Raw genomic sequence first — 57,671 nt, forward strand, 5'->3', positions numbered from 1 at the left:
AGACCGCAGAAGGCCTGGACTACCTGGTCGTCGCCACTACCCGCCCGGAAACCATGCTCGGTGACTCGGCTGTTGCGGTAAACCCGGAAGATGAACGCTATAAAGCCCTGATCGGTAAATTCGTTGAGCTGCCCCTGGTTGGGCGCCGCATCCCGATCATCGCCGACGACTACTGCGATCCAGAGTTCGGCACCGGCTGCGTGAAAATCACCCCGGCCCATGACTTCAACGACTATGAAGTCGGCAAGCGCCACAACCTGCCGCTGCTGAACATCTTCGACAAAAACGCAGCCGTTCTGCCTGCCGTTCAAGTGTTCAACCTCGACGGCACGCTGAACGACTCCATCGACGGCACCCTGCCAGCCAAATACGTTGGCCTGGACCGTTTCGAGACGCGCAAGCAAATCGTTGCCGACTTCGACGAAGCCGGCCTGCTGGTCAGCGTCGACGACCACGCCCTGAAAGTGCCGAAAGGCGACCGTTCGGGCACCGTGATCGAACCGTGGCTGACCGACCAGTGGTACGTATCGACCAAGCCATTGGCAGAACCTGCCATCGCCGCTGTTGAAGACGGGCGCATCGCGTTCGTGCCTAAACAGTACGAAAACATGTACTTCTCGTGGATGCGTGACATCCAGGACTGGTGCATCAGCCGTCAGCTGTGGTGGGGCCACCGGATCCCGGCTTGGTACGACGAGTCGGGCAAAGTCTACGTAGGCCGCGACGAAGCCGAAGTGCGTGCCAAGCACAACCTCGGCCCGGACGTTGCGCTGCAACAGGACAACGACGTACTCGACACCTGGTTCAGTTCGGGCCTGTGGACGTTCTCCACCCTGGGCTGGCCTGAGCAGACCGATTTCCTGAAAACCTTCCACCCGACTGACGTTCTGGTCACCGGCTTCGACATCATTTTCTTCTGGGTTGCCCGGATGATCATGCTCACCATGCATTTGGTGAAGAACGAAGACGGCACCCCGCAGGTTCCGTTCAAGACCGTGTATGTACACGGTCTGGTCCGTGACGGTCAGGGCCAGAAGATGTCCAAGTCCAAAGGCAACGTCCTGGACCCGCTGGACATCATCGACGGTATCGCCCTCGAAGACCTGGTGGCCAAGCGCACCACCGGCCTGATGCAGCCAAAACTGCTGAAGAAGATCGAGAAGCAGACCCGTGACGAGTTCGCTGACGGCATCGCCAGCTACGGCACCGACGCCCTGCGCTTCACGTTCTGCTCGCTGGCCTCTACCGGCCGCGACATCAAGTTCGACATGGGCCGCGTTGAAGGCTATCGCAACTTCTGCAACAAGATCTGGAACGCCGCACGTTACGTGCTGGACAAGGGCGAAGACTGCGGCCAGAACGGCGAAGCCTACGAACTGTCGCTGGCTGACCGCTGGATAATCTCGCAGTTGCAGCGCACCGAAGCCGAAGTGACCCGTCACCTCGACCAGTTCCGTTTCGACCTGGCCGCACAAGCCTTGTACGAGTTCATCTGGAACCAGTACTGCGACTGGTACCTTGAACTCTCCAAGCCTGTGCTGTGGGACGAAAACGCCCCGGTTGAACGTCAGCGCGGCACTCGCCGTACGCTGGTTCGGGTTCTGGAAGTGGCTTTGCGTCTGGCGCACCCGTTCATGCCGTTCATCACCGAAGAAATCTGGCAGCGCATCGCGCCGTTGGCAGGCGCGCAAGGCAAAACCATCATGCTGCAACCTTGGCCAGTGGCCAACGAAGCTCGCATAGACCAGGCTGCCGAAGACGACATCGAATGGCTCAAGGGCTTGATGCTCGGCACGCGTAACATCCGTGGCGAAATGAACATCGGCCCGGGCAAACCGCTGCAGCTGTACCTGAAAAACGTCAGCAGTGAAGACCAGCGCCGTCTGACCGAGAACGACGCCTTGCTGAAAAAGCTGGCTAAACTCGAGTCGATCACCGTACTGCAAGACGGTGCCGAAGCGCCTCTGTCTGCCACCGCGTTGGTGGGCGAGATGGAAGTGCTGGTGCCGATGGCCGGCCTGATCGACAAAGATGCCGAGCTGGCGCGCCTGGACAAAGAAATCCAGCGCTTGCACGGCGAAGTGGCCCGCGTTGGCGGAAAACTGTCGAATGCGGCCTTCGTTGACAAGGCTCCGGCCGAAGTCATTGACAAGGAACGCGCCAAATTGGCCGAGGCTGAACAAGCCTTGAGCAAGTTGGCGGACCAGCACGCGCGGATTTCCAGCCTGTAACAGCGCTGCGCACCTGATCGCGGGCAAGGACGCTCCCGCAGGGTTAACCCCTGCCGGGGCGGCCTTGCCCGCGATTGCTTTTGTGGAACCCATTGAACATGACCACCCCACGCACCTCCAAAGCCACACGCCACAAGCCCAAGGCTACGGGTGAGAACAAACCGGCTGCACCTCGGGTAAAGCCCAGCCTGCACCCGCGTAACCGCCACCAGGGCCACTACGACTTTGCGCAACTGATCAAGATCTGCCCGGAGCTGGGCGCGTTTGTGATCATCAACCCGTACGGCAAAGAGAGCATCGACTTCGCCAACCCGAGCGCAGTGCGGGTGTTCAACCGTGCGCTGCTCAAGTCGTTCTACGGCATTGCCCACTGGGACATTCCGGCTGACTACCTGTGCCCTCCGGTGCCGGGCCGCGCCGATTACGTGCACTTTCTCGCGGACTTGCTGGCCAGCGTCAACGATGGCCAGATCCCGCAGGGCGCCAATGTGCGCGTGTTGGACGTCGGCACCGGCGCTAACTGCGTCTACCCGCTGATCGGCCACTGCGAATACCGCTGGCAGTTCCTCGGCACCGACGTTGATGCCACGGCGGTCAAGACCGCCAAGGCGATTGTGCAGTCCAACAGCCTGAACAAAGCCATCAGCCTGCGCCTGCAGCCAGATCCGCAGAAGATCCTGCTGGACATCCTGGACAGCAACGAGCGTTTCGACCTGACCATGTGCAACCCGCCGTTCCACGCCTCGCTGGACGAAGCCACACGCGGCAGCGAGCGTAAATGGCGAGCACTGGGCAAGGCAGACCCCAAGCGCAAACTGCCAGTGCTGAACTTTGGTGGCCAGGCCGCCGAATTGTGGTGCGAAGGTGGCGAGCAACGCTTTGTGACCCAACTGATCCGCGAAAGCGTGCACGTGGGCCGTCAGGTGCTGTGGTTCAGCGTGCTGGTGTCCAAGGCTTCAAACCTGCCAGCGGTTCAGACCGCGCTGAAAAAAGCCGGTGCGCGTGAAAGCCAGGTGGTTGAAATGTCCCAAGGCAACAAGCAAAGCCGCTTTGTAGCCTGGACCTTCCACGACAAAGACCAGCAGCAAGTGTGGCGCGAGAAGAACTGGAAGTAACGCTGTAAAAATCTGTAGTCGCTGCCGCAGGCTGCGATAAGGGCCGAAGGACCTTCAAAATGTCGGGTCCGCTACGCGGCCCATCGCAGCCTCGTGCCTCGACAGCGACTACAAGATTTTCGCCCATAAAAAAACCGCGCTCGGGATCACTCCCAAGCGCGGTTTTTTAATGCGTTCTTACTTGTTAACAGCGTCAGTCAGGCCTTTAGCCACAACGAGCTTGATAACTTTCTTGGCAGCGATTTCGATGGCAGCGCCAGTCGAAGGGTTACGGCCAGTACGGGCAGGACGCTCGGTCACTTTCAGTTTGCCAATACCTGGCAGAGTGATTTCGCCGCCATTTTCCAGCTGATCAGCAACGATTTGACCCAGTTGGTCCAGCAGAGCACGCACGGTAGTTTTCGGTGCGTCTACAGCTTCAGCCAGATCAGCGATCAGTTGGTCTTTAGTAATAGCCATTGAGATGTTCCTTCCCTATCAAATTCATTTGGTTTGCAAAGTGCAAGGTCAGCTATCGAGCCAGAAATCGAGGGTCTGGCACGCCCGTTTGCTTTCACGACGAATCGCGGATGTAGAGTGCTAAAACGGAGTTTGGTTCGACCTGACACAGGCTGAATGCATGCTTTGCGCCGTTACACAGCGCAAGACCGGGCAAAACTAGCACAGAGACGGTTAAATATCCGCCTCTACCTCGCCATTTGGTCAGCTTTATCGCCTTAAAAGCGTAAAAAAACCGCTCTACACCGTCCATCCCCTCCCAAAAGGCGGTACGAAGGCTGCCCAGTGCCTCAGGTGCGGTACACTTAGCGCCTTTCCGGGCGCATGCCCTCCCCGCTCATTATTCGCCGAGAAGCCCATGCCGATCCGTCATTGCATCGTTCATTTGATTGAGAAAAAACCCGACGGTACGCCCGCTGTTCTCCATGCCCGCGACTCTGAATTGGCCGAGTCCCAGGCCATCGAGAACATGCTTGCAGACCTCAACGAAAGCTATAACGCCAAGCAAGGCAAAGCCTGGGGCTTTTTCCATGCTGAATCCGGGGCGCATCCGTTCAGCGGCTGGCTCAAGGAATACATGGAGGGCGGCCAGGACTTCACCGCGTTCAGCCGTGTGGCCGTCGAGCACCTGCAAAAGCTGATGGAAGAATCCAACCTGTCGGTGGGCGGCCACGTGCTGTTTGCCCATTACCAGCAAGGCATGACCGACTACCTGGCCATCGCCCTGTTGCACCACAGCGACGGCGTGGCGGTGAACTCGGAACTGGACGTGACCCCGTCACGCCATCTGGACCTGGGCCAGTTGCACCTGGCGGCGCGGATCAATATTTCCGAGTGGCAGAACAACAAACAGTCCAAGCAGTACATTTCCTTTATCAAAGGTAAAAACGGCAAAAAGGTCTCTGAGTATTTCCGCGACTTTATCGGTTGCCAGGAAGGCGTCGACGGCCCCGGCGAAACCCGCACGCTGCTCAAGGCGTTCAGTGATTTCGTTGAAAGCGAAGACCTGCCCGAAGAGTCCGCCCGGGAAAAAACCAAGACCCTGGTGGACTACGCTAGCAGCCAGGCCAAAATCGGTGAACCGATGGGCCTCGAAGAGTTGTCGGAGTTGATCGACGAAGAGCGCCCAAAGGCGTTTTACGACCACATCCGCAACAAGGACTACGGCCTGTCGCCGGAAATTCCGGCAGACAAACGCACCCTGAACCAGTTCCGTCGCTTCACCGGGCGCGCTGAGGGCTTGTCTATCAGCTTTGAAGCCCACCTGCTGGGCTCCAAGGTCGAATTCGATGAAGAAGCCGGCACACTCGTCATCAAGGGCCTGCCGACCCAACTGCTCGACCAGCTCAAGCGCAACAAGTGATGTTGAACGGCATCCTCAAGAAAGTCCTGTTTGTGCTGGTGGTGGTCGTGGTCTTTCAGAACTGGGGCAAGATCGAGCGGGTGCTAAACCCCTCCGGTGTTGTCCCGGAACACACCCGGGCCAGCGCCCGGGTGGTGCTGTACGCCACCGAGTGGTGTGGCTACTGCAAGGCCACGCGACGCTTTCTGGACCAGAAAGGCATCCCGTACACAGAGTTTGATATCGACAAGGATGCCGTCGCCCGCCAGACCTACGAAGCATTGGGCGGGCGCGGGATTCCGATTCTGGACGTCAATGGCACCTTGCTCAGGGACTTCAACCCGGACGCGATCCTCGCGGCGTTGAAATAACCAAAAATCTGTAGGAGCGAGCTTGCCTCGCGATCTTTTGATCGTTTAAAAGATCGCGAGACAAGCTCGCTCTTACAGTGCCAACTGGCTTTGCACCAGGCACTCTTTGGCGCTTTTCTTGAGCTTTTTAATCAGCCGTTCCTGACGCAAGGCTTCGCCTTTGTCTGGCCACGATTCGACATAGACCAGGGCCACCGCAGGGCTTGAGGCAAAAAAGCGCGCGCCTTTACCGGTCTGATGCTGCACGAAGCGGCGCGCCGGGTCATCGCTGATGCCGCAGTACAACGAACCATTGGCCGCACGCACCAAATACACAAACCAAGGCTTGGAACTCACATTTAACGTCCGGCTTGATACGCTTTGAGGCCTTTTTGCGCTTGGGCGCGAATGGCGTTTTTCACCAGTGGTGTCCAGCCCAGCAAAACGCCCTTGGCCCCCAGCGCCTGCCGCGACCAGCGCCACAGGTCAAAGTGGTCATGGTGCTCGCAGATTTTGCCGTCGCGAAAAACAAACCGTGCCTGAATATCGTTAACCACCGTATTGCCGGTCTGGCTGAACAGATACGTCGCCACCCAATGTGCACTGCCGCGTTGCGCATCGGCCTGAACCTGATCGAAGGTCAGGCTGAAATCCTTGGCCCGCGTGGTCAGCATGCGCCACATGTCGGTGGCGTTGTGACCGCGCAGTTCGCCAAAGACCGGGTCGCTGAACACTACGTCGTCGGTGTAGCACTCGCCCATCGCTTGCGCATCAAGCTGTGCAAACGCTTGGTAAAAACGCGTGATTAACGCTTGATGGTCTTGGCTCATGGCAGGGTCCGTGCGGGTAGGAATCTGTGCACGATAATCTGCAATGAGCCGAAACACTACGGGCTTTGAATTTTCTCGCTCTGCACGTTGACGTACAACGCGCGCCCGGCCCCCAGCCCCGCGACGATGGCACACAGGCCAATCACGGCAAAAATCCAGCCCAGTGCATCCCAACCACCGGTGACTTCGTGCACCACGCCCACCGCCAGAGGGCCCAGTGACGCCAGGGTGTAACCCACGCCCTGGGCCATGCCCGAGAGGTTGGCGGCGACGTGCGAGTCGCGAGAGCGCAGCACAATCAGGGTCAACGCCAGGCTGAACGTCCCGCCCTGCCCCAGGCCCAGCACAACAGCCCAACTCCACAAGCTGTCCATCGGCGCATACAGACAGCCAAACAGCCCGGCCAGGGTCAGGCCCATGACCAGCACGATCGCCAGACGCTGATCCTTGCCCCGCGTCGCCAGCCAGGGCGCTGTCAGTGCCGTGGCCAACTGCACGATCACTGAACCTGACATCACCAGGCCGGCATCGGTCGGGGTCAGCCCACGGCCGATCAGAATCGATGGCAACCAACCAAACACGATGTAGGACAACGACGATTGCAGGCCCATGTAGAGCGTCACTTGCCATGCCAGCGGATCGCGTAAAAGCCCCTGCACGCGGTAAGCCACGTTGTGCGCGCCTTGACGCTTACCCACCTGCGGCAACCAGAAAATGGCCGCCAACAAGGCCGGCAAGGCCCAAAAGCCCAGGCCCATTGCCCAGCTGTCGCCCAGGTAATGGCTCAGCGGCACCGTCGCCCCGGCCGCCAGTGCTGCGCCGAGGCACAACGCCATGGTGTAGACGCCGGTCATGGTCCCGGCATGTCCGGCAAAATCGCGTTTGATAATCCCCGGCAGCAACACGCCAATCACGCCGATACTGGCCCCTGCCAGAATGCTCCCGGCAAACAGCCCGACCTCACCCAGGCAACTGCGCAGCACGATCCCGCCGCCCAACGTCAGAAGAATCCCGAGTACCACCCGCTCAGTGCCAAAACGCCGCGCCAGAATCGGCGCCAAAGGCGCAAATACGCCCAGACACAGCACGGGCAAGGTGGTCAGTAAACCGGCCTGCGCGGCCGACAAGCCCAGGCTGTCCGACACAATACCCAGCAAGGGCGCCACGCTCGACAGCGCCGGGCGCAAATTCAGCGCCACCAGCACCAGCCCCAGCAGCAACAACCACGGGCGCAGCACCACGGGTGGCGTCTGTTGTACGTGTTCGTCATCAACTTCGGCGTCGATCAGTAATTCTTCCAGTTCATCCAGATGACGAACGGCTTCGCTGCTGGCTGACGAGGGATGGTTCATGGCCTTCTCCGGTTCAGGGTTCATTGATCAACGTCCGGCAAAGCGCCATAGCCCGTTGTGGGTCTTGTTGTTTGACGGCCTCCAAGAGTTCGACATGCAGGTCGAACACCGATTGGCGGCGCGGGTAAATATCCAGCGTCTTGCGCAACTGACTGGAAACAATGCTTGAGGTGTAGCGGTACAACTCCGTCAACGCCGGGTTATGCGCGGCATCGATCAAATGCTGATGGAACTGCAAGTCACAGCAGATGTAGGTGTCGAGTTCGCCGTGATAGTGCTGGCCACTGAGATCGAGCGCTTGCTGCATCAGGCGCAAGTCCTCATCGGTACGGCGTACGGCCGCCAGGCCAACGGCCTCAACTTCAAGGATGTGGCGCATCTCGCGCACCTGGTCCATCGAACAGGCCGACAACGTGCGCAAGGTGTCCATGGGATCGACCCGCCCGCGCAAGTAACTGCCGTCGCCCTGACGGATATCAATCAGCCCGGCAAAGGCCAGCACGCGCATGGCTTCGCGCACCGTATTGCGGCTTATGCCCAACTCCGCCGCCAACTCCGGCTCCGTCGGCAAACGCTGGCCGACCTCCCAGGCGCCGTTGTTAATTCGCGTGCGCAGTTGTTCAAGGGCCTGATCGACCAGGGAGCGTTTTATCAATGGAGAAGCGTCTGTCATGGAATCCGTCCTTTCATCCAATCATAGGATGAATTTTCTTACATGCTAGTCAGCGCCTTTCCTTAGAGCAATCAACTACAGATTAAAGGGCCGCTTAATTTGAAAATTAATCGTTGAATTAAAAACCCTTAAAGGGTAATTTTTGAGCGCATCGAGGCACTCTCTTATGGAAAAGAAGACACCCCATTACACCCTTAAGTGCATCCAGGACGACGTAAAACGGCTGGGAGCCGTGGCGTTTACCAAAAGTGCGCTGGATGGTGGGCGCATGCTGGGGCTAACACTTGCCCAGATGCTTTGGGTGATCGCGTCTCTGGAGCGCAGGCTCTTGTACAAATCAATGTCGACTTACGCAGACCCCAAAGTCTGGCAAGACGTCTACCACGCTCAAGCCTACGGCTTGGCCCTGTACATCAAGGTGACCTAACGTCCCGGTGGAGGGCCGCCCGTCATTGCCTTCAAGGAAAAAGACTGATGAGCAAGCATGATTGCTACACCTGTGGCGCACCCAACGCGATGCACCCGTTTAAGGGCCGCGATTTCACGGTGACGTTCAAACAATTAACCCGCCACGTGCCCAATCTGGCAGGCGAGCAATGCAGTGAATGTGCTGAGGTCGAGTTCGATGCGCCCAGCGCAGAGCGTTATGCCCAGGCAGGTGATGAACTGATCGAGGATGCCAAGCGGGTCGTGGCAGACGAGATGAAACGTATCCGGCGTAAATTGCACTTCACCCAAAAAAGCGCGGTGCAGTTACTGTCCGGCGGCGGCCACAATGCATTCAGCCGCTATGAGCGGGCCGAAGTCGAACCGCCCAAACCGCTGTTTGTGTTGATGCGCCTGCTCGATCTCCACCCGGAACTGGTCAAAGAGCTGCACGCGATTTACGAATGCGCGGATATCAATGCGCTGTTGGAGCAGAAGCAACAACAGCGCGAGAAAACACGTTAACCCCTCTGTAGTCGCGTTAGCATCAATGCAGAATTTGATTCAGGAACAGTTTGGTCCGGTCGTTCTGCGGGTTGTCGAAGAAGTCATTCGGCGCGGCCTGCTCGACGATTTCACCCTTGTCCATAAAGATCACCCGGTTGGCCACGGTCCGGGCAAAGCCCATTTCGTGGGTCACGCAGAGCATGGTCATGCCGTCTTCGGCCAGGCCGATCATGGTGTCGAGTACTTCCTTGACCATTTCCGGGTCGAGCGCTGAAGTCGGCTCGTCGAACAACATGATTTTGGGCTTCATGCACAGCGCACGGGCAATCGCCACCCGCTGCTGCTGACCACCGGACAACTGCCCCGGAAACTTGTGGGCCTGCTCCGGAATACGCACGCGCTGCAAGTAATGCATGGCGATTTCTTCTGCCTGGCGCTTGGGCATTTTGCGCACCCACATCGGCGCCAACGTGCAGTTTTGCAGGATGGTCAGGTGCGGGAACAAGTTGAAGTGCTGGAACACCATGCCGACTTCACGGCGCACGGTTTCGATCTGCTTGATGTCGTTGGTCAGCTCAACCCCATCCACCACAATGCGCCCTTGCTGATGCTCTTCAAGGCGATTGAGGCAGCGAATGGTGGTCGACTTGCCCGAACCCGAAGGCCCGCACAACACGATCCGTTCACCCGCCTGCACGTTCAGGTTGATGTCCTTGAGCACGTGAAACTGGCCGTACCACTTGTTAACGTCCTGCATTTGAATAATGCCTTCAGGGCTAGCAGGCTTTTTAATTGCTTCACTCATATCCAACTCCTACTAACGCTTGTGGCCAGTGTCCAGCTTGCGCTCCAGATGTATGGAGTAGCGGGACATACCGAAACAGAAAATCCAGAACACCAGGGCAGCAAACACATAACCCTCGGTCGCCATGCCCAGCCAGGTCGGGTCGGCGGCGGCTTGTTTGACGCTGTTGAGCAGGTCAAACAGGCCGATGATGATCACCAGGCTGGTGTCCTTGAACAGGGCAATAAAGGTGTTCACGATGCCGGGAATGACCAGCTTCAGGGCTTGCGGCAAGATCACCAGGCCCATGCTGCGCCAATAACCCAGGCCCATGGCTGCCGACGCTTCGTACTGACCTTTGGGAATGGCCTGAAGGCCACCGCGCACCACTTCGGCCACGTACGCCGACTGGAACAGGATCACCCCGATCAGCGCCCGTAGTAGCTTGTCGAAGTTCATGCCTTCAGGCAGAAACAACGGCAGCATCACCGAGGACATGAACAGCACGGTGATCAGCGGCACACCACGCCAGAACTCGATGAACGTCACGCACACCACGCGAATCGCCGGCATGTCCGAGCGACGCCCCAATGCCAGCAAGATGCCCAATGGCAGTGCTCCGGCGATGCCCACGGTGGCGATCACCAGCGTCAGCATCAGGCCGCCCCATTGGCTGGTGGCGACGGTGGTCAGGCCCCAATGTCCACCGTGCAGCAGGCTGTAGGCGAGGATCGGGTAGATCACTAAAAAGCTCAGCCCATAAACCGCCTTGTGTTTGAAGCGCGAAATAAACAACGGTGCAGCACCAAAGATGGCCAACAACACCGTCGTATCGACGCGCCAGCGCAACGCTGCCGGGTAATAGCCGTACATGAACTGGCTAAAACGCTGCTCGATAAACACCCAGCACGCACCGCTTTTGGTGCAATCAGCCCGGGTCGTACCCACCCAATTGGCGTCAAAGAGCGTCCAGCTCAGCAACGGCGGCACGATCAACCAGACCAGGTAGAGCGCAAACAGCGTGAGCAAGGTGTTGAGCCAACTGGAAAACAGGTTCGCCCGTGCCCAGGCAACCACGCCAATCCGGTTGCCCGGTGGCGGCATATCAGGTTTGAAAACATGCGTCGTCATGGTCGCGCCCTCACCGTTCGATCAGCGCAATGCGCGTGTTGTACCAGTTCATCAGCAGCGAAATGCTGATGCTGATCGCCAGATAAACGCTCATGGTGATGGCAATCACTTCAATCGCTTGCCCGGTCTGGTTCAGCACCGTACCGGCAAACAGCGAAACCATTTCCGGGTAGCCGATACCTGCTGCCAACGATGAGTTTTTCACCAGGTTGAGGTATTGGCTGGTCAGCGGCGGAATGATTACTCGCAGCGCCTGCGGGATGATCACCTTGCGCAGCGTCGGCCCTGGGCGCAGGCCCAACGAGGCCGCAGCTTCGGTCTGGCCATGGCTGACCGACTTGATGCCCGAACGCACGATCTCGGCAATAAAGGCCGCGGTATACACCGTGAGGGCGATGGTCAGCGCCAGCAGTTCCGGGATCAGCACCCAGCCACCAACAAAGTTGAAGCCCTTGAGCTCGGGCATTTCCCAATGCACTGGCGCACCGACTACCAGCGCGCACAGCCCTGGAATCACCAGCAACAGGCCCAACGCGGCCCAGAAGGTGTGAAACGCAACACCGGTGGCTTCAAAGCGTTTTTTCGCCCAGCGCACCATCACCACCACGGCCACAATCGCCAGCAGCACACTGATCACAAACGGCCAGAACGCAGGTGTCGCAATGGCGGCCGGCATGTTAAGGCCACGGCTGCTCATGTAAAACGTGTCGGCAAAATTGTGGCTGTTACGCGGCCCCGGCATGGTCAGAAAGACCGCGAAGTACCAGAACAGGATTTGTAGCAACGGCGGGATATTGCGAAAAACTTCAACGTAGACCGTCGCCAGCTTGTTAATCATCCAGTTCGGAGACAAACGCGCGACGCCGACAATAAAGCCCAGAATGGTCGCCAGGACCACGCCAATCACCGACACCAGCAGCGTGTTCAGCAAGCCGATCACAAAGACCCGGGCGTAGCTGTCGGACTCGGTGTAATCAATTAAATGCTGCGCAATACCAAACCCGGCACTGCGTTCCAAAAAGTCGAAACCCGAGGTAATCCCCCGGTGTTGCAGATTGGTCTGAGTGTTGTTGAACAAGTACCAACCCATGAAGACCACCAACGCGACGGTGATGATCTGAAATACCCACGCACGCACACGTGGATCGCCAAGGCTGAGCCTGGGCTTGGGTGCGCCGACTTTTGTCTGCATGAAATGCCCCAGTAAAAAATGGATCAAAAACAGCACCCGGTGGTTGGCCCACCGGGTGACAGGGCTTATCAGCGCACAGGCGGTGCGTATTGAATGCCGCCGTTGTTCCACAAGGCGTTCAGCCCGCGGTCAATGGCCAGAGGGGTGCTTTTACCGAGGTTTTTCTCGAACACTTCGCCGTAGTTACCGACCTGGCTGACGATCTGTACAACCCAGTCCTTCGGCAGTTTCAGGTCTTTACCGTATTCGCCATCCGCACCCAGCAAACGGGCAACGTCCGGGTTTTTGGTCGACTTGGCTTCAGCCACGACGTTTTTAGAGGTGATGCCGGCTTCTTCGGCGTTGAGCATGGCAAACAAGGTCCAGCGCACGATGCTGAACCAGTCTTCATCACCCTTGCGCACGACCGGGCCTAGTGGCTCCTTGGAAATGGTTTCTGGCAAGACGATGTAGTCGTTCGGGTTGGCCAGCTTGCTGCGCTGTGCATACAGCTGTGATTTGTCCGAGGTCAGCACGTCGCAACGGCCGCTCTCGAGGGACTTGGCGCTTTCGTCAGAGGTATCGAAGGTGATCGGGGTGTATTTCAGGTTATTCGCCCGGAAGTAATCCGACACGTTAAGTTCCGTGGTGGTCCCGGCCTGAATGCAGATGGTCGCACCGTCCAGTTCCTTGGCACTTTTCACGCCCAGCTTGTTGTTGACCAAAAAGCCAACGCCGTCGTAATAGGTCACGCCGGTAAACAGCATGCCCATTCCCGCATCACGGGAACTGGTCCAGGTGGTGTTGCGCGACAGCACATCCACTTCGCCCGATTGCAGGGCAGTGAAGCGCTCCTTGGCGTTCAACTGGCTGAATTTGACCTTGGTGGCGTCGCCAAATACGGCAGCGGCGACGGCGCGGCAGACATCGGCATCGATCCCCAAAATCTTGCCGTCTTTGTCAGGCACCGAGAAACCCGGCAAACCGTCGCTGACACCACATTGCACGAAGCCTTTCTTTTTAACGCCATCCAGTGTTGCGCCGGCATGAGCGAAACCCGTGACACTCAACACCACAGCGGCGGTGGCCAGGGCCAGGGTGGATTTCAACTGCTTCATTCAAACCTCCAGTCTTGCTTTGTTGTGTTTGAACAAGACCCGCCGCCCCCTTGTGAGGCATTGTTGACCCGTGTTGGCTTTTTATGGGGCCAAGCGGCATAAGCCTTGAGCGATGGATATATCGCACTCGCCTTCAAACTGAAGCGCTCACTTGAGCTGTTGAATTCCTTGTCTAACTTCACCCGTCAGGTGTTTTGCTGCCCCACCCTCGCCTGTAGCCTGTTAGTGTTACCCGCGAAGATGCTTCAGCTAACGTCCCTGTGCTCATAGCAAGGCCCGTACCACTGTGGCGATTTATGCGTCTCGATATGTTTCTTTAGGTAAAACGTTCAAGCAGGCGACATCTTCTTTAAATTTGAAACGAACACGCACTCTTCTTGCGCACGCTTTTTGCGCGAGCGCCCAATAATGGAGCAGCCATGACCGACCCTCTGATCCTTCAACCGCAAAAACCCGCAGACGCTTGTGTGATCTGGCTTCACGGCTTAGGTGCCGACCGCTACGACTTCCTCCCGGTGGCCGAAGCACTGCAAGAGTCGCTGCACACCACGCGGTTTGTTTTGCCCCAGGCGCCGACCCGTGCAGTGACGATCAATGGCGGATATGCCATGCCCAGCTGGTACGACATCAAGGCCATGAGCCCGGCCCGTTCGATCAGTGAACAAGAACTGAACGAATCGGCAGACACCGTGGTTGCGCTGATCGAAGAACAGAAAAGGGCCGGAATAGACGCCAGCCGAATTTTCCTCGCCGGTTTTTCCCAAGGCGGCGCCGTGGTCTTCCATACCGCCTATCTAAAATGGCAGGGCGCATTGGGTGGCGTACTTGCCCTCTCCACCTATGCCCCAACCTTCAGCAATGAGCTGGAACTGTCCGCCAGCCAGCAACGCACGCCGGCCTTGTGCCTGCATGGCCAATATGACGAGGTCGTCCAGAACGCCATGGGCCGGACCGCGTATGAACACTTGAAGCGTTTGGGTGTGACCGTTACATGGCAGGAATACCCAATGGGGCACGAAGTGTTACCACAAGAAATTCACGACATCGGTACCTGGCTGACCGAGCGCCTGCGCTAAAAACGAAACATCCAGTCGTTTACTACGCCGAGCACGCGACTTGCATTACACTGCCCGGCGTACACTCCTTAACCAACTGATGAGATGACCGTGCTCAAAGCACTCAAAAAAATATTCGGCAAAAGCGAGGCTGAGCCGCTCGCGCCAGCGTCCATGACTCCCCCCAGCAGCCCCAGCCCGCGAACCGACGCGCAACAGCCTGGCCGTTCTGCACCTGCACCCGCCGCGGTGTCCACGCCCGCAGCCACGCCCGCACCCGAACCTGCGCGCACAGAAAAACCCAAAGCGGCCAAACCACGGCGTGCACCGGCGCCAAAGCCTGTGGTCATCCCGTGGAAACTTGAAGACTTCGTGGTTGAGCCACAAGAAGGCAAAACCCGCTTTCATGACTTCAAGCTCACCCCTGAACTGATGCACGCCATCCAGGACCTAGGTTTCCCGTACTGCACGCCGATCCAGGCGCAAGTGCTGGGCTACACCTTGAGTGGCCGCGATGCCATTGGCCGCGCCCAGACCGGCACCGGCAAAACCGCAGCGTTTCTGGTCTCGATCATCAGCCAGCTCACCCAAACCCCGCCGCCCAAAGAGCGCTACATGGGCGAGCCGCGCGCGCTGATCATCGCGCCGACCCGCGAACTGGTCGTGCAAATCGCTAAAGACGCCGCCGACCTGACCAAATACACCAACCTCAACGTCATGAGTTTCGTGGGCGGCATGGACTTCGACAAACAGCTCAAGCAGCTGGAAGCCCGTCACTGCGACATTCTGGTGGCCACACCGGGCCGTCTGCTGGACTTCAACCAGCGCGGCGAAGTGCACCTGGACATGGTTGAGGTCATGGTGCTCGATGAAGCTGACCGCATGCTCGACATGGGCTTCATCCCGCAAGTACGCCAGATCATTCGCCAGACGCCGCCAAAGGCCGAGCGTCAGACCTTGCTGTTCTCCGCGACCTTCACCGAAGACGTGATGAACCTGGCCAAACAGTGGACCACCGACCCTGCGATCGTTGAAATCGAAGCGCAGAACGTGGCCAACGAATTGGTTGAGCAACACGTGTACGCGGTGGCGGGTGCCGACAAATACAAATTGTTGTTCAACCTGGTAAACGACAACGGCTGGGAACGCGTGATCGTATTTGCCAACCGCAAAGACGAAGTGCGGCGCATCGAAGAACGCCTGGTGCGCGACGGCATCAATGCTGCGCAACTGTCCGGCGACGTGCCCCAGCACAAACGCATCAAGACCCTCGAAGGCTTTCGCGAAGGCAAAATCCGCGTGCTGGTGGCGACCGACGTCGCAGGGCGCGGCATCCACATCGACGGCATCAGCCACGTGATCAACTTCACCCTGCCCGAAGTGCCGGACGACTACGTGCACCGTATTGGCCGTACAGGTCGTGCGGGTGCAGCGGGTGTCTCCATCAGCTTTGCCGGTGAAGACGACTCGTACCAGTTGCCGTCCATCGAAGAAAAGCTGGGCCGCAAAATCAGTTGCGAAACACCGCCGACTGAACTGCTGCGCCCTGTGGTCAGAGCCGTGCGCAAGCCGCATGATCCGAGTGAAACGGCTTAAAACGTCAGCCCCGACGTCTGCATAGGGGGCGGGTTTTCGCGATCTTTTAAGCCAAAAGATCGCGAGGCGAGCTCGCTCCTACAATGGTTTTTTGAGCATTTCGCACTGCGGGCACACTGATTTTCCTTCGCTCAACGCCAGCATTTGCGTTGAAGGCGCTAGCGACATGCCCTGCATGGGCGCCACCTCCCCCGGCAACAACGGCACCGCAGGCAGGCCCGGCACGGGCAAGCCGCCCAACAATATCGGGCAACTGGCGTAGATGCCCGCCGCACCAATCAATACATGCTGCCCGCCCGCCATCAGGGTGATGTTGGCCCCGGCTTGCAGGACCACCCGCGCCCCGGCCTTGATATGCACGTGCATCCCTGCTTCAGCCACCAGCGCGCCGCCCACCACGGTGTGGCTGCTGACGGCCACGGCCAGGTGGTCGTTGGCGTTGAGCTGGACCTTGCGGTCCAGGCTGACGGTGCGCTGTTCTTCTGCCTTGAGCACCGAGACGCTGTTGCCGGTGACGGTTTCTTCGCGCTTGCCCTCGATCTGCAAGCGGCTGTCGTTTTTGATGTGTTGTTGCAGATCGCGCTGGGCGTGGAGGTAGATGTGCTCCAGACCTTTGCGGTCTTCGATGCGCAGTTCGTTGTAGCCGCTGCCACCTGGAGTGCTGCGGCTACGTAATACGCTTTGGGTTTTGTTGGCGGGCAATGCGAGCGAGGTCGGGTTGAGGCTGTTGGCCAGGCAACCGCTGATGATGGGCTGGTCCGGGTCGCCGTTGAGGTAACCCACCAGCACTTCCATGCCCACGCGTGGGATGGTCACCGCGCCGTGGTTGTCCCCCGCCCAACTCGACGAGACGCGCAACCAGCAGCTGCTTTGATCGTCATCGATAGCGCTGCGGTCCCAATGAAATTTAACCCGCACCCGGCCGTACTCATCGCAATGGATCTCTTCCCCCACCGGCCCGGTGACGCGAGCCGTTTGGCTGCCGATCAGGCGCGGCTTGGGGAAGACGGTTTGCGGGCGGTAGGTCACCGCCTCTGGCGTGGCCTGGAAGGTGTTGCGATAGCCTTGGCTAAAGCCGCCTGCGTCAGCCTGCGCCGTGTTGGCGCCATACTCTTCCAGCACTTGAGGCTGCTGGCCCTCGTGCTGCACGCCAATCAACAGCCAGCCGCTATTGAACGTCGCGTTGGGGTGCCCGGTCATCGGCAAAAAGTGCCCCGTGCTCAGGCTCGGTTGATTGCTGCTGCCGCTGGCCTGGCAGTAGCCGGTTTGATGATGCTCAAGTGTGCGCTGGCTTTGCAGTTGGCCTTGGGCCGCGTCAGTGAAGCGCCCCGGATAGCTGTAGTTTTCAAGGGCGCGCTCGTTATGCTCAGCGCTGCTGCCTGCCTCCAGCGTGCGGCTGGCCTGCTGAAAGTCATAATCGCGGCGAAACGTACGGTTGGTGCTGGCCTGCAAGCGCAGTCCAAAGTGATCGATGGACGGCTGCGAAGCGACCATGCCCGCTCGTTGTACGAAGGGCGTCGGTTGGTTGAGCGAGGTAAACGCTTGCTGCTTGTCGCCGAACACCAACTGATGGCCGTCTGGCGAGTGCCGAAAGTGGTAGTGGAAGCCTTCTTCGAAACACAGACGCTGAATAAAGCGCAAATCGGACTCGCCGTATTGCACGCAATAATCCCGTGGCGTGTAAGACGAGAACGAATTGAAGGTGTAGGCGTTGCCGAGAATGCCGTGCTCTTCGAGCAGGGTCTCGATGATTTGCTGCACGGTTAAATGCTGAAAAATACGGTGGTTGGTGCGATGGGCCAGGTAGGCCAGTTGCGGTTCCAGTGTCAGGCGATAGTGCGTAAGCCGCGTACCGGGGCTGCTGCGACCCATGCTGGAAATATGCCCGTGGATCCCCTGCCCCTGGCCGTCAAACGCAAGAAACGCAGGCTGATGCAGCCATGCCTCGAGGTCCAGGTCTGCGCGTGCGCTGACCAGTTCAAGTTCAAAGGCATAAGGCGTGCTGATGGCTTCATTGCCCGTGAAGGCCAACACCTGAAGCTCATGGTCGGCGCCCTTGATGCTCAGGTTAAAACGGGTGTTACGGGCTGAAATGGCCATCCGTGAATCCTTCCCGACAGAGAGGCAGGCACGCTAACGGATGAACAGGAATCGACGCTGTAGGAGACTTCTGAAAAAAATAAAAGAAATCACGCCGTGTCCGGGCTGCGATCTTTTATTCCCGAAAAGATCGCAGCCTTCGTGCCTCGGCAGCTCCTACAATTTGGGGAGCGAGCGTTGCCAACGCTTAGCGGCGGCGTCGTCGCTGGCCCGGCCTTCAACCCAGCGCGGGCCGTCGGCGGTGTGTTCTTTCTTCCAGAAGGGTGCGCGGGTTTTCAGGTAGTCCATCACGAACGCGCAGGCATCAAAAGCCGCCTGACGGTGGGCGCTGGCCACGCCGACAAAGACGATGGGCTCACCGGGCTCCAGTGCCCCGACCCGGTGCAGCACTTCGAGGCTGAGCAGCGGCCAGCGATGCTGCGCTTCGACCACGATTTTGGCCAAGGCCTTTTCGGTCATGCCTGGGTAATGCTCGAGAAACATCCCCGCCACGTCGCGCCCGTCATTGAAGTCGCGCACATACCCCACAAAACTCACCACCGCTCCCACGCCCAAATTGGCCGCATGCAGTGCGTTGACTTCTGCGCCCGGATCAAAGGCAGTCGTTTGCACCCGAATGGCCATGGCTCAGCCCCCGGTCACGGGCGGGAAAAAAGCCACGGTGTCACCGTCTGTCAGCGGCTCGTCGAGCTTGCACAGTTCTTCATTGCGCGCGCACATCAGGTTGGCTTCGGCCAAGACCTGCCACGCATCGCCCTGTTGCAACAGGTGCTGGCGCAACTGATCAACAGAGGTGAATTGGCCTTCGACCGAGACGCTGTCCAGCCCCAGCGCCTCACGGTAGCGGGCAAAGAAGTGCACGTGGAATGTCATGACGCGTCTGCCTGAAAGTGGCCGCTCTTGCCGCCGAGCTTTTCCAGCACGCGCACGTTTTCGATGGTCATGCCACGGTCGACGGCTTTGCACATGTCATAAATGGTCAAGGCCGCCACGCTGGCAGCGGTGAGGGCTTCCATCTCTACCCCGGTCTGCCCCGACAGTTTGCAGCGCGCGATGATCAACACTGCGTCGGTGCCTTGGGCGCTGAGTTCAACCTTGACGCTGGTGAGCATCAACGGATGGCACAGCGGGATCAGATCCGAGGTTTTCTTCGCCGCCTGAATCCCGGCAATTCGCGCCACGGCGAACACGTCGCCCTTGGGGTGATCGCCATTGACGATCATGTCCAGGGTTTCAGCACGCATGCGTACCACGGCTTGTGCCACCGCCTCACGGGACGTCACCGCTTTATCGGTGACATCAACCATGTTGGCGCGGCCTTGGGCATCTAAATGAGTCAGCACAGGGAGTTCTCCAGACAAGAGCTGCCAGTGTAAGCCCGAGGTTGCGTTTTGCCCACGTATGCGACGGCCATCGACCTCACGAATACCGCGCATCCGAACATCGAATTGGCCGCCTGGCGGGTTTGCACGTACAACGTGCACATCGTTCAGAGAGGTCAAATCCATGCCATTTTTTATAGCCATTGCCCTGAGTTTACTGGCCGGCGCCGCCGTGCCGATGCAAGCCGGCAGTAACGCCCGACTCGGTGCCGTGCTCGGTCACCCGTTCTGGGCCACGGTCATTTCCCTGATGGTCAGCGGCGCGGCGATTGCCGTGGTGATGCTGCTGGTCAAAGTGCCCCGTCCCAATCTTGGCGCACTGCTGGGCGGCCCTTGGTGGATGTGGCTTGGCGGCCTGGCCGGGGTGTTTTACATCACCGTGGCGCTGATTACCGTACCGCGCCTGGGCGCGCTCAACTTCATCATGGCGGTGGTGGTGGGCCAGTTGATCATCTCGCTGGCGATTGATTACTTCGGCTTGCTCGGGCTGCCAAAAAACACCCCCAGCCTGCAAAAACTGTTGGGTGTGAGTGTGGTGCTGGCCGGATTTTTGATCGCTTCGCGCGGCTGATTATGGGTAGGAGCGAGCTTGCCTCGCGATCTTTTGATTTTTTAAAAGATCGCGAGACAAGCTCGCTCCTACAGTGAAATCTGGCGAAGCACACTCCGCAACCAGCGATGCCCCGGATCGTCGCTGAAACGCTGATGCCAAACTTGCACGTAGTTAAACGGTGCCACGTTCAACGGCGGCGGCAATCTGACCAGCGAATCGGCCAACGGCAGGCTGTCCAGGGTGCGGGTGGCGACCGTCAGGATCAAGTCCGTATCGCCAATGACACTCGGGGCAGCACTCCAATGTGGCACGTTCACCGCGACATGGCGTTGCAAGCCCTGAGCGCGCAACACGTTGTCGACTTCGCCCTGGGTGTTGCCGTCCATCGAGACCAGCACATGAGGGCGTTGCAGATAGGTGTCGAGGTCCAGCACGCCACTCTCGGGCAGGACGTTGCGGTTGAGCAGGCAGGTGAAGATTTCTTCGAACAGCACCTCGCTGCAGAGGAACTCGGGCAGCGTGGCGAAAACACCCAGCGCGAGGTCGATCTTGCCGTGCTCGAGTTGTTCGAGCATGCCCAGACGGCTGTCCTGGACCACCACCAGCGAAATGCCGGGCGCCAGTACTCGGAGTTGTTCCACCAACTTGGGCAACACGATGGCCGCGCCGTAATCGGACATCGCCACGCGAAATGTGCGTTGCGATTCCCCCGGCACAAAGTCGACAGACTGACCGAGCAAGGTTTCGATCTGCCCCAGAATCACCTTGAGCGGCGCCTGAAGGTTTTGCGCCAGCGTACTGAGCACCACTTCGTTGCCCTGACGAATCAGCAGCGGGTCATTGAGCAATAACCGCAGCTTGCTCAGCGAATGACTGATGGCCGGCTGGCTCAAGTGCAAGCGCACACCGGTGCGGGTCACGTGCTTTTCCGTGAGCAGCGCATCGAGGACCACCAGCAGATTCAAATCGATAGTGCGCAGTAACACCTTGGCAGCTCCTGATTAAACATGGCTGGCGCCACAACGAAACCGGGCGGCTCTAGGCCGCCCGGATCAAGGTTATGTCAGAAGTGTTAGAGATGCGACTCTGCGTACTCGGCCAGGATCGAACGAGGGACGCCTTGCAGGGCGATGTGCACACCGTTGGGGAAGTCTTTGAAACGCTCCGTCAGGTAGGTCAGCCCCGAACTGGTGGCCGACAGGTAAGGCGTATCGATCTGCGCCAGGTTACCCAAGCACACCACTTTAGAGCCCGCGCCCGCACGGGTGATGATGGTTTTCATCTGGTGCGGCGTGAGGTTCTGGCACTCGTCAATCAAGATCAGGCTTTGCTGGAAACTACGCCCCCGGATGTAGTTCAGCGATTTGAACTGCAAAGGCACTTTGCTGAGGATGTAATCCACGCTGCCGTGGGTGTTTTCGTCATCCATGTGCAAGGCTTCGAGGTTGTCGGTGATGGCCCCCAGCCATGGCTCCATCTTCTCGGCCTCGGTGCCCGGCAGGAAGCCGATCTCCTGATCCAGCCCTTGCACGCTGCGGGTACAGATAATCCGCCGGTAGCGCTTGCTGACCATGGTTTGTTCAATGGCCGCTGCCAGCGCCAGAATGGTCTTGCCCGAACCCGCCGCACCCGACAGGTTAACCAGATGAATATCCGGATCGAGCAAGGCAAACAGCGCCAGCCCCTGGTAAATATCCCGCGGCTTCAGTCCCCAGGCTTCCTGGTGCAGCAACGGTTCCTGGTGCATGTCGAGAATCAGCAGGTGGTCCTTGCGCACCTCTTTGATCCAGCCCACAAACCCTTGCTCATCAATGATGAATTCGTTGATGTGCACCGCCGGCAGGTTTTCGTTCATTTGCACCTGATGCCAGGTGCGGCCGTGCCCTTGCCGGGTTTCGACCTTGCTCACGCGGTCCCAGAACGAACCGGTCATGGTGTGGTAGCCGCGTGACAGCATCGACACGTCGTCAACCAGTTGGTCAGTGCTGTAGTCCTCGGACTCGACCCCACAGGCGCGCGCCTTGAGCCGCATGTTGATGTCTTTGGTCACCAGCACCACGTGCAGGCTCGGGTCACGGGCATGCAGGTCAATCAGTTGATTGATGATGATGTTGTCGTTGAGGTTTTCAGGGAGCAGCGCATTAGGCTCTCTGCGCTTGTTCATCAGGATTGACAGAAAGCCCTTGGGGCCACTTTTGCCGCGCTGGATCGGTACGCCCCTTTCAACATCCTCTGGCGAGGCCACACCCAGGGTCTGATCGATCAATCGAATCGCCTGGCGACACTCCGCTGCCACCAGTAGCTTGCCGGTTTTGAGTTTGTCGAGCTCTTCAAGCACCGTCATCGGGATAGCGACGTGGTGTTCCTCGAAGTTGAGCAAAGCATTTGGATCGTGAATCAGAACATTGGTATCGAGTACATAAAGGATTGGCTGGTTGGAAGAAGGAGTGCGTCCGTGATCATCCATACTCGGTCACCTTTGTGGGAGCCATTCGACGCAATACCGCAACAGTGCTGCGCCTCGAGTGACTGCCGAATTCATCTGTTTTCTGTCAGATGAATGCCCTGCCCGATGGGTCTTGGAAGACGCCACCTGTGTTGCAGGTTTCGGCGGTCTGTCTTGGTAATACTCCAAATCGTGTGACAAAAAAAAGTATTTTTACAGTTTGGCGGATTTATTTTTTTGACTGACGAATAGCCTTGGCGACCTGCAAAATTGCTACTAGGCTCAATGATTACCTGACACAACGCTTGGGCATTTAATCCAGTATTGGCCTGCATCAGCGCGCCGAAAACACCAACTCGAAATCTCCCCCCACAAGGCCGGACGGTTCTCACAAAACGCCGGGATGCCCCCTACCCATCTTTCTTTTTGGCAGCACTAAGCTTCGTGACGCACCGGCTCATTACGACCTGCGCTCACTACTGTTTATGCCAAAGGAATCCGTATGACCCCTATCTCCAAAACCCTGGAACAAATGCTGCTCGAGATATACCAGGACGGCAGCGTGTCTGTGATTGAATACCGCCAGCTTCGCGACAACGCTGACGAGCGCATGTCGGCGGTCATCAACGAGTTTGGCCAGCACAACAACATCACCGCCTTCCAAAAAGCCATGGACGTCGCCATGCAACTGCTACAGCTGTCGGTCATTGATGCGAAAAAAGCTCAACTGACCGATACCGGCGAAGCCATCGTCAAAGATGCCGTAGTGTCACAAGTGGAATACCTTCGCGCAGGCTCAGAACTGGCCTTGCGCCTTTTGTAAGGGTTACAACAAAGCGCTCGCCCAATCGGGCGGGCGCATTGATCACTGAGCCCCCAAGGCCTCGCACTCCTCCCAGCCCAGCCCGCTCTGCACCGTCGCCTTGAGCAGCCAGGGCAATGCGCTGCGGACCTTGTCCTGGGTGTCGTGGAAGGCAATCAACCCATGGCGCCACAACAGCATCAAGGTCAATACGCGGTGTGCCGACTGCTCGGCCGTGAGGCTGCCGGCCAGGTCTTGCGAGTCAATGTTCCACAACGCCACCTGCAAACCCTGGGACTCAAAAAACGCCCCGCTGTCAGCCCGGCGCTGGCCGTAAGGCGGCCGGAACAACGGCACGTAGTTTTGCGGCAACACCTGTTTCACCAGCGCGGTGCTACGCAGCACCGAGTCCTGCCAGTTTTGCCAATGACTGTGGGCCCGATATTCCCACCCTTGCACGCCTACACATTGACCTTTGTACAGCGCCCTCAGGGCCTGATCAGAGCTTTTGTCGAGGCGAGCTTTCAAGCTGTTGCCCAAGACAAAAAACGTCGCGCTCATGGACTGTTTGCGCAGGTAGTCAGTGAGCCAGTCGGTGGTGCCGCCGATGACCGTCGGGCCGCTGTCGAAGGTCAGCATGAACAGCCGGTCGTGCATGTCCTCGCCATTGAACTCCTGATCGCCCAGCAGCGCGATTTCGCTGCTGATTTGTGGCGACAGTGCGGCCAGGCGCAACTGTTCATCCAGGTAACGGCGGTGGAACCCGGCACTCGGCTCGGCCCATTTCACGTAGAAAGAATCATCGGCCACTTCGAACTTGCCTGCCTGTTCACGCAGGCTGACCATGTCTTCGACGTAATAACAGAACGAAGCATCCTGATCACAGCTTTGCTGAGCAAAGTTGTAATTGGCCAACAGGCGTTGCCACAGGCGCTGACGGACTTTATCAATCGCGTCCATATTGATGACCTTGAGGCCCAGGCGCTCTTTAAGGCCGTTCTCATCCAGCCCTTCGCTGACCAGCAAGGCGTGGGCGAACGTCAGGATCTCGGCACGCGAGGCGACATCGAACAGGGCCGGGCTGCTCAATGGCTCTGGCCAGGTCGTGCGATCCAGCGTCGCCGGATCATTGGGCGCCGCCACTGCCCCCAGACACACCAGCCAGGCCGACAAAAAAAGAGCAATGCGCACAGAGCCATCTCCGTATAAAAACTGCCAGCACTATAACCGCTAAGGTGATGTTGGACATTGGACGTAGCCTCGCAAAGCTCGTCAACTGCTACGGCGCAAAACCTGTAGGAGCGAGCTTGCCTCGCGATCTTTTGATCTGCCCCCTATCGCAGCCTTCGTGCCTCGTCAGCGACTACAGCGCCTTGTTTTTCAGGGCCTATCACCACCATAGGTGGAGTCAAACCGCTCAACCCCCTAGAATCGTCCGGACGCTAACAGGAGACGACCTCATGCTGATGGTGATTTCACCCGCTAAAACCCTCGACTACGAGACGCCGCCAGCCACTGCGCGTTTCACCTTGCCGCAATACCTGGATCACTCCCAGGAGTTGATCGAACAACTGCGCACACTAAGCCCGCAACAGATTGGCGAGCTGATGCATTTGTCCGACAAACTCTCGGGCCTTAACGCCGCCCGCTTCGGCAGTTGGACCCCGGACTTCACCCCTGACAATGCTAAACAGGCGCTGCTGGCGTTTAAAGGCGATGTGTATACCGGCTTGAATGCGGTGGACTTCAGCGAGGCCGATTTCGACTACGCTCAAACGCATCTACGCATGCTCTCCGGGCTTTACGGCTTGCTGCGCCCGCTGGACTTGATGCAACCGTACCGCCTGGAAATGGGCACCAAACTGGCCAATGCCCGGGGCAAGGATTTGTACGCGTTCTGGGGCACCCGTATCAGCGAATGGCTGAATGAGGCGCTGGCCGAGCAAGGCGATGACGTGTTGCTGAATCTGGCCTCCAACGAGTACTTCTCGGCGGTAAAAAAGTCAGCCCTGAACGCCCGCATCATCAATACTGAATTCAAGGACCTGAAAAACGGTCAACACAAAATCATCAGCTTCTACGCTAAAAAAGCGCGCGGCATGATGAGCCGTTTTGTGATCAAGGAACGCATTAACAACCCGGCCGATCTCAAGCAGTTTGACGCTCAGGGCTATCGTTACAGCGCTGAACAGTCAAAGCCCGATCTGCTGGTTTTCTTGCGCGACGAAGCTCCCGAGTAGAGGCGTAGCCATGTTTATCGGCGTTTTACTCATCATTGCCTGGCTCGTACTGTTGCTGCGCTACCCGCGCAAGGCGTTTCCGGTGTCGCTGGCAGCGCTGGTCGGGTTGGCAATAGTGGCCGCCTGCGTGGCCTGGCAAGACAGCCGGGAGGCCGATCAATTGGCCCGGCTGGATCTGCGTATTGTCTACGACCCGGCACAATGCCCCGCAGATCGCCCGCTGCAGTTAACCCTGACCAACAGCAATGACGTGCCGTTGAGCGAATTGTCCTGGCGGATCGCGGCGTACGCGCCGGGTGACGCGGTCAACCTCGCTGACAACCAGTACACGGCCCCGCATTATCGTGGCCCCGGTGAGTTGCAAGCGGGCGCCTCGTGGCAAGACTGTTTGCCAATGCCGCCGCTGCGCACGGGGTATCGCGCGCCAAGCCTGGAATTTCGCGCTGAGCGCCTGCAAGGCAGCTTCTCTAATTAAGGATATTTCGATGCGCCGTGTTTTGATTACCGGGTGCTCCAGCGGCATTGGCCGCGCCATGGCCGATGCGTTCAAGGCGGCTGGCCACGAAGTGTGGGCCAGCGCCCGCAAACCGCACGATGTCGCGCACTTGGCCGCCGCCGGATTTATCGCCCTGCAATTGGACGTCAATGATCCGGCAGCGCTGGCGCAACTGGCTGAGCGTCTGAGCCAGGAGACCGATGGGCTGGACGTGTTGATCAATAACGCCGGCTACGGCGCCATGGGCCCGGTGCTCGACGGGGGTGTTGAAGGCCTGCAGCAGCAATTTGAAACCAATGTGTTTTCAGTGGTTGGCGTCACCCGCGCATTGTTTGCCCAACTGCGTCGCAAGCACGGGCTGGTGGTGAACATCGGCAGCGTGTCTGGCGTACTCGTCACCCCGTTCGCCGGGGCTTACTGCGCCTCGAAAGCAGCGGTACATGCACTGAGCGACGCCTTGCGCATGGAACTGGCGCCGTTCGGTATCCGCGTGTTGGAAGTCCAGCCGGGCGCCATCAACACCCAGTTTGCGAAAAATGCCAGCGATCAGGCTGAGCACTTGATCAGCGAAAACTCCCCATGGTGGCCAATGCGGGAAGGCATTCGTGCACGGGCCAAAGCCTCGCAAGACAACCCTACCCCCGCCACTGCCTTCGCCACAGCCGTACTCAACGCCGTAGACCGGCCAAAACCACCCCATCTGCTGAGGTACGGTAATGGCAGCCGCGCTCTGCCGCTGCTTGCCGCGCTGGTACCGAGCGGGCTGCTGCAAAAAATACTGATGAAGCGATTTGGCTTGAATCGTTAACAGTCGGCCAACACATCAAAGCACCGGAATTAATAGGGCTTATATCGAAAGAGCATGAAGCCCTATGACGGCTGGCCTGCGTTTTAAACCCACGTTAAACACCCAATTAAACAACGCCCTCGCCCCATCACAAACAGCTGCAAAGTTCTTTATTGACGGCTTATTCAATAAAACAAAATTGTTTGAATCGACACTTCAGAGGTGATATTAAATCGCCAATAGACTATGTTCAGTCTCGATCAGTATTCATATTGCTGCACGCGGCAGTCGATACCGCGTACGACACAAGGAGTCAGAAAATGCCTGATAAAACAACGCGTCTTACCATTCTTATTGACTCTTCGACCAAGCAAAAGCTGGAGATCCTGTCTGAAGAAACAGACCTGACCATCTCGCAAGTCATCAGAAAGCTAATAAGAGACCACCTTCATCAGTATGAGAACAAAACGATTAACATCTCTAACAACCGGGAGAAACTAGATTCGTCAACCCATGCTTAATATATAAATAGGACTAATACTTTAGCATTAACTCATTAATACTCTTTACACGGGTTAATAGTATTACTTATTTAAAAGACTGTTTTCAGATTGAGCCAGGAATGCCCCATATCATTGGGGCTCCCGTGGTCACAGTACGATTCCCTACCGCTCACGCAGCGCTTCGCGCGCGCGATTCATTGGCTTGATCAAGTAGTCGAGCACGGTTTTGCGCCCGGTCTTGATGTCGACCGAGGCGATCATCCCCGGCACGATCGAGAACGTTTTCCCGGCCTTGTTCTTCAACACATCGGCATCGGTGCGAATAAACACGCGGTAGTAGAAGACCTCGGGTTTGGCTTCGTCCTGAATCGTGTCCGGGGAGATGGTCACGACTTTGCCGTCCATTCCGCCGTAGATCGAGTAGTCGTAGGCGGTGATTTTGACCTTGGCCACCTGGTCGGGGTGGATAAAGGCGATGTCCCGTGGCGAAATGCGCGCTTCGATGAGTAGCTGTTCATCCATCGGCACAATTTGCATCAGGCGGCCGTTGGGCGGGATGACGCCGCCGATGGTGGTAACCTCGATGTCTTTGACGATGCCACGGACCGGCGAACGCAAGGTCAGGCGGGTCACGGAGTCGGAGCGCCCGCGCATTACCGAAGACAGGGTCTCGACGTCGGCGTTAGCTTTGGCCATCTCCTCTCCGGCGTGCACCATGTAGTCGGAGCGCGCCTGGGTCAGTTTTAACTCCAACTCAGCCTTCTGGCGCTTCAGGCGCAACACTTCAACGTTGCTGGCCGCGCCGACCTTGGCCAGGTTCTCGGTAATTTCAAGCTCGCTGCGCACCAGCGCCAACGAAGAGCGCACCCCCGCCAGCGATTCATCCAGGCCTTTGCGCCGTGTGGTGTACAAGTCAGTTTCGGCGCGGATCAGGGCCGGGTAGCCCTGCAGTTCATCGGGGAATACCAGCGGCTTGTTGTTCACCTCGGCCTGCAAGCGCACCACGCTGGCCAGGGCTGCCCGGTACTTGGCCGCACTTTCATCGAAGTTGGATTCACTTTTGGTCGGATCGAGCTTGGCCAGGGTTTGCCCGCTCGCCACGATATCGCCCTCGCTGACGTTCAATTCGGTGACGATCCCGCCTTCCAGTGACTGAATAATCTGCTCGCGGGAGGTCGGAATGACTTTGCCGGTGCCGTTCGACACTTCGTCGACTTCAAAAAAGTAAGCCCAGACGCCAAACGCGATCAGCATCAGGCACACGTAACCGACCACCCGTGTCGCCCGCACCACGGTGCTGTCGTCGACGCCATCGTGATACGGCCGGGTGCTGTCGTCTTCGCTGGCCAGCAGTGGGATTCTCTTCGGCCCTTGTGGCCCGTGGGACGTTTTATTGTTCATGTGAAGGTCCTTGAGCGCGACGCTGTCCGTGGCTGCTGGTTCATTGCGCGGCTTTCTGTGGTTTGGACAGTCGTGCTATGGCGTTGTCTTTGCTGTCATCAACGACGATCCGCCCGTTGTCCACGACAATGATCCGGTTGACCAGGCTCAAGACGCTCATGCGGTGGGTGGCAATGATCAAGGTGCGATGACCGGCCCATTTGTCCAGGTTCTGGATCAGGTTGCGCTCGCTCGCTTCATCCAAAGACGCCGTGGGCTCATCCAGCAGGACGATATGCGGCTGGCGAATAAACAGACGTGACAGCAACAAGGCCTGGCGCTGCCCGCCCGAAAGCCCCAAGCCGCCCTCAAGGATCAAGTGGTCCATGCCATCGGCAAACTTGCTGACGAACTCTGCGGCGCCGGTGAGCGCCAGCGCGTTGAGGATTTCGCTGTCGGTGGCGTGGGGTGCGCCAAGGATCAGGTTGTCGCGCAAAGTGCCGTGAAACAGCCGGGAGTTTTGTGTGAGCAGCCCGACGTCGCGGCGCACGTCCGCCGGGTCAATGTGCCCGAGGGCAACGCCGTCCAGGCTGATGCTGCCCTCCTTCAGATCGAGCATCCCGGCCAGCGCCTGAAGCAATGTCGATTTGCCCGCACCATTGCGCCCCAGCACGGCAATACGTTCACCCGGCTGGATCTTCATATCCGCCACAGTCAACGCGGGCGCAGGAGAATCGCTGGAGTACTGGAACGCCGCCTCATTGAGCACATAATCGCCGCGCACCACGGGCAAATGCACCCGCTTGCTGCCATCGGCATGATCCACCGGCAACTGCATGATCTGGTTAAGGCTTTGCAGGGCGACTTTGGCCTGCTGCCAGCGCGTGAGCACGTGGGTGAGTTGTGCCATAGGCGCCATCATGCGGGACGACAGAATCGACGCAGCCACCAGGCTACCGGTGGTCATGTCGCTGGCCATGACCATCGGCGCGCCGAACACCACGACCACGGCAAACACCGAACCCTGCACCGTGTTGCTCCAGGACACCAACGAGTTGGTCAGCATGCGCAACCGCAGGTTGGCGTCGGCGCAACTGGCGTTGTAGTGGTTCCACTGCTGCTGGAAACGCTGCTCGGCTTGCAGCGACTTGATATCGTCCAGCCCCTGGATCGTTTCCACCAGCATGGCGCTGCGCAACGAGCTTTCTCGCATCGACTCGTTGGCCATGCGCGCCAGTTTCTTTTGTGACATCAGGCCCGGCACCACCATCAACACCACCGCGAGGATGGGGATCGCCACCAAGGGCCCGGCGATAAACCAGAAGATCACCAGAAACAGCAAAAAGAACGGTAAATCTGCCAACGCCGTGGCGGTGCTGGAAGTGATCAGGTCGCGCACCTGTTCCAGTTCTTTGATCTGCGAAATAAACGAGCCGGTGGACTTGGGCCGCACGCTGTTGCGCAGGCGGATGGCGTGGCCGAACACCAAATCAGATACGCGCAGGTCGGCACGTTTGCCGAGCATGTCAGTGATGCGCACCCGGGTCAGGCGCATCATCAAATCGAACACCAGCGCCAGCACCACGCCGCCAAACAGCACGTACAAAGTGGGCATCGACTCGGCCGGAATCACCCGGTCATACACCTGCATCGAGAACAACACCCCGGCCAGCCCGAGCACGCTGGTGACCAGCGACGCCAGCATCACGTAGCTGTACGGGCGCAAGTCCCTCAGCACGATGTTTCGGAACCAGTCCTTCTCGTAGGTTTTTATATAGTCATCGATGCGCGCATCGCGCACCGCACGCATGGGGCGCAGCACCACGATTTTGCTCGCGTGGGCGATCAGTTCCTGACGCGAGATACGGCTTTGCAGGCCCGCGTCACCGCTGTAGGTGATGCCCAAATCGTCATCGTCGCCCAGGGTTTGCAAGACACCGACCTGACCATCATCAAACTGCAGCACCAACGGCATTTGCCGCTGCATAAGAGTGGTTGCAGTGAAGTCGACAATCACACAGTTAAGCCCCGCCTGGCGCGCCATCAGCCGCACCACCTCCTCGACGGTCTTGCCTTCTGTCCATTGCACGGCGAGGCGCACGCTTTGTGCGGAACACTCCAGCCGGTAGTGCCGGGCAACGAGCAGGACCGCGTCCAGCCACACTTCATAATCCAGCGGAGCGGAATGATCAGGCGCCGTTTCAGCGGGTTGTTCGGCAGCTTGCGTGTCGGCCTCAAGCATCACGGTATCGTTCATGGTCGGATCTCCACGCCTTGGATCGAGCTGTTATCCAGATGGAAGGCTGTGCGCAATCCGCCGGTGTTGTAGAGGCAATCAATCTTCAGGCGGCGCAGGTCGGACGCGGTGTTTTCACGGTCCATGCGCGCCTGGTGGATTTCCTGCTCGGCATTGAGTAAATCAAGCAGCGGCCGGGTCCCCAGTTCCAGGTACTGCTGGCGATACAGGTCGCGGGTTTCAGAGATGCTGCGCTCACGAAAATCCAGGGTCGACAGGCGCTGAGTGAGGCTGGATATTTGATCCCGCGCCTCCAGCAGCCCTTGGCGCACTGAAAGCCGTGCGGCGTCGTTTGCGTACTGCGCCGTGCGCAGGGCTTGTTCGGCAGAGGCTTTGCGGGCGTTGATCGCACCGCCCTGATAGATCGGCATTTTCACGTTCAGAAACACCCCGTAGCGTGTTCTGTCGCGGCCGTTTTGAACGTTGTTGTCGTTGCTGTCCAGGTACTGGGTCAGCTCCGGGTCCAAAGACAACGTGGGCAACGCTTCGGCCCGCGCATTGGCGATTTGCGCCACGGCATCGACCTGCTGCGCCTGGGCGATCAACAACGAAGGGGTCACGGCCTCATCGGGCACCACGCCTTGGCAAGAGTGCTCCAGGCTGTCAGGAAACCCCGGCGTGACGCTGACCGGCGCCTGCGAGCCAAGCAAGCTGCTCAATGCCCCGCGCCAGCGGTTCAATTGCGCCGTGAATTGCAATTGCGTTGCCATTGCCGCTTCGACCCGTGAGCGCGCCTGAATCAAGTCAGAACGCGTACTGGCGCCCATATCGCTGCGCTTTTGCGCCAGGTCGGCAATCGCCGCCAGGCCATCCACTTGCTCTCGGGCCAGCCTCTGCAAGGTTTGCGCGCGCTGTAACTCAATCACCGAAAACGAGGTTTCCCGGGTCACCTGATCGACCGCCAGCAACACCGCCGCCTGGCTGCCGTTGACGCGGGCAAGGGCGCTGTCGACGGTGCTCGATACCTTGCCAAAGTCATAGAGCATCTGTGACATCGACAAGGTGAACGCCTGGCTTTCGCCGCTGCCGTTCAAGCCACTGTCGTAGCCCGAGCGCAACCCGCCGCTGATTTGCGGGTAGTAACCGGAACGGGCAATGGTCACGTTCTGTTGCTGCTGATACAGCTTGCCGATCGACTCGGCGATAGCTGGGTGCCACGCCACGACCATTTGTACCGCGCGGGTCAGGTCGAGGGTGCCCGGAACAACGCGTTGCGGGGGGATCGGCGCACTGACGCCCATTGGCCCTCCCGGTAAATTAGTGCCCAATTGACTCGGGCTGATGGTGCTGACGCTTTCGGCGTCGTCATACATTGATTTGGCCATGACCCGTTCAAGCAACAGCGGGGTTAACGCAACGGCACAAACCACAACCGACAACTGTTTAACCAGCGTTCTATGCCTCAAATCCAGCCCCCAGATGAGTGTTGGCCTGCAAAAAAGGCGCACTCAGCGAAACAACATTGGGGTATCACATGCACGCCTTGGCTCAGGTGTGCACGCAACAATGGATCGTTACTCGCAGCCCGCAACGATCCATCATTGCAATACCGTTAGTACACAAAACCGGGCCTTTGAAGGCCCGGCGAAAACGTTGTGGGTTAAACCACGCTGATTCCGTTCTGCACCCACAGTTGGTGGGTTTTATCTTCCTCGCTAGTGTAGATCACGTATTCAAGACCGTTCTCAACCTGAGCCACTCCCGATGACCAATTGCCGGTCAAATGCACACTGTCGTTGTCATCGCCCTGAATCACCAACCGGTCCGCTTCAGGCCCGGTGATGGACACCAGGTCTTCGAGGCTCAGCGTCAGATCAACAGCGCTGACGTGGTTGAGGTCGATGGCATCGATGCCGCTGACCTTGCCAATCAGGCTCGCCAGATTGATCGCAGCATCGCCCCCTTCCCACAGCAACCCATCGGTCCCGGCAACGTTGTCGACGTGAGTGAAATCGGTGTCGGCAACCACCGCATGATCCCCGTGTTCACCCGTGGTATGCCCCTCTGTTGCAGCCACGTGGTCGACGGCGGCGACATGCTCCTCCACGGCCAGTGCGGCGAACGACGTGGCGGTCTTGGCCGGTGCGCCCGGGTTGGCGTCGTCCCAGACCTGAGGACGGTCTGGAGAGTCGAGACGGATGTACAGCTCAGCCGTGTCGGAATTGCCTGTCGGCGAGGTGAGTTTGTAGGTGAAGTGATCCACCTGCCCCACGTTGCTCGCCGTCAGGCCGGCATTCGGCGTGTAGGTGTATTTACCATCGGCGAACAGGGTCAACGTTCCGTATGCCCCCGCAACCACCTTGCCCTCGCCCCCGGCATTCACGAACACACCCTTGTCCAGCACACTGATCACCGTGAGCACAGAACCCAGCTTGTCAGGACCGGTCAAGGTACTGGACAGCACATTGCCGGTGGCCGGAGTGACTGTGCCGACAACAAACTTGTCCAGGTAAGTGGGCGTGAGTTTCTGCTCGATGGACACTTTAGTGCCCAGTGAAAGCAAGATGCTGGTCGACGCTGTTACCCGATAAGTGCCCTCACCCAGGTCTTTAAAGGTATGGGATGTAGCTGAGAAGCTCTGTTGTGGTACTGCAGCCCACTCCCCGTTGATGAATTTTTCCAGGGTCAAGGTTGTGCCACCCAGCCCCTGCGATCCCGACGAGAATTTCGCAGTAACCGCAATATCGCCCTTGGTATTGGCCTCGATGACGATGGCTCCACCGGCACCGGTTCCTGATCCAGTCAAAGAGATGCCTACTGCCTTCAAATCATAGCCAAAGCCCTGCAACGAAACCTGCGGCCCGACTTCAGGCGACAACTGTATCGCTACAGAACCCACGTCATCATTAGCAACCGGAACAATAACGCCGGGGGCCGAAGGATCGGTTGTGCTCCACGTGAAATTGGAGTCTGCGCTATCAATGCGCACATACAAGTTGGCTGTTGAGGAGCCCGCCGCATTGACCAGGTGATACTCAAACGAATCAACCTTGCCAAGATTGGCCGCATTGCCATTTGCCACGTACGAGTAATTGCCGTTGGCAAAGATCGTCAGTTGACCATATTGGCCCTGCAACACGGTCCCGGGCCCGGTCGGGATGTCCGCATCGACAAGCTTGCCGTCGACCATAACCTGAACCTTCGCAGGCCCGGCCGTGCCCGTAACGTCAGTTTTGCCATCAAAGCCCAGGTCGGTGATCACGTTACCTTTGATCGCTGTCCCGGCGTCAGCCGTGAAATCGGTGAGGCTTTGCTCGGTGACACTCAGTTTGGCCGTTGCACTGGACAACACCTTGACCAACGCCAGATCAAGCTCGAACGTGAAGCGATAATTTCCAGCAGACAGGCCTGTAACTTTCCCGCTGCCACTGGACCCGAATATCCCTAGCAAATCGAGTAAACCGCTCCCTAGGGAACCCTGCTGTACCGGCAGCCATCCGCCCTTGCCGTCACTCACCTCAAGCGTCGCCTTGACCCCGCCCCCCAGCAATTTCAGGAAGTCAGCAGAACCCGAACTCAAGTTCAAGGTTCCGGTCGTACCACTGGCAACAGTAAAGAGCTGCGTATCTTTGACGACACCGCCAATGATAATTCCGCCTACGCTGGCCAGCGTATAGACCGTCATGTCCTTCAACCCGGTGTTGGTCGTCACCGGCTTGATCACCATCTCAGCCGTTGTCAGGTCGTTGAAGGCTTTGGGCGTCAAGGTCCCCGGCAGGCCGGGGTCAATCGCCAGATAGGTTGCCGGCTGAGAGACGTTCTGCGCGGCATCCTTGAGGGTGACGTTGAGGGTTTCACCGGTGCTGCGTGGCTGATTCAGGATCACCGTGAAGTTACCTTGCCCGTTGACGGTGCCCGTACCGATGGTCTGCCCCAAGTAGTCTTTAACCGTCACCTGGCTACCCGCTTCACCCTTGCCGCTGAACGTCACGCCATCTGCGTTCAACGCAAGGTCGGTCGCAATGGCCGGTGGCGTGGTGTCGCCTGCAAGCACTGGCGCAGGCACCGAAACGTTGCCTGCTTTGTCGGTCAGGGTGACGGTGAGGCTTTCACCGTTTTTATGCGGCCCAACCAACAGCGCTGTAAACGAACCATTAGCCCCGACAAGGCCGGTACCGATTTGCACACCGGCCGCGTTTTTCACGGTAACGATGCTGCCCACTTCGCCTTTACCGGTGAGCGTCAAACCATCGAGGCTGACTTTAAGCTCAGTCGGCGCCTGCGGTGCCGTGGTATCACCCGCCAGCACAGGCGTCGGCAACGAGACGTTGCCAGCCTTGTCGGTCAGGGTGACGTTGAGGCTTTCACCATTCTTTTGTGCAGGGCTGAGGGTCGCGGTAAACGAACCGTCAGCGCCAACAGTGCCGCTGCCCACGGCCACGCCCGCCGCGTTTTTCACGGTGACGGTACTGCCCGCCTCGCCTTTACCCGTCAGGGTCAGACCATTGACGCTGACCACCAGGTTGGTTGGCGCCACTGGTGCAGTGGTGTCCCCGGCAACCACTGGCGCGGCCACAGAGACGTTACCCGCCTTGTCGGTGAGGGTGACGTTGAGGGTCTCGCCATTTTTTTGCGGTGTTAAGAGGACGGCGGCAAAGTTGCCGTCGATTCCAACCACAACGGTACTGATTTGCTGGCCTGCCGCGTTTTTCACGATGACCGTGCTACCCGCCTCGCCTTTACCCGTCAGCAACAAGCCATCGAGGCTGACTTTAAGGTCCGTAGCAGCAGCCGGTGCCGTGGTATCACCCGCCAGAACCGGAGTCGGCAGCGAGACGTTGCCTGCCTTGTCCGTCAGGGTGACGTTCAGGCTCTCGCCATTCTTTTGTGCAGGGCTGAGGGTCGCGGTAAACGAGCCATCCGCCCCGACGACGCCGGTACCGACTTGCGTGCCTGCGGCGTTTTTAACGACAACCGTGCTGCCCGCTTCACCTTTACCCGTGAGCGACAGACCATCCGCGCTCACAGCCAGGGTGTTCGGAGCCGCCGGCGCCGTGGTGTCGCCCGCCGTCACAGTACCCGGCAAGGACACGTTGCCCGCCTTGTCAGTCAGGGTAACGTTGAGGCTCTCGCCATTTTTTTGCGGTGTTAACAGGACGGCGGCAAAGTTGCCGTCGATGCCAACCACAACAGTGCCGATTTGCTGGCCCGCCGCGTTTTTCACGATAACCGTGCTGCCCGCCTCGCCTTTACCCGTCAGCAACAAGCCATCGAGGCTGACTTTAAGGTCTGTCGGGGCTGCCGGAGCCGTGGTGTCACCCGCCGTCACGGTTCCCGGCAAGGACACGTTGCCCGCCTTGTCGGTCAGGGTAACGTTGAGGCTCTCGCCATTTTTTTGTGCAGGGCTGAGGGTCGCAGTAAACGAACCGTCCACCCCGACGACGCCGGTGCCGATTTGCGTACCGGCGGCGTTTTTCACGACGACCGTGCTGCCCGCTTCACCTTTACCTGTGAGCGACAGACCATCGGCGCTCACAGCCAGGGTGTTCGGAGCCGCCGGCGCCGTGGTGTCGCCCGCCGTCACAGTACCCGGCAAGGACACGTTGCCCGCCTTGTCGGTCAGCGTGACGTTAAGGGTCTCGCCATTTTTTTGCGGTGTTAAGAGGACGGCGGCAAAGTTGCCGTCGATCCCGACCACAACGGTACTGATTTGCTGGCCTGCCGCGTTTTTCACGATAACCGTGCTACCCGCCTCGCCTTTACCCGTCAGCAACAAGCCATCGAGGCTGACTTTAAGCTCAGTCGGAGCCGCCGGTGCCGTGGTATCACCCGCCGTCACATCACCCGCCACCGACACGTTGCCCGCCTTGTCGGTCAGGGTCACGTTGAGGGTTTCGCCATTTTTCTGTGGAGGGTTCAGGACCGCGCTAAACGAGCCATCAACCCCGACAACACCGGTGCCCACTTGCGCACCTGCGGCGTTTTTCACGGTGACAATGCTGCCTGCTTCACCTTTACCCGTCAGCGCCAGGCCATCGAGGCTGACTTTAAGTTCTGTCGGCGCCGCCGGTGCCGTGGTGTCGCCTGCAATCACTGGCGTGGCCACCGACACGTTGCCTGCCTTGTCGGTCAGGGTAACGTTGAGGGTCTCGCCATTTTTTTGTGGCGAGGTGAGCACGGCGCTAAACGAGCCATCCAGCCCGACGATGCCAGTGCCAATCTGCACGCCTGCGGCGTTTTTCACCGTGACGATGCTACCCGCTTCGCCTTTACCGGTGAGTGCCAGACCATTGAGGCTCACTGCCAGATCGGTCGGCGCGGCCGGTGCCGTGGTATCGCCCGCCACCACCGGTGCCGCCACCGACACGTTGCCCGCCACATCGGTCTGGGTGACGCTGAGGGTTTCGCCATTTTTTTGTGGCAAGGTGAGGACCGCGGCAAACGAGCCATCCAGCCCGACAAGACCGCCACCGATCACCACACCCGCCGCATTTTTGACCGTTACCGTTGAGCCTGGCTCGCCTTTACCGTTAAGCACCAGACCATCGACGCTCACGGACAGGTTGGTTGGCGCTGCCGGCGCCGTGGTATCACCCGCCAGCACAGGGGCTGGCAGCGAGACGTTACCGGCCTTGTCGGTGAGGGTGACGTTAAGCAACTCGCCATTTTTCTGCGGCGTGTTGAGCGTCGCACTGAACGAACCATCCGCCCCGACAACGCCAGTACCAATGGCCACGCCCGCCGCGTTTTTCACGGTGACGGTGCTGCCCGCTTCGCCCTTGCCGGTCAGCGCCAGACCATCAGCGCTGACTTTAAGCTCAGTCGGGGCTGCCGGTGACGTGGTGTCGCCCGCCACAACCGGGGTGACCACCGACACGTTGCCGGCCTTGTCGGTCAAGGTGACGTTGAGGGTCTCGCCATTTTTTTGCGCTGGCGTGAGGACGGCGGCAAACGAGCCATCTATCCCTACCACAACGGTGCTGATTTGCTGGCCTGCGGCATTTTTTACAATGACCGTACTGCCCGCCTCGCCTTTACCGGTCAGCAACAAGCCATCCAGGCTGACTTTAAGCTCGGTCGGTGCCGCCGGTGCCGTGGTGTCGCCCGCCACAACCGGGGTCGGCAGCGAGACGTTGCCCGCCTTGTCGGTGAGGGTGACGTTGAGGCTTTCGCCATTTTTTTGTGCCGGGCTCAGGGTCGCGGTCAGCGAGCCATCAGCCCCCACGGTGCCGGTACCGACTTGCACACCCGCCGCGTTTTTAACCGTGACGGTGCTGCCTGCTTCGCCTTTGCCGGTCAGGGTCAAGCCATCAGCGCTGACGTTAAGCTCCGTTGGCGCCGCCGGAGCCGTGGTGTCGCCCGCAACAACCGGGGTGGCCACCGAGACGTTACCCGCCTTGTCGGTGAGGATGACGTTGAGGGTTTCGCCATTTTTTTGCGGGGTATCGAGGATGGCGCTAAACGAGCCATCAACGCCCACCACGCCCGTACCAATGGTCACACCGGCCGCGTTTTTCACGGTGACGATGCTGCCCGCTTCACCTTTACCGGTCAGCAACAAGCCATCAAGGCTGACCGCCAGGCCGGTTGGCGCTGCCGGTGCCGTGGTGTCGCCCGCTTCCACGCTGATGGACGGAGATGAAAGGTCCAGGCTATTGGTCAAGGTGACGCCAAGGGTTTCACCGTTCTTTTGCGCAGTGTCGAGGGTGACGGCAAAGTTGCCGTCCACGCCCACAGTGCCCGTACCGATCACCGCGCCCGCAGCGTTTTTGATCGTCACAGACAACCCTGCTTCGCCCTTGCCACTCAGGGTCAGGCCATCCAGGCTCACCACCAGGTCGGTTGGGGCTTCCGGTGCCAGGGCGCCCCCCACAATCACAGTGCCGATCGGGGACTCGTTACCCGCCGCATCCTTGAGTTGAACATCCAGGGTTTGGCCATTGCCTTGAGCCGGGACCAGCACAATCGCAAAGCCGCCATCCGCCCCGACAAACCCTGTACCGACGGTTACCCCACCAAGACCTTTAACGGTCACGGCGGCACCAGGCTCGCCTTTACCCGTCAGCACCAGACCTCCAAGGCTGACTGCCAGGTTAGTCGGGGCATCCGGATTGGTGGTGTCACCGGCAGTGACCGGAGCGGCCAGCGACACGTTGCCGGCCTTGTCGGTCAGGGTGACGTTAAGCAGCTCGCCATTTTTTTGCGGCGAGGTCAGCACCGCACTAAACGAGCCATCTTCACCCACGGTGCCAGCACCCACTTGCACACCCGCAGCGTTTTTAACGATAACCGTGCTGCCCGCCTCACCTTTACCGGTCAGCGACAAGCCATCAACACTGACTTTAAGCTCGGTAGGCGCCGCCGGTGCGGTGGTATCACCCGCTACAACCGCAGTGCTCACGGACACGTTGCCCGCCTTGTCGGTGAGGGTAACGTTGAGGCTCTCGCCATTTTTTTGTGCCGGGGCCAGGACCGCGATAAACGAGCCATCCAGCCCAACGATGCCGGTGCCGACTTGCACACCTGCGGCGTTTTTTACGATGACGGTGCTGCCCGCTTCGCCTTTACCGGTCAGCGCCAGACCATCGAGGCTGACTTTAAGCTCGGTCGGCGCCGCCGGTGCCGTGGTATCACCCGCTGCCACCACACCCGGCAAGGACACGTTGCCCGCCTTGTCGGTCAAAGTGACGTTGAGGATTTCGCCATTTTTCTGCGGCGTATCGAGCGTTGCGGTTAACACGCCGTTAGCGTCAACAGTGCCGCTACCCACTTGCACGCCCAGGGCGTTTTTCACAATAACCGTGCTGCCCGCCTCGCCCTTACCGGTCAGCGCCAGGCCATCAGCGCTCACTTTAAGCTCGGTAGGCGCCGCCGGTGCGGTGGTATCACCCGCTGTCACAACACCCGCCAAGGACACGTTGCCCGCCTTGTCGGTGAGGGTGACGTTAAGGCTTTCGCCATTATTTTGTGCCGGGGCCAGGATCACGGTAAACGAGCCATCAAGACCCACGATGCCGGTGCCAACCTGCACACCTGCCGCGTTTTTCACGGTAACGGTGCTGCCCACTTCGCCTTTGCCCGTCAGCGCCAGGCCATCGACACGCACGTCAAGGTCAGTCGGCGCCGCCGGTGCCGTGGTGTCGCCCGCCACAACCGGGGTCGGCAGCGAGACGTTACCCGCCTTGTCCGTCAGGGTGACGTTAAGCAGCTCACCATTTTTCTGCGGCGTATCGAGCACTGCGCTAAACGAGCCGTCAGCGTCAACGGTGCCGGTGCCGACTTGCACACCCAGGGCGTTTTTCACAATGACGGTGCTGCCCGCTTCACCTTTACCGGTCAGCGCCAGGCCATCGACACTCACCTTAAGCTCAGTCGGCGCTGCCGGTGCCGTGGTGTCTCCCGCAATCACCGGGGTGACTGCCGACACGTTGCCCGACTTATCGGTCAAGGTGACGTTGAGAGTTTCGCCATTTTTCTGCGGGGTATCAAGGACGGCCGTAAACGCGCCATCCGGGCCAACGATACCGGTGCCGATTTGCACACCGGCGGCGTTTTTCACGATGACGATGCTGCCCGCTTCGCCTTTACCCGTCAGCGCCAGGCCATCGACACTCACTTTGAGCTCGGTCGGCGCGGCTGGTGCGGTGGTGTCACCGGCAATCACTGGCGTAACTGCCGACACGTTGCCCGACTTGTCCGTCAGGGTGACGTTAAGCAGCTCGCCATTTTTCTGCGGCGTATCGAGCACTGCGCTAAACGAGCCATCAGCGCCAACGGTGCCGGTGCCGACCTGCACACCCAGGGCATTTTTAACGATGACGGTGCTACCCGCTTCGCCTTTACCGGTCAGCGCCAGGCCATCGACACTGACTTTAAGGTCCGTAGGCGCCGCCGGTGCAGTGGTGTCACCCGCAATCACTGGCGTGACCGCCGACACGTTGCCCGCCTTGTCGGTCAAGGTGACGTTGAGGGTTTCGCCATTTTTCTGCGGGGTATCGAGGATCGCGGTAAACGAACCGTCAGGCCCAACGATAGCCGTGCCGATTTGCACGCCCGCGGCGTTTTTCACGGTGACGACACTGCCCGCTTCGCCTTTGCCCGTCAGTTCCAGACCATCAACGCTGACCTTAAGCTCAGTCGGCGCTGCCGGTGCGGTGGTGTCGCCTGCAATCACTGGCGTGACTGCCGATACGTTGCCGGCCTTGTCAGTCAGGGTGACGTTCAGGGTTTCGCCATTGGTTTGCGCAGTGTCGAGGGTGATGTCGAAACTGCCATCAGCGCCTACAGGCCCGCCGCCTATCACTGCGCCCGCAGCGTCTTTGACCGTCACTGTGCTGCCGACTTCGCCTTTACCGCTCAAGGTCAGGCCATCAACGCTCACTTTAAGCTCAGTCGGCGCACCCGGAGCCGTCGTGTCACCGGCTACCACAGGGGCGACCGCCGACACGTTGCCTGCCTTGTCGGTGAGGGTAACGTTAAGGGTCTCGCCATTTTTCTGCGGTGTATCGAGGATCGCGGTGAACGAGCCGTCAGGACCAACAATACCGGCACCGACTTGCACGCCCGCCGCGTTTTTCACGGTGACCACACTGCCCGCTTCACCTTTACCGGTCAGTTCCAGGCCATCGAGGCTCACTTTCAGCTCAGTCGGCGCGTCGGGTGCCGTGGTATCACCCGCTATTACCGGGGTCGCCGCCGACACGTTGCCTGCCTTGTCAGTCAGGGTAACGTTGAGGGTCTCGCCATTTTTCTGCGCCGTGTTGAGGGTGACGGCGAAAGTGCCGTCAGTGCCTACGACACCCGTGCCGATTTGCACACCCAAGGCGTTTTTAACGATCACCGTGCTGCCCACCTCACCTTTACCGTCCAGGGTCAGGCCATCTGCGCTGACTTTAAGCTCGGTTGGGGCTGCAGGTGCCGTGGTATCGCCCGCTGTCACCGGGGTAGACGACGACACGTTACCGGCCTTGTCAGTCAGGGTGACGTTGAGGGTCTCGCCATTTTTCTGCGGGGTATCGAGGATCGCGGTAAACGCGCCGTCAGCGTCAACGATGCCAGTACCGATTTGCGCACCGGCCACATTTTTCACGATGACAGTGCTGCCTGCTTCACCTTTACCGCTCAGGGTCAGGCCATCCGCGCTGACCGCCAGCTCAGTCGGTGCCACTGGCGCGGTGGTATCGCCGGCGATAACAGGCGTCACCACCGACACGTTGCCGGTTTTGTCTGTCAGCGTGACGTTAAGGGTTTCGCCATTGGTTTGTGCGGTATTAAGGGTGATGGCAAAGGAGCCATCCAGCGCCACAGGTCCGCTGCCGATCACAGCGCCTGCGGCATTTTTAACGGTGACGGTTGAGCCCGGCTCACCTTTACCATTCAAGGTCAGGCCATCGACGCTGACGGCCAGCTCAGTCGGGGCATCAGGCGCCGTCGTATCGCCCGCCACCACACTGACGGAAGGTGAGGTCAACCCACCGACGCTGCTCAGGGTAACGCCCAGGGTTTCGCCGTTGGTTTGAGCGGTGTCCAGCGCCACGCTGAAGTTACCGTCAAGGCCTACGACCCCACTGCCGATCACCACACCCGCTGCCGTTTTGACGGTGACGATGGCGCCCGGCTCGCCCTTGCCATCAAGTACCAGGCCATCAACGCTCACGCTCAGGTCAGTTGGCGCATCCGGTGCGACGGCATCGCCGACAACCACAGGGCTGGCGATCGAAATGTTGCCGGCCTTGTCGGTCAGGGTGACTTGAAGCGTAGAGCCATTGCTTTGGCCCGGGTCAAGAGCCACCTCAAAATTGCCGCCCGCGTCGACGACGCCCGTACCGACTTGCACGCCCGCAGCGTCTTTGACGATCACGATGCTGCCGACTTCGCCCTTACCGGTCAGGATCAGACCATTACCGCTCACCGCCAGGTTGGTCGGTGCATCAGGCGCCGTGGTGTCGCCCGCAATCACTGGCGTGACCACCGACACATTGCCCGCCTTGTCGGTCAGGGTGACGTTGAGGGCCTCGCCATTCTTTTGCGCACTGTCGAGGGTGATGGTGAAGCTGCCGTCAGCCGCAACCGGCCCGGTGCCGATCACCGCGCCCGCTGCATCTTTGACAGTGACGGTGCTGCCCGCTTCGCCTTTACCGGTGAGGATCAGGCCATCAACGCTCACTTTAAGCTCTGTCGGGGCATCAGGTGCGGTGGTATCACCCGCGGTCACTGGCGTGATCGCTGAAACGTTGCCTGCCTTGTCAGTAAGCGTGACGTTGAGGGTTTCGCCATTGGATTGAGCCGTGTCGAGAGCAATGGTGAAGGTGCCGTCAGCGCCCACAGGCCCGCTGCCAATCACTGCGCCCGCTGCATCTTTAACCGTCACCGTGCTGCCAACTTCGCCTTTACCGGTCAGCGTCAGGCCATCAACGCTCACTGCAAGCTCTGTCGGTGCATCAGGTGCCGTGGTATCGCCCGCGATCACTGGCGTGACTGCCGAGACGTTGCCCGCCTTGTCGGTCAGGGTGACATTGAGAGTTTCGCCATTAATTTGCGCGGCATCGAGGGCTATTTCGAAACTGCCATCAGCGCCCACAGGCCCGCTGCCAATGACCACGCCCGCGGCGTCTTTGACCGTCACTGTGCTGCCAACTTCGCCTTTACCGGTCAGCGTCAGGCCATCAACGCTCACTGCAAGCTCTGTTGGGGCTTCAGGTGCGGTGGTATCGCCCGCTAGTACTGGCGTGACTGCCGAGACGTTGCCCGCCTTGTCGGTCAGGGTGACGTTGAGGGTTTCGCCATTGGTTTGTGCAGTGTCGAGGGTAATTTCAAAGCTGCCATCAGCGCCCACAGGCCCGCTGCCAATGACCGCGCCCGCTGCGTCTTTGACAGTGACCGTACTTCCCGCCTCGCCTTTACCGCTGAGGGTCAGGCCATCAACGCTGACCGCAAGCTCTGTCGGTGCATCAGGTGCCGTGGTGTCGCCCGCAATCACTGGCGTGACCGCCGACACGTTGCCCGCCTTGTCGGTCAGGGTGACGTTAAGGGTTTCGCCATTTTTTTGCGCCGAATCGAGGGGAATGGTGAAGCTGCCGTCAGCCGCAACCGGCCCGGTGCCGATCACCGCGCCCAACGCATCTTTGACCGTGACGGTGCTGCCCGCTTCGCCTTTACCGGTCAGGGACAGGCCGTCTGCGCTCACTTTAAGCTCTGTCGGAGCATCAGGTGCGGTGGTGTCGCCCGCGATCACTGGCGTGACCACCGACACGTTGCCCGCCTTATCGGTCAGGGTGACGTTGAGGGTTTCGCCATTGGTTTGTACCGTGTCGAGCGCGATGGTGAAGGTGCCGTCAGCCTCTACCGGCCCGGAACCAATCACCGCGCCCGCTGCGTCTTTAACAGTGACCGTGCTGCCGACTTCACCTTTACCGCTCAGGGACAGACCATCAACGCTCACCGCAAGCTCTGTCGGGGCATCAGGTGCCGTGGTGTCGCCTGCAATCACTGGCGTGACTGCCGAAATGTTGCCCGCCTTGTCGGTCAGGGTGACGTTGAGGGTTTCGCCATTTTTTTGCGCCGTATCGAGGGTGATGGTGAAGCTGCCGTCAGCCCCGATAGGCCCGGTACCAATCACTGTGCCCGCCGCGTCTTTGATGGTGACCGTGCTGCCCGCCTCGCCTTTACCGGTCAGCGCCAGACCATCGGCGCTCACCACCAGGTCCGTCGGGGCATCAGGCGCCGTGGTATCGCCCGCCACCACGCTGATCGATGGCGAGGTCAAGCCACCGGCATTGGTCAAGGTGACGCCCAGGGTTTCGCCGTTGGTTTGCGCTTTGTCGAGAGTTACTTCGAAGCTGCCATCAGCACCGACAACCCCGGTGCCGATTGGCAAGCCAGCCGCATCTTTGACAGTAACGGTGCTGCCAATCTCGCCTTTACCGGTCACTGTCAGACCATCGGCACTCACTGCCAGATCGGTTGGCGCATCAGGCGCTACCGCGATACCGACCACCACTGGGGTAATCGGCGAGATGTTGCCTGCCTTGTCGGTCAAGGTGACATCAAGGATGGCGCCATTGCCCTGCGCGTCTTTAAGGATGACTTCAAAACTGCCATCAGCCCCCACCACACCCGTGCCTACCGAAAGACCGGCCGAGTCTTTGACAGTGACTGTGCTGCCGACTTCACCTTTACCGGTGAGCGTCAGACCATCCGCGCTCACGGCAATGTTGGTGGGGGCATCAGGTGCGGTGGTATCGCCTGCAACAACCGGAGCGGAAACCGACACATTGCCGGCTTTGTCGGTCAGGGTGACGTTAAGGGTCTCGCCATTTTTTTGCGCACTGTCGAGGGTGATGGTGAAGCTGCCGTCAGCCGCTACCGGCCCGGTGCCGAGCACCGCGCCCACCGCATCTTTGACCGTGACGGTGCTGCCCGCTTCGCCTTTACCGGTCAGGGACAGACCATCAGCGCTCACTTTAAGCTCTGTCGGAGCATCAGGTGCGGTGGTATCACCCGCAGTCACTGGCGTAACCGCCGAGATGTTGCCTGCTTTGTCAGTCAGCGTAACGTTGAGGGTCTCGCCGTTGGTTTGAGCCGTGTCCAGGGTGATTTCGAAGCTGCCGTCAGCGCCCACAGGCCCAGAGCCAATCACCGCGCCCGCTGCATCTTTGACCGTCACCGTGCTGCCGATTTCGCCTTTACCGCTCAGCGTCAGGCCATCAACGCTCACTGCAAGCTCAGTCGGTGCATCAGGTGCGGTGGTATCGCCCGCAATCACTGGCGTGACCGCCGACACGTTGCCCGCCTTGTCGGTCAGGGTGACGTTGAGGGTTTCGCCATTTTTTTGCGCGCTGTCGAGGACGATTTCGAAACTGCCATCAGCCCCAAAAGGTCCGGAACCAATCACTGCGCCCGCTGCATCTTTGACCGTAACGGTGCTGCCCGCTTCGCCTTTACCGGTCAGGGTCAGGCCATCAATGCTGACCGCCAAATCAGTTGGCGCCGCAGGTGCTGTGGTGTCGCCAGCAACCACTGGCGTGATCGCTGAGACGTTGCCTGCCTTGTCAGTCAGCGTGACGTTAAGGGTTTCGCCATTGGTTTGCGCAGCATCGAGAGTGATTTCAAAGCTGCCATCAGCGCCCACAGGCCCGGAGCCAATCACCGCGCCCGCTGCATCTTTGACCGTGACTGTGCTGCCGACTTCACCTTTACCGCTCAGCGTCAGGCCATCAACGCTCACCGCAAGCTCAGTCGGTGCATCAGGTGCCGTGGTGTCGCCCGCGATCACAGGCGTGACTGCCGAGATGTTGCCCGCCTTGTCGGTCAGGGTGACGTTGAGGGCTTCGCCATTGGTTTGTGCGCTGTCGAGAGTAATTGAGAAGTTGCCATCAGCCCCGACAGGCCCGGTACCAATCACTGTGCCCGCCGCGTCTTTGATGGTGACCGTGCTACCCGCTTCACCTTTACCGGTCAGCGCCAGACCATCCGCGCTCACCACCAGGTCAGTCGGGGCATCAGGCGCCGTGGTATCGCCCGCCACCACGCTGATCGATGGCGAGGTCAGGCCACCGGCATTGGTCAACGTCACCCCCAGGGATTCGCCGTTGGTTTGCGCGGTGTCCAGAGTGACCGAGAAATTACCGTCAACATCGACAACCCCGGTACCAATCACGTTGCCAGCCGGGCCTTTCACCGTCACGGTGCTGCCCACTTCGCCTTTACCGGTCACTGTCAGACCGTCTGCGCTCACCACCAGACCGGTTGGCGCCTCAGGTGCTACAGCCTCACCGACCAGTACAGGCGTCGGGTCAGAGATGTTGCCAGCCTTGTCAGTCAAGGTGACTTCCAGGACGGTGCCATTACCTTGCGCGGCGTCGAGGGTGACTTCAAAACTGCCGTCAGCCCCCACCACCGCTGTACCCACGGATTCACCGGCAGCGTTTTTGACGATGACCGTACTGCCCGCCTCGCCTTTACCGGTGAGGGTCAGGCCGTCCGCGCTCACCGCGATATTGGTTGGCGCATCAGGAGCCGTGGTGTCGCCCGCCACTACGCTGCCGACTAGCGAAACGTTGCCCGCCGCGTCGGTGAGGGTAACGTTGAGGGTTTCACCGTTGGTTTGCGCGCTGTCGAGGGTGATCGAGAAATTGCCATCAGCGTCCACAACCCCCACGCCGATTTGCCCACCGGTTGCGTTTTTGACGATGACCGTGCTGTTGATTTCACCTTTACCTGTGAGGGTCAGGCCATCAGCGCTGACCGCCAAATCAGTTGGCGCTGCAGGTGCCGTTGTATCGCCCGCAATCACAGGCGTGACTGCCGAGACGTTGCCTGCCTTATCGGCCAGGGTGACGTCCAGGGTTTGGCCATTGGTCTGCGCCGCATCCAGGGTGATTTCGAAACTGCCATCAGCCCCGACAGGCCCGGAGCCAATCACCGCGCCCTCGGCGTTTTTGACCGTAACGGTGCTGCCCACTTCGCCTTTACCCGTCAGGGTCAAGCCATCGGCGCTGAGGACCACGCCGGTTGGTGCTTCAGGTGCAGTGGTGTCGCCAGCAACCACACTGCCCACTTGCGAGATGTTGCCCGCTTTGTCGGTCAGGGTGACGTTGAGGGTTTCGCCGTTGGTTTGAGCAGCATCCAGGATGATTTCGAAGCTGCCATCAGCCCCGACAACCCCAGCACCGATTTGCAAGCCTTCCGCATCTTTGACGATTACGGTACTGCCGATTTCGCCTTTACCGGTGAGGGTCAGGCCATCAGCGCTGACCGCCAGTTCAGTTGGAGCCGCTGGTGCTGTGGTGTCGCCCGCCACCACACTGCCCCCCGCAGAGATATTGCCTGCCGCATCGGTTTGGGTAACAGCCAGTGTTTGGCCGTTGGTTTGTGCTGGCGCAAGAGTGATTTCGAAGCTGCCGTCAGCACCCACAGGGCCGGAGCCGATTACATTACCCGCTGCATCTTTCACGGTGACGGTGCTGCCAACTTCGCCTTTACCGCTCAGGGTCAGGCCGTCTGCGCTAACACCCAAGCCGGTCGGGGCTTCAGGTGCAGAGGTGTCGCCCGCTACCACGCTGCCAACTTGCGAGATGTTGCCCGCTTTGTCGGTCAGGGTGACGTTGAGGGTTTGGCCGTTGGTTTGCGCGCTATCGAGGATGATCGAGAAATTACCGTCAGCATCCACAACGCCTGCGCCGATTTGTAAGCCCGCCGCGTCTTTGACGATAACCGTGCTGCCCGCCTCGCCTTTACCCGTGAGCGCCAGACCATCGTCGCTCACAGCCAGATTGGTTGGTGCTTCAGGTGCGGTGGTATCGCCTGCAATCACGCTGATCGATGGCGAAGTCAGGCCACCAGGGCTGGTCAGGGTCACGCCCAGGGTTTCACCGTTGTTTTGTGCGGTGCCCAGGGTGACGTCAAAGTTGCCGTCATCACCGACGGTGCCGGTGCCGATCACATTGCCCGCAGAGTCTTTGATCGTCACGGTGGAGCCCGGCTCGCCTTTACCGGTCACCGTCAGACCATCTGCGCTGACAACCAGACCGGTAGGCGCCTCAGGCGCAACAGCTTCGCCCACAACCACCGGGGTAGCCGTTGAGATGTTGCCTGCCTTATCAGTCAGGGTCACTTCAAGAGTGGTGCCATTACCTTGAGCTGCATCCAGGGTGACTTCGAAGCTGCCATCAGCCCCCACGACCGCCGTACCGACTTGTTCACCGTCGGCGTTTTTAACGATAACCGTGCTGCCCGCTTCACCTTTACCGGTGAGGGTCAGGCCATCGGCGCTGACAGCGATATTGGTTGGCGCATCGGGGGCCGTGGTGTCGCCTGCAACCACGCTGCCCACTTGCGAGATATTGCCCGCCTTGTCGGTCAGGGTGACGCCCAAGGTTTCGCCGTTGGTTTGTGCTTTGTCGAGAATGACGGAGAAATTGCCATCCGCATCCACAACGCCGTTGCCGATCTCCAAACCTGCCGCGTCTTTGACGATAACGGTGCTGCCGACTTCGCCTTTACCGGTGAGGGTCAGGCCATCAGCGCTTACCGCCAGCTCAGTTGGAGCCGCTGGCGCGGTGGTATCGCCTGCAACCACGCTGCCACCCGCAGAGATATTGCCTGCCGCATCGGTTTGAGTGACAGCCAGTGTTTGGCCGTTGGTTTGTGCTGGGTCGAGGGTGATTTCGAAGCTGCCATCAGCGGCGACTGGACCGGAGCCGATCACATTGCCTGCCGGATCTTTTACGGTGACGGTGCTGCCAACTTCGCCTTTACCGCTCAGGGTCAGGCCATCTGCGCTAACACCCAAGCCGGTCGGGGCTTCAGGGGCAGTGGTGTCGCCTGCTACCACGCTGCCAACTTGCGAGATGTTGCCAGCCTTGTCGGTCAGAGTGACGCCCAAGGTTTCGCCGTTGGTTTGTGCTTTGTCGAGGGTGATCGAAAAGCTACCGTCTTCACCGACTGTCCCAGTGCCAATCACTTTGCCAGCTGGATCTTTGATAGTGACGGTGGAACCCGGCTCGCCTTTACCCGTGAGCGCCAGACCATCGTCGCTCACAGCCAGATTGGTCGGTGCTTCAGGTGCGGTGGTATCGCCTGCAATCACGCTGATCGATGGCGAAGTCAGGCCACCGGCATTGGTCAAAGTGACGCCCAGTGTTTCGCCGTTGGTTTGTGCTTTGTCGAGCGTTATTTCGAAGCTGCCATCAGCACCGACAACCCCGGTGCCGATTGGCAAGCCAGCCGCATCTTTGACGATTACGGTGCTGCCAACCTCGCCTTTACCGGTCACTGTCAGGCCATCGGCGCTAACAACCAGACCGGTAGGCGCCTCAGGGGCAACCGCTTCACCCACAACCACCGGGGTAGCTGTCGATACGTTGCCAGCCTTGTCGGTCAAGGTCACTTCAAGGGTGGTGCCATTGCCTTGGGACGCATCCAGAGTGACTTCGAAACTGCCATCAGCCCCCACGACCGCCGTACCGACTTGCTCACCGGCTGCGTTTTTAACAATAACCGTGCTGCCCGCTTCACCTTTACCGGTGAGGGTCAGGCCATCGGCGCTGACTGCGATATTAGTTGGAGCATCGGGTGCCGTGGTGTCGCCTGCTACCACGCTGCCAGCTTGAGATACGTTACCCGCCTTGTCAGTCAGGGTGACGCCCAGGGTTTCGCCATTGGTTTGTGCTGTTTCGAGGATGATCGAGAAGGTGCCATCTGCACCGACTGTCCCAGTGCCAATCACGGTGCCCGTCGGACCTTTAATGGTGATGGTTGAACCCGGCTCACCTTTACCACTCAGCACCAGACCATCGTCGCTCACTGCCAGATTGGTTGGCGCTTCAGGTGCGGTGGTGTCGCCTGCAACAACGCTGATCGATGGCGAAGTCAGCCCACCAGGGCTGGTCAGGGTCACGCCCAGGGTTTCGCCATTGGTTTGTGCGGTGCCCAGGGTGACGTCGAAGTTGCCGTCATTTCCAACAGTGCCGGTGCCGATCACATTGCCCGCAGAGTCTTTGATCGTCACGGTGGAGCCCGGCTCACCTTTACCGGTTACCGACAGGCCATCAGCGCTGACAACCAGACCGGTTGGCGCTTCAGGCGCTACAGCTTCACCCACAACTACTGGCGTGGCTGTCGAAATATTTTCGGCCTTGTCAGTCAGGGTCACTTCAAGGGTGGTGCCATTGCCTTGGGCTGCATCGAGGGTGACTTCGAAGCTGCCATCAGCCCCCACGACCGCTGTACCGACTTGCTCCCCGGACGCGTTTTTAACGATAACTGTGCTGCCCACTTCACCTTTACCGGTAAGGGTCAGGCCATCGGGGCTCACAGCCAGGTTGGTTGGCGCATCAGGCGCGGTGGTGTCGGTGTACACAACGCTGCTGACTGGCGATACCTGGCCTTTGCTGTCAGTCAATGTGACATTCACGCTGGCGCCGCTGATCAGGGCCGTGTCGAAAGACAGGTTGAAATTGCCATCGGCATCCACCGTCCCGCTGCCGATAATATTGCCCGCCGCATCCTTGACCGTAATCTTGTTATTGGCCTGCCCCTTGCCGCTGATCGAGAGGCCGTTCTGGCTGACGACCAAGTCAGTGGCCGCGAGCGGTTGGCCTCCTGAGCCCAAATCGGTGTCAGTCACAATAAATTTGCCTGGCAACGATTCGTTCTGAGCCGCGTCAGTCAGCGTGGTGTTCAACTGCTGACCCACGCTTTGCGGTGAGGTCAGTGTGATCAAGAAATTGCCGTCGGCACCGACAGTGCCACTGCCCACCACATTGTTGGCGGAGTCCTTGACCGTAACGTGGGAACCCGGCTCACCTTTACCGCTGAATGTCACACCGTCTGTGGCCAAAAACAGGCTGGTGGGTACATCAGGAGCGGTGGTGTCAGGCGCCACCACGCTGCCGACCGGCGACTGGTTGCCCGCCGGGTCGGTCAAGGTGACATCAAGGGTTTGACCGTTGTTTTGCGGGGTGCCGAGGGTAATGTCGAAATTGCCATCAGCCCCTACGGTGCCCGAGCCGATCACATTGCCCGCAGAATCTTTAACCGTCACCGTCGAGCCAGGCTCACCCTTGCCGCTGATGGTTTGGCCATCCGGGCTGACCGTCAGGCCGGTCGGGGCCTCTGGAGCGGTGGTGTCAGGCGCCACCACGCTACCGACCGGGGACTGGTTACCCGACGGGTCGGTCAAGGTTACGTCGAGTTTTTCGCCGTTGGTCTTGGACGAGTCCAGGGGCACCTTGAAGTTGCCATCAGCGCCGACCGTGCCGGTGCCGACCACGTTACCGGCCGCATCCTTGACCGTCACTTTGGAACCGGCCTCGCCCTTGCCGATGACGCTCAGGCCATCGCTGCTCACCGAAATACCGGTTGGAGCACCGGGCGCTGCGGTATCGCCATCACCGCCATGATGGCCGCCGCCACCGCCACCACCGCTCAACGCAGCCGCCGCGCCACCTACCGCCAGAAGGCCAAGCCCCCACAGGACCCAGTTAGGAATGTCGGCACTGCCGCCAGCCGCGGCCAGTGTCAGGTCGTGAAGGCTGGAAATCTGGGTGAAAGTAAAGCCAGAGTAAGGTGAAGAATACTGACCCAGGAGCAGCGTTCCATTGCTGCCCTCCAGCACCAGTTGGTTAGTGGCTCCGTCGCTGCCCGTCACAAAGAAGTTCTGGATCGTAACGGTTTCACCGGACTTGAGTGTAATAACCAGATTATTGCCGGACTGTTGATAAGACTGAACACTCTCCTGGCCGAAGGGCAGTTTTACAATGCTCGTGCCTTTAAGGCTGAGCGAACCCAACGCCTGTTCCGACTTAGCCCCTGATGCCTTGTCAACAATCACAATACTCTTCATCTCACACCTACTTTATTCATTCGATAAATAAAGGGACTCGCCACTGCACTAAATGCAGGGCGCAAGTATCCCCGGCGGCGTAATTAACAACCGTTATTCGATAATGGGGTCGTGCTATTCAACGACTGTTTGGCGTAAGGCTTCAGCCCACGCCTGTTTCGTCACGTCCGTTCAGACGCCTTGCTCTGCCACTGCCAAACACCGCCAGCGGGCGATGAAGCGCTGAGTCCAAGGCTGAAAAGGTCTGTGAAATACGAAGGGAAACTACAGGGCAAACGCTGGCGACCGGGCTTTGTGCCGGGCCGGGCTGGCCACGAGAAGGCAGGTTCTCGATTGACAGCAGCTGGACATACGCTCTACGAATCCATTCGTTAACCATGGTGAACACACCCAGACAACGCGTAATAATTAAAACCGTCAGGTGGACGACTTCCAAGTTCTATGCCGATACAGCTCTGGCAATGCAGGGACAATACTAGCCATACAGCCGACAATTTCAAAACAGGCTAATTCCCTCTTTTGCACCCGATGAGTGCACGCACATTCAACGCGTATTGAATCACCCGCCACTGACAATCCATGTCACACCAACGCACACAGCATGATAATAAAACGCACAGCGCGTGATAACGGAACACACACTCAATGCATTATTCATACTTCTTTATTTTTTTATAAAAAAATATAAAAACAATGGAGTTATAACTTTAGTATGAATGTACCGCGTTATCCGTGAGTCTTCATAAAATCAATAAACACGCGAACTTTCAGGGGCAGATGACGGGTGTCGGGGTACAGCGCATAGATGCCTTGGCGCGTGAGTTGCCAGCCGGGCAGCAGATGCACCAGCCTGCCGGCCTGCAAATCGTCCTCGATCAGCCAGTCCGGCAAAATCGCCACGCCCTGCCCGGTCAAGGCAAACGCCTGCAGCACCGATGAATTGTCGGCCTTGATCCGCGCATTGGCCGGGTTGGGTTGATAAGGCCGGACGCTGCCGCTGCTCAACTCGGTAATGCTCAACTCACCGACCCGCCCATGTTCCAGCCAGGGTGCTTGTTCAAGGGCTTGCACGCTGTTGATCGGCGCCAGGCTGGCAACAAAGCCCGGCGAGGCCACCGGCAGAATCTCAAAGGTGCGCAACTGCACGGCGCGATGGCTGGAGTCGAGCACGCGGCCCAGCCGCAGGGCCACGTCAAAACGCTCTGAGATCAGGTCTGCATGGGTCGAAGAGGTCGATAGATGCACGTTCAGTTCAGGGTGTCGGGCGCGAAACAGCTCCAGCGCAGGCACCACTTTGGCCAACGCGTACTCCACCGTGGTGGTGATGCGCAGCGTGCCCTTGAGTTCGGTGTGTTCACTGCGCGCCTCGTCAATCGCCAGCCGCGCTTCTTCGAGCATGCTCAGGCAGCGCACATAGAAACGTTCGCCCGCCTCGGTCAGCGCCAGCCGCCGGGTGTTGCGGATGAGCAACGTCACCCCGAGCTCAGCCTCCAGGCGTTTGATGTTGAAGCTGACCACGGCCCGGGTCTGGCCCAGCAAATCAGCGGCTGCGGTCAATGAGCCGGCTTCGACCACGGCTTTGAAGGTGTCGAATCGATCGAGGCTGACCATGGTTAAACCCGCTGACTGTCAAAATATTTTTGACAATCTAGCAGGGCGCAGGCCATTTCTCTAAAGGAAAAAGCGACTTACTGTGCAGGCTCTTTCAAGGAACCCCACATGGCTTATCGCAACAAACTCGCGCTGATCTATGTGCTCGGCTTTGCACTGGACCTGGTCAACATGTTCGCCGCATCGATTGCCTACCCGCAGATCGGCCAGATGCTGCACGCCTCGGTCAATCAACTGGCCTGGATCGGCAATGCCTACATGCTCGGCCTCACGTTGATCATTTTGCCCAGCGTGTGGCTGGCCTCGGTGTTTGGCGAGAAACGCCTGATTCTCGCCTCGCTGCTGGTGTTCAGTGTCGCGTCGTGGTGTGTCGCCCAAGCTGGTTCAATCGAGGCGCTTATCGGCTGGCGCTTGCTCCAGGGTCTGGGCGGCGGGTTGTTGATCCCGGTCGGCCAGGCCATGGTCTACCGGCACTTTCCGGTGCGTGAGCGGGCACGCCTGACATCGGTGATTCTATTGGTCGCGCTGCTGGTACCGGCGTTGTCACCGGCACTGGGCGGTTGGGTCGTGGAGTACGGGTCATGGCGCGGGGTGTTCTACGCCAACCTGCCGCTGGCATTGCTGGCTCTGGTGCTGGCGTGTGTGTGGATCAAAGCCGAACCACGCCCCACCGAGCGCCCGGCACTCAACCTCAACAACTTGGCAACCGGCGCCCGCAGCATGGGCGGCTTGCTGAAAAGCCCGCTGCTGCGCGTCGCCATGCTGATGTACCTGTGTGTGGCGGGGATTTTTATCGGCACCCAACTGGTGAGTATTTTGTATTTGCACCAGTTGGGCTTGAGCCCTGCGCAGACCGGCGCCCTGATGCTGCCGTGGGCGCTGGCGTCGGCGCTGGGCATTATGGTGAGCCGTTATCAATTCAACCAACTGGGGCCCAAACCCTTAATGCTGCTGGGCATGGGTGCGCAAGCCTTGGGCATTGGTTTACTGATTCAAGTGGACAGTTCACAGCTGTGGCTGGCGATCCCCCTGTACGCACTGATGGGATTTGGCGGCAGCCTGTGCAGCAGTACCGCGCAAAACACCGCGTTTATCGATATAAGGCCCGAACGCATGGGGCACGCCAGCGCGCTGTGGAATATCAACCGCCAGTTGAGTTTTCTGCTCGGTCCAGCGCTGATGATGGCGTTGTTCGCCGCCTTGAGCACAATCACCTCGACGCCCCACGCCTTTGCCCTATGCTTTGCCATCGGTTGCGTATTAACCCTGGCGCCGCTTATCCCCGTGTTACGCCTCAATACACCACACGTGCTGGCCTTGCTGGCGCCCTGACCTGGAAACTGTGATGACTGATTATTCGAGCTACTTCGACCTTGTAACCGAAACCCACGTTGAGATTGAAGGCTGGTTTTCCGGCCTGGAACCGGGCGTGTTGCCGGTGCTGCTTGCCCGTTTCTCTGCACAGTTTTCGATGATCACCCCGACCGGCAAAGTGCTGGATGCCAATGGTGTCGAAACGCTGTTTGAGCAACTGCGCGGGGCCCGCCCGGGGTTAAAAATCACCCTCAGCGAATTCCAGGGCATCGCCTTGCACGCAGAAGGCGCGGTGGTCAGCTACCGGGAGCTGCAAGAAGAACACAACGGCACCCGCACCGACCGCCGGGCCACCGTGGTGTTTGAGCGCGACGCCAGTGGCAAGGTGCTGTGGCGTCATTTGCATGAGACGTTTAGCGCGGGTTAAGCGGGTATTTACCCTATTGCCAAAAAATTGTAGGAGCGAGCTTGTCTCGCGATCTTTTGATCTATTGCTCGCAGATACCCATTGCGGCGTTTAAAGCCTTTTGGATAAAAATCAAAAGATCGCGAGGCAAGCTCGCTCCTACACAGTTGTGCAGGTTATTTATCGGTTTGATCAACAATCACGGTGCAGGTGGTGCCCGCCGCCAGCAGGAAGCCGTCCGGTATTTCGTCGATGTGGATGCGCACCGGCACACGCTGGGCCAGACGCACCCAGTTGAAGGTCGGGTTGACGTCCGCCACCAGTTCGCGGCTCTCGGGGTTGTCGCGGTCGTAGATACCGCGCGAGATGCTTTCTACGTGGCCTTTCAACACTTCGCCGCTCATCATTTGCAGCTCTGCGGTGTCGCCAACGCGAATGTGCGGCAGTTTGGTTTCTTCGAAGAAGCCGTAGACCCAGAACGAATCTTTGTCGATCACGGCCATTTTCGGATCGCCGACCCGTGCGTAGTCACCCGGATGCACGTTGAGGTTGGTCACGTAGCCATCAACGGTGGCCACGACTTTGGTGCGTTTAAGGTTGAGCTTGGCCGCGTCCAGTTGCGCCTGTGCGTGCTGGTAATCAGCCAGGGCTGAATCGGCAATGTTACCGGCGTCGTCACGGTTTTCGCGGGAGATCACCAGGTTGTCCATGTCGGCCCGGCGACGGGCGTTCTGTTTGCGCATCTCCCAGGTGGCCTTGCGTGAAGCCACCAGCGACTCGGCTTGTTTGACGGCAATTTCGTAGTGCTCCGGGTCGATTTCCAGCAGTACATCGCCCTTTTTCACCAACTGGTTGTCTTTGACCGGCACGTTGACCACGTAGCCGTTGACGTCTGCGGCCACGTTGATGATGTCGGCGCGGACCCGCCCGTCGCGGGTCCACGGGGTGTTCATGTAATGCTCCCAGAGGGTGCGGCCGATCCATATCGCAAGGGCCAGAACCAGCAAGGTGGCAAGCAGGCTGAAGAACTTTTTCATCGGATCAGTCTCAACGGTAAACAGTGAGCGCCATGGCGCCAAAAAGACAAATGAACAGGCTCAGGCGCAGCAGCGCCGGGTGCCAGAAGAAGCGGTACAGGTCGTAGCCGGAAAACAGTCGGTCAAAGCCCCATGCCAACCCCGCCGCGATAAAAAACATCAGGGTCATGGTGGGCATGTAGACGCCGTGGAAGGCGATTTCACGAGGCATGTTCAAGTCCTTGCGGCTGGGCAAAATGAGCCAGCGGCGATTGCGGGTCGAGCAGTGAGGTACGAATAAAGTGCAGGTAGCTTTGCACCCGGACCAACGCCGAGGTGTCGAAATTGCGCGCGAAGGGTTCGTCGGCGGCCTGCACGCGGCTGATGGCGTGATCGACCGCAATCAGCGCGCGCTCAAGGTTGTTTTCGCTGGGGGCGATAAACAAACGCACCAGCGAACGACCCATCACGCGGATGGCTTGGCGCCAGGGCTGCGACTCGGCATACGCCGGGTGAATCGGCAAAATCGCCTGTTCTTTACGCAGCTCAATGATCGCGTGGCCCACTTCCAGCACCACAAACATCCAGCGCAGCAGTTCGCGTTGCACTTTGGGCTGGCCGGCAGCCAGGCCATACGCCTGGTGCATCAGGTCGCGGGTACGGCTTTCGAGGCTGGAGCTCAAGCCGCGCAACTTGGCGCTGATGGCATACACCACTTGTTCACGCAGGTCTTGTTCCAGACGGCTCCACAACCAGTGGCTGTTGGGCGGCAGAATGATTGCCCCGGCCGCTGCGCACACCAGCATGCCCATGACCATGGCGATGTAGTCGTTGATGAACTGGTACGGGTTGTAGATCGTCAGGTTGTCAGGGA

At 59.2% G+C, this 57,671-nt stretch carries 40 protein-coding genes (2 of these 40 cut by a window edge); 16 read left to right on the forward strand and 24 right to left on the reverse strand.

Annotated elements, in window-relative coordinates:
* A protein-coding gene (locus tag TU84_RS06775; protein ID WP_048368208.1) for a valine--tRNA ligase crosses the window boundary here: on the forward strand, nt 1-2,231 show its 3' portion. Its footprint begins 616 nt before the window's first position; the window shows 2,231 of its 2,847 coding nt (coding positions 617-2,847); its start codon lies beyond the left edge, outside the window; its stop codon occupies nt 2,229-2,231.
* A gap of 98 nt (nt 2,232-2,329) precedes the next feature.
* A complete protein-coding gene (gene rlmF, locus TU84_RS06780) occupies nt 2,330-3,346 on the forward strand; it encodes a 23S rRNA (adenine(1618)-N(6))-methyltransferase RlmF (RefSeq protein WP_048368209.1) in 1,017 nt (338 codons plus the stop codon).
* Nucleotides 3,347-3,523: 177 nt separating this feature from the next.
* Here the strand turns inward: rlmF and TU84_RS06785 are convergent, their stop codons facing one another.
* Nucleotides 3,524-3,805, reverse strand: coding sequence for an HU family DNA-binding protein (locus TU84_RS06785; protein WP_019412143.1), 282 nt, complete (start codon nt 3,803-3,805; stop codon nt 3,524-3,526).
* A 397-nt stretch (nt 3,806-4,202) separates the two neighbouring features.
* Here TU84_RS06785 and yejK point away from each other — a divergent pair, with 397 nt between their 5' ends.
* Both yejK and TU84_RS06795 read left to right on the forward strand, forming a co-directional pair.
* On the forward strand, nt 4,203-5,207 hold the full coding sequence (gene yejK, locus TU84_RS06790) for a nucleoid-associated protein YejK (protein WP_048368212.1): 1,005 nt from the start codon (nt 4,203-4,205) through the stop codon (nt 5,205-5,207).
* Nucleotides 5,207-5,557, forward strand: a complete 351-nt coding sequence (locus TU84_RS06795; RefSeq protein ID WP_048368213.1) for a glutaredoxin family protein — start codon at nt 5,207-5,209, stop codon at nt 5,555-5,557. Before yejK ends, TU84_RS06795 begins: the two co-directional genes overlap by 1 nt.
* A gap of 72 nt (nt 5,558-5,629) precedes the next feature.
* Here the strand turns inward: TU84_RS06795 and TU84_RS06800 are convergent, their stop codons facing one another.
* From TU84_RS06800 to TU84_RS06815, 4 genes are read right to left on the reverse strand one after another with little or no spacing between them, the layout of a single operon-like run.
* Complete coding sequence (locus tag TU84_RS06800) at nt 5,630-5,893, reverse strand: GIY-YIG nuclease family protein (RefSeq protein ID WP_048368214.1); 264 nt, start codon at nt 5,891-5,893, stop codon at nt 5,630-5,632.
* 2 nt (nt 5,894-5,895) lie between these two features.
* The gene (locus TU84_RS06805; protein ID WP_048368216.1) at nt 5,896-6,366 is read right to left on the reverse strand and encodes a nuclear transport factor 2 family protein; all 471 of its coding nucleotides are present in this window, start codon (nt 6,364-6,366) and stop codon (nt 5,896-5,898) included.
* Between the two features lie 56 nt (nt 6,367-6,422).
* Entirely contained in the window at nt 6,423-7,742 is a 1,320-nt protein-coding gene (locus tag TU84_RS06810) for a CynX/NimT family MFS transporter (RefSeq protein ID WP_048368217.1), read from the reverse strand.
* Nucleotides 7,732-8,391 (reverse strand): FadR/GntR family transcriptional regulator, encoded by a 660-nt coding sequence (locus TU84_RS06815; protein ID WP_048368218.1) that lies wholly within the window; start codon nt 8,389-8,391, stop codon nt 7,732-7,734. The genes TU84_RS06810 and TU84_RS06815 overlap by 11 nt, the downstream gene beginning before the upstream one ends.
* Before the next feature lie 166 nt (nt 8,392-8,557).
* Between TU84_RS06815 and TU84_RS06820 the strand changes: the two genes are divergently transcribed.
* The gene (locus TU84_RS06820) at nt 8,558-8,818 is read left to right on the forward strand and encodes a type II toxin-antitoxin system MqsR family toxin (RefSeq protein ID WP_048368219.1); all 261 of its coding nucleotides are present in this window, start codon (nt 8,558-8,560) and stop codon (nt 8,816-8,818) included.
* Between the two features lie 47 nt (nt 8,819-8,865).
* Nucleotides 8,866-9,342 carry a type II toxin-antitoxin system MqsA family antitoxin gene (locus tag TU84_RS06825; protein ID WP_048368221.1) on the forward strand — a complete coding sequence of 159 codons (477 nt, stop codon included), beginning with the start codon at nt 8,866-8,868 and terminating at the stop codon, nt 9,340-9,342.
* A 22-nt stretch (nt 9,343-9,364) separates the two neighbouring features.
* Here the strand turns inward: TU84_RS06825 and TU84_RS06830 are convergent, their stop codons facing one another.
* From TU84_RS06830 to TU84_RS06845, 4 genes are all read right to left on the reverse strand, one after another.
* Nucleotides 9,365-10,129: an amino acid ABC transporter ATP-binding protein gene (locus tag TU84_RS06830; protein ID WP_048368223.1), complete on the reverse strand. Its 765-nt coding sequence runs from the start codon at nt 10,127-10,129 to the stop codon at nt 9,365-9,367.
* Between the two features lie 12 nt (nt 10,130-10,141).
* Nucleotides 10,142-11,239, reverse strand: a complete 1,098-nt coding sequence (locus TU84_RS06835) for an amino acid ABC transporter permease (RefSeq protein ID WP_048368225.1) — start codon at nt 11,237-11,239, stop codon at nt 10,142-10,144.
* Nucleotides 11,240-11,249: 10 nt separating this feature from the next.
* Nucleotides 11,250-12,431 carry an amino acid ABC transporter permease gene (locus TU84_RS06840; RefSeq protein ID WP_048368469.1) on the reverse strand — a complete coding sequence of 394 codons (1,182 nt, stop codon included), beginning with the start codon at nt 12,429-12,431 and terminating at the stop codon, nt 11,250-11,252.
* 68 nt (nt 12,432-12,499) lie between these two features.
* The gene (locus TU84_RS06845; protein WP_048368227.1) at nt 12,500-13,528 is read right to left on the reverse strand and encodes an amino acid ABC transporter substrate-binding protein; all 1,029 of its coding nucleotides are present in this window, start codon (nt 13,526-13,528) and stop codon (nt 12,500-12,502) included.
* A 419-nt stretch (nt 13,529-13,947) separates the two neighbouring features.
* On the opposite strand from TU84_RS06845, the gene TU84_RS06850 reads away from it, so the two are divergent.
* The gene (locus TU84_RS06850) at nt 13,948-14,604 is read left to right on the forward strand and encodes an alpha/beta hydrolase (RefSeq protein ID WP_048368229.1); all 657 of its coding nucleotides are present in this window, start codon (nt 13,948-13,950) and stop codon (nt 14,602-14,604) included.
* Nucleotides 14,605-14,688: 84 nt separating this feature from the next.
* A complete protein-coding gene (rhlB, locus tag TU84_RS06855; protein ID WP_048368230.1) occupies nt 14,689-16,179 on the forward strand; it encodes an ATP-dependent RNA helicase RhlB in 1,491 nt (496 codons plus the stop codon).
* 78 nt (nt 16,180-16,257) lie between these two features.
* Here the strand turns inward: rhlB and TU84_RS06860 are convergent, their stop codons facing one another.
* The 4 genes from TU84_RS06860 to moaC form a co-directional block, all read right to left on the reverse strand.
* Nucleotides 16,258-18,279: a type VI secretion system Vgr family protein gene (locus TU84_RS06860; protein ID WP_048368231.1), complete on the reverse strand. Its 2,022-nt coding sequence runs from the start codon at nt 18,277-18,279 to the stop codon at nt 16,258-16,260.
* A gap of 156 nt (nt 18,280-18,435) precedes the next feature.
* Nucleotides 18,436-18,903 carry a molybdopterin synthase catalytic subunit MoaE gene (gene moaE / locus TU84_RS06865; protein WP_048368232.1) on the reverse strand — a complete coding sequence of 156 codons (468 nt, stop codon included), beginning with the start codon at nt 18,901-18,903 and terminating at the stop codon, nt 18,436-18,438.
* A 3-nt stretch (nt 18,904-18,906) separates the two neighbouring features.
* Nucleotides 18,907-19,152 (reverse strand): molybdopterin converting factor subunit 1, encoded by a 246-nt coding sequence (gene moaD, locus TU84_RS06870; RefSeq protein WP_048368234.1) that lies wholly within the window; start codon nt 19,150-19,152, stop codon nt 18,907-18,909.
* Nucleotides 19,149-19,622: a cyclic pyranopterin monophosphate synthase MoaC gene (gene moaC, locus TU84_RS06875; protein WP_048368470.1), complete on the reverse strand. Its 474-nt coding sequence runs from the start codon at nt 19,620-19,622 to the stop codon at nt 19,149-19,151. The genes moaD and moaC overlap by 4 nt, the downstream gene beginning before the upstream one ends.
* A gap of 163 nt (nt 19,623-19,785) precedes the next feature.
* On the opposite strand from moaC, the gene TU84_RS06880 reads away from it, so the two are divergent.
* Entirely contained in the window at nt 19,786-20,232 is a 447-nt protein-coding gene (locus TU84_RS06880; protein ID WP_048368235.1) for a DMT family transporter, read from the forward strand.
* A 68-nt stretch (nt 20,233-20,300) separates the two neighbouring features.
* On the opposite strand, the gene TU84_RS06885 is transcribed toward TU84_RS06880, so the two are convergent.
* Nucleotides 20,301-21,200, reverse strand: coding sequence for a LysR substrate-binding domain-containing protein (locus TU84_RS06885; RefSeq protein ID WP_048368236.1), 900 nt, complete (start codon nt 21,198-21,200; stop codon nt 20,301-20,303).
* Nucleotides 21,201-21,286: 86 nt separating this feature from the next.
* A complete protein-coding gene (locus TU84_RS06890; RefSeq protein ID WP_048368238.1) occupies nt 21,287-22,681 on the reverse strand; it encodes a PhoH family protein in 1,395 nt (464 codons plus the stop codon).
* A gap of 481 nt (nt 22,682-23,162) precedes the next feature.
* Between TU84_RS06890 and TU84_RS06895 the strand changes: the two genes are divergently transcribed.
* On the forward strand, nt 23,163-23,483 hold the full coding sequence (locus TU84_RS06895) for a hypothetical protein (protein ID WP_048368239.1): 321 nt from the start codon (nt 23,163-23,165) through the stop codon (nt 23,481-23,483).
* Nucleotides 23,484-23,525: 42 nt separating this feature from the next.
* Here TU84_RS06895 and TU84_RS06900 read toward each other — a convergent pair whose 3' ends face one another.
* On the reverse strand, nt 23,526-24,653 hold the full coding sequence (locus tag TU84_RS06900; RefSeq protein WP_048368241.1) for a polysaccharide deacetylase family protein: 1,128 nt from the start codon (nt 24,651-24,653) through the stop codon (nt 23,526-23,528).
* 269 nt (nt 24,654-24,922) lie between these two features.
* Here TU84_RS06900 and yaaA point away from each other — a divergent pair, with 269 nt between their 5' ends.
* The 4 genes from yaaA to TU84_RS06920 all read left to right on the forward strand — a co-directional run bounded on the left by yaaA (nt 24,923) and on the right by TU84_RS06920 (nt 27,506).
* The gene (yaaA, locus tag TU84_RS06905) at nt 24,923-25,702 is read left to right on the forward strand and encodes a peroxide stress protein YaaA (RefSeq protein ID WP_048368242.1); all 780 of its coding nucleotides are present in this window, start codon (nt 24,923-24,925) and stop codon (nt 25,700-25,702) included.
* Between the two features lie 10 nt (nt 25,703-25,712).
* Nucleotides 25,713-26,177, forward strand: a complete 465-nt coding sequence (locus tag TU84_RS06910; RefSeq protein ID WP_048368244.1) for a hypothetical protein — start codon at nt 25,713-25,715, stop codon at nt 26,175-26,177.
* A 10-nt stretch (nt 26,178-26,187) separates the two neighbouring features.
* Nucleotides 26,188-27,006: an SDR family oxidoreductase gene (locus tag TU84_RS06915; RefSeq protein WP_048368245.1), complete on the forward strand. Its 819-nt coding sequence runs from the start codon at nt 26,188-26,190 to the stop codon at nt 27,004-27,006.
* A gap of 299 nt (nt 27,007-27,305) precedes the next feature.
* Nucleotides 27,306-27,506: a hypothetical protein gene (locus TU84_RS06920; protein ID WP_048368247.1), complete on the forward strand. Its 201-nt coding sequence runs from the start codon at nt 27,306-27,308 to the stop codon at nt 27,504-27,506.
* 144 nt (nt 27,507-27,650) lie between these two features.
* Here TU84_RS06920 and TU84_RS06925 read toward each other — a convergent pair whose 3' ends face one another.
* The 5 genes from TU84_RS06925 to TU84_RS06945 form a co-directional block, all read right to left on the reverse strand.
* Nucleotides 27,651-28,889 (reverse strand): HlyD family efflux transporter periplasmic adaptor subunit, encoded by a 1,239-nt coding sequence (locus TU84_RS06925; RefSeq protein WP_082148637.1) that lies wholly within the window; start codon nt 28,887-28,889, stop codon nt 27,651-27,653.
* Between the two features lie 40 nt (nt 28,890-28,929).
* Nucleotides 28,930-31,125, reverse strand: a complete 2,196-nt coding sequence (locus TU84_RS06930) for a type I secretion system permease/ATPase (protein ID WP_048368249.1) — start codon at nt 31,123-31,125, stop codon at nt 28,930-28,932.
* Nucleotides 31,122-32,489: a TolC family outer membrane protein gene (locus TU84_RS06935; RefSeq protein ID WP_048368250.1), complete on the reverse strand. Its 1,368-nt coding sequence runs from the start codon at nt 32,487-32,489 to the stop codon at nt 31,122-31,124. Before TU84_RS06935 ends, TU84_RS06930 begins: the two co-directional genes overlap by 4 nt.
* Before the next feature lie 275 nt (nt 32,490-32,764).
* On the reverse strand, nt 32,765-52,450 hold the full coding sequence (locus TU84_RS06940; protein WP_053225197.1) for a BapA/Bap/LapF family large adhesin: 19,686 nt from the start codon (nt 52,448-52,450) through the stop codon (nt 32,765-32,767).
* 726 nt (nt 52,451-53,176) lie between these two features.
* Nucleotides 53,177-54,061, reverse strand: coding sequence for a LysR family transcriptional regulator (locus TU84_RS06945; RefSeq protein ID WP_048368252.1), 885 nt, complete (start codon nt 54,059-54,061; stop codon nt 53,177-53,179).
* Nucleotides 54,062-54,169: 108 nt separating this feature from the next.
* Between TU84_RS06945 and TU84_RS06950 the strand changes: the two genes are divergently transcribed.
* On the forward strand, nt 54,170-55,393 hold the full coding sequence (locus tag TU84_RS06950; protein WP_048368254.1) for an MFS transporter: 1,224 nt from the start codon (nt 54,170-54,172) through the stop codon (nt 55,391-55,393).
* Between the two features lie 13 nt (nt 55,394-55,406).
* Complete coding sequence (locus TU84_RS06955; protein WP_048368255.1) at nt 55,407-55,802, forward strand: hypothetical protein; 396 nt, start codon at nt 55,407-55,409, stop codon at nt 55,800-55,802.
* Nucleotides 55,803-55,957: 155 nt separating this feature from the next.
* Here the strand turns inward: TU84_RS06955 and TU84_RS06960 are convergent, their stop codons facing one another.
* The 3 genes in view from TU84_RS06960 to TU84_RS06970 are tightly spaced (at most 10 nt apart) and all read right to left on the reverse strand, a layout consistent with a single transcriptional unit that may run on beyond the window.
* The gene (locus TU84_RS06960) at nt 55,958-56,818 is read right to left on the reverse strand and encodes an efflux RND transporter periplasmic adaptor subunit (protein ID WP_048368256.1); all 861 of its coding nucleotides are present in this window, start codon (nt 56,816-56,818) and stop codon (nt 55,958-55,960) included.
* Between the two features lie 10 nt (nt 56,819-56,828).
* Entirely contained in the window at nt 56,829-57,029 is a 201-nt protein-coding gene (locus TU84_RS06965; protein ID WP_048368258.1) for a DUF1656 domain-containing protein, read from the reverse strand.
* Nucleotides 57,019-57,671 carry the final stretch of an FUSC family protein gene (locus TU84_RS06970; RefSeq protein ID WP_048368259.1) on the reverse strand. It continues 1,534 nt past the right edge of the window, so only the last 653 of its 2,187 coding nucleotides appear in the window; its start codon lies off the right edge, out of view; the stop codon is at nt 57,019-57,021. The genes TU84_RS06965 and TU84_RS06970 overlap by 11 nt, the downstream gene beginning before the upstream one ends.

Origin of the sequence: Pseudomonas helleri (assembly GCF_001043025.1) — a bacterium.
GTDB lineage: Bacteria > Pseudomonadota > Gammaproteobacteria > Pseudomonadales > Pseudomonadaceae > Aquipseudomonas > Aquipseudomonas helleri.

Bases quoted from the DNA above. Each gene is read 5' to 3' on its own strand.
- rlmF (WP_048368209.1), top strand. From the start codon at position 2,330: ATGACCACCCCACGCACCTCCAAAGCCACACGCCACAAGCCCAAGGCT.
- TU84_RS06785 (WP_019412143.1), bottom strand. From the start codon at position 3,805: ATGGCTATTACTAAAGACCAACTGATCGCTGATCTGGCTGAAGCTGTA.
- yejK (WP_048368212.1), top strand. From the start codon at position 4,203: ATGCCGATCCGTCATTGCATCGTTCATTTGATTGAGAAAAAACCCGAC.
- TU84_RS06795 (WP_048368213.1), top strand. From the start codon at position 5,207: ATGTTGAACGGCATCCTCAAGAAAGTCCTGTTTGTGCTGGTGGTGGTC.
- TU84_RS06805 (WP_048368216.1), bottom strand. From the start codon at position 6,366: ATGAGCCAAGACCATCAAGCGTTAATCACGCGTTTTTACCAAGCGTTT.
- TU84_RS06810 (WP_048368217.1), bottom strand. From the start codon at position 7,742: ATGAACCCTGAACCGGAGAAGGCCATGAACCATCCCTCGTCAGCCAGC.
- TU84_RS06815 (WP_048368218.1), bottom strand. From the start codon at position 8,391: ATGACAGACGCTTCTCCATTGATAAAACGCTCCCTGGTCGATCAGGCC.
- TU84_RS06820 (WP_048368219.1), top strand. From the start codon at position 8,558: ATGGAAAAGAAGACACCCCATTACACCCTTAAGTGCATCCAGGACGAC.
- TU84_RS06825 (WP_048368221.1), top strand. From the start codon at position 8,866: ATGAGCAAGCATGATTGCTACACCTGTGGCGCACCCAACGCGATGCAC.
- TU84_RS06830 (WP_048368223.1), bottom strand. From the start codon at position 10,129: ATGAGTGAAGCAATTAAAAAGCCTGCTAGCCCTGAAGGCATTATTCAA.
- TU84_RS06835 (WP_048368225.1), bottom strand. From the start codon at position 11,239: ATGACGACGCATGTTTTCAAACCTGATATGCCGCCACCGGGCAACCGG.
- TU84_RS06840 (WP_048368469.1), bottom strand. From the start codon at position 12,431: ATGCAGACAAAAGTCGGCGCACCCAAGCCCAGGCTCAGCCTTGGCGAT.
- TU84_RS06845 (WP_048368227.1), bottom strand. From the start codon at position 13,528: ATGAAGCAGTTGAAATCCACCCTGGCCCTGGCCACCGCCGCTGTGGTG.
- TU84_RS06850 (WP_048368229.1), top strand. From the start codon at position 13,948: ATGACCGACCCTCTGATCCTTCAACCGCAAAAACCCGCAGACGCTTGT.
- rhlB (WP_048368230.1), top strand. From the start codon at position 14,689: ATGACCGTGCTCAAAGCACTCAAAAAAATATTCGGCAAAAGCGAGGCT.
- TU84_RS06860 (WP_048368231.1), bottom strand. From the start codon at position 18,279: ATGGCCATTTCAGCCCGTAACACCCGTTTTAACCTGAGCATCAAGGGC.
- moaE (WP_048368232.1), bottom strand. From the start codon at position 18,903: ATGGCCATTCGGGTGCAAACGACTGCCTTTGATCCGGGCGCAGAAGTC.
- moaD (WP_048368234.1), bottom strand. From the start codon at position 19,152: ATGACATTCCACGTGCACTTCTTTGCCCGCTACCGTGAGGCGCTGGGG.
- TU84_RS06880 (WP_048368235.1), top strand. From the start codon at position 19,786: ATGCCATTTTTTATAGCCATTGCCCTGAGTTTACTGGCCGGCGCCGCC.
- TU84_RS06890 (WP_048368238.1), bottom strand. From the start codon at position 22,681: ATGGATGATCACGGACGCACTCCTTCTTCCAACCAGCCAATCCTTTAT.
- TU84_RS06895 (WP_048368239.1), top strand. From the start codon at position 23,163: ATGACCCCTATCTCCAAAACCCTGGAACAAATGCTGCTCGAGATATAC.
- yaaA (WP_048368242.1), top strand. From the start codon at position 24,923: ATGCTGATGGTGATTTCACCCGCTAAAACCCTCGACTACGAGACGCCG.
- TU84_RS06910 (WP_048368244.1), top strand. From the start codon at position 25,713: ATGTTTATCGGCGTTTTACTCATCATTGCCTGGCTCGTACTGTTGCTG.
- TU84_RS06915 (WP_048368245.1), top strand. From the start codon at position 26,188: ATGCGCCGTGTTTTGATTACCGGGTGCTCCAGCGGCATTGGCCGCGCC.
- TU84_RS06920 (WP_048368247.1), top strand. From the start codon at position 27,306: ATGCCTGATAAAACAACGCGTCTTACCATTCTTATTGACTCTTCGACC.
- TU84_RS06925 (WP_082148637.1), bottom strand. From the start codon at position 28,889: ATGAACAATAAAACGTCCCACGGGCCACAAGGGCCGAAGAGAATCCCA.
- TU84_RS06930 (WP_048368249.1), bottom strand. From the start codon at position 31,125: ATGAACGATACCGTGATGCTTGAGGCCGACACGCAAGCTGCCGAACAA.
- TU84_RS06935 (WP_048368250.1), bottom strand. From the start codon at position 32,489: ATGGCCAAATCAATGTATGACGACGCCGAAAGCGTCAGCACCATCAGC.
- TU84_RS06940 (WP_053225197.1), bottom strand. From the start codon at position 52,450: ATGAAGAGTATTGTGATTGTTGACAAGGCATCAGGGGCTAAGTCGGAA.
- TU84_RS06945 (WP_048368252.1), bottom strand. From the start codon at position 54,061: ATGGTCAGCCTCGATCGATTCGACACCTTCAAAGCCGTGGTCGAAGCC.
- TU84_RS06950 (WP_048368254.1), top strand. From the start codon at position 54,170: ATGGCTTATCGCAACAAACTCGCGCTGATCTATGTGCTCGGCTTTGCA.
- TU84_RS06955 (WP_048368255.1), top strand. From the start codon at position 55,407: ATGACTGATTATTCGAGCTACTTCGACCTTGTAACCGAAACCCACGTT.
- TU84_RS06960 (WP_048368256.1), bottom strand. From the start codon at position 56,818: ATGAAAAAGTTCTTCAGCCTGCTTGCCACCTTGCTGGTTCTGGCCCTT.
- TU84_RS06965 (WP_048368258.1), bottom strand. From the start codon at position 57,029: ATGCCTCGTGAAATCGCCTTCCACGGCGTCTACATGCCCACCATGACC.